The sequence below is a fragment of the Undibacterium sp. TJN25 genome (assembly GCF_049339885.1).
In the GTDB taxonomy this organism is placed as follows: Bacteria; Pseudomonadota; Gammaproteobacteria; order Burkholderiales; family Burkholderiaceae_D; genus Undibacterium.
Map to the genome: position 1 here is coordinate 621,055 of NZ_JBMPPM010000002.1, position 57,176 is coordinate 678,230.

Annotated in this window: 50 protein-coding genes and 1 pseudogene (1 of these 51 running past the window's edge); 23 read left to right on the plus strand and 28 right to left on the minus strand. The window is 57.3% G+C overall.

The genetic code is table 11. The features are described from left to right. Positions 1-502, plus strand: partial view of a Glu/Leu/Phe/Val family dehydrogenase gene (locus ACO0LO_RS06500; protein ID WP_422963379.1) — the final stretch only. Its footprint begins 530 nt before the window's first position; 502 of the gene's 1,032 nt are visible here — the last part of the coding sequence; the start codon falls outside the window, past its left edge; it ends in the stop codon at positions 500-502. A gap of 82 nt (positions 503-584) precedes the next feature. Here the strand turns inward: ACO0LO_RS06500 and ACO0LO_RS06505 are convergent, their stop codons facing one another. Next, positions 585-1,370, minus strand: coding sequence for a hypothetical protein (locus tag ACO0LO_RS06505; RefSeq protein ID WP_422963380.1), 786 nt, complete (start codon positions 1,368-1,370; stop codon positions 585-587). A 241-nt stretch (positions 1,371-1,611) separates the two neighbouring features. On the opposite strand from ACO0LO_RS06505, the gene ACO0LO_RS06510 reads away from it, so the two are divergent. Next, positions 1,612-2,196 carry a hypothetical protein gene (locus ACO0LO_RS06510; protein WP_422963381.1) on the plus strand — a complete coding sequence of 195 codons (585 nt, stop codon included), beginning with the start codon at positions 1,612-1,614 and terminating at the stop codon, positions 2,194-2,196. A 103-nt stretch (positions 2,197-2,299) separates the two neighbouring features. Here the strand turns inward: ACO0LO_RS06510 and ACO0LO_RS06515 are convergent, their stop codons facing one another. Continuing rightward, complete coding sequence (locus ACO0LO_RS06515; RefSeq protein ID WP_422963382.1) at positions 2,300-4,564, minus strand: OPT family oligopeptide transporter; 2,265 nt, start codon at positions 4,562-4,564, stop codon at positions 2,300-2,302. Between the two features lie 291 nt (positions 4,565-4,855). Then, entirely contained in the window at positions 4,856-6,145 is a 1,290-nt protein-coding gene (locus ACO0LO_RS06520; RefSeq protein WP_422963383.1) for an MFS transporter, read from the minus strand. Between the two features lie 209 nt (positions 6,146-6,354). On the opposite strand from ACO0LO_RS06520, the pseudogene ACO0LO_RS06525 reads away from it, so the two are divergent. Further along, positions 6,355-6,963: pseudogene (locus ACO0LO_RS06525) on the plus strand (PolC-type DNA polymerase III); the annotation flags it as partial. A 57-nt stretch (positions 6,964-7,020) separates the two neighbouring features. Continuing rightward, the gene (locus tag ACO0LO_RS06530; RefSeq protein ID WP_422963490.1) at positions 7,021-7,233 is read left to right on the plus strand and encodes a DUF1653 domain-containing protein; all 213 of its coding nucleotides are present in this window, start codon (positions 7,021-7,023) and stop codon (positions 7,231-7,233) included. A gap of 17 nt (positions 7,234-7,250) precedes the next feature. On the opposite strand, the gene ACO0LO_RS06535 is transcribed toward ACO0LO_RS06530, so the two are convergent. Then, positions 7,251-9,200: a sigma-54-dependent Fis family transcriptional regulator gene (locus ACO0LO_RS06535; RefSeq protein ID WP_422963384.1), complete on the minus strand. Its 1,950-nt coding sequence runs from the start codon at positions 9,198-9,200 to the stop codon at positions 7,251-7,253. Between the two features lie 247 nt (positions 9,201-9,447). Between ACO0LO_RS06535 and ACO0LO_RS06540 the strand changes: the two genes are divergently transcribed. The 14 genes from ACO0LO_RS06540 to yjfF all read left to right on the plus strand — a co-directional run bounded on the left by ACO0LO_RS06540 (position 9,448) and on the right by yjfF (position 26,829). Next, the gene (locus ACO0LO_RS06540) at positions 9,448-9,924 is read left to right on the plus strand and encodes a (2Fe-2S)-binding protein (protein WP_422963385.1); all 477 of its coding nucleotides are present in this window, start codon (positions 9,448-9,450) and stop codon (positions 9,922-9,924) included. Positions 9,925-9,934: 10 nt separating this feature from the next. Beyond that, positions 9,935-12,073, plus strand: a complete 2,139-nt coding sequence (locus ACO0LO_RS06545; RefSeq protein ID WP_422963386.1) for a molybdopterin cofactor-binding domain-containing protein — start codon at positions 9,935-9,937, stop codon at positions 12,071-12,073. A 136-nt stretch (positions 12,074-12,209) separates the two neighbouring features. Then, complete coding sequence (locus tag ACO0LO_RS06550; RefSeq protein ID WP_422963387.1) at positions 12,210-13,235, plus strand: XdhC family protein; 1,026 nt, start codon at positions 12,210-12,212, stop codon at positions 13,233-13,235. A 162-nt stretch (positions 13,236-13,397) separates the two neighbouring features. Further along, positions 13,398-13,964, plus strand: a complete 567-nt coding sequence (gene dcd / locus ACO0LO_RS06555; protein WP_422963388.1) for a dCTP deaminase — start codon at positions 13,398-13,400, stop codon at positions 13,962-13,964. Positions 13,965-14,253: 289 nt separating this feature from the next. Then, complete coding sequence (locus ACO0LO_RS06560) at positions 14,254-15,717, plus strand: MFS transporter (protein WP_422963389.1); 1,464 nt, start codon at positions 14,254-14,256, stop codon at positions 15,715-15,717. Next, positions 15,714-17,237, plus strand: a complete 1,524-nt coding sequence (locus tag ACO0LO_RS06565) for an FGGY family carbohydrate kinase (RefSeq protein ID WP_422963390.1) — start codon at positions 15,714-15,716, stop codon at positions 17,235-17,237. The genes ACO0LO_RS06560 and ACO0LO_RS06565 overlap by 4 nt, the downstream gene beginning before the upstream one ends. A 31-nt stretch (positions 17,238-17,268) precedes the next feature. Continuing rightward, positions 17,269-18,945 (plus strand): FAD-dependent oxidoreductase, encoded by a 1,677-nt coding sequence (locus ACO0LO_RS06570; protein WP_422963391.1) that lies wholly within the window; start codon positions 17,269-17,271, stop codon positions 18,943-18,945. 1 nt (position 18,946) lies between these two features. Beyond that, positions 18,947-20,518 (plus strand): FAD-binding oxidoreductase, encoded by a 1,572-nt coding sequence (locus ACO0LO_RS06575; RefSeq protein WP_422963392.1) that lies wholly within the window; start codon positions 18,947-18,949, stop codon positions 20,516-20,518. Between the two features lie 5 nt (positions 20,519-20,523). Then, positions 20,524-21,108: a glycerol-3-phosphate responsive antiterminator gene (locus ACO0LO_RS06580; protein ID WP_422963393.1), complete on the plus strand. Its 585-nt coding sequence runs from the start codon at positions 20,524-20,526 to the stop codon at positions 21,106-21,108. A 25-nt stretch (positions 21,109-21,133) separates the two neighbouring features. After that, positions 21,134-21,433, plus strand: a complete 300-nt coding sequence (locus ACO0LO_RS06585; protein ID WP_422963394.1) for a putative quinol monooxygenase — start codon at positions 21,134-21,136, stop codon at positions 21,431-21,433. Between the two features lie 574 nt (positions 21,434-22,007). After that, positions 22,008-22,985 carry a substrate-binding domain-containing protein gene (locus ACO0LO_RS06590; protein ID WP_422963395.1) on the plus strand — a complete coding sequence of 326 codons (978 nt, stop codon included), beginning with the start codon at positions 22,008-22,010 and terminating at the stop codon, positions 22,983-22,985. Between the two features lie 120 nt (positions 22,986-23,105). Further along, positions 23,106-24,695: a sugar ABC transporter ATP-binding protein gene (locus tag ACO0LO_RS06595; RefSeq protein ID WP_422963396.1), complete on the plus strand. Its 1,590-nt coding sequence runs from the start codon at positions 23,106-23,108 to the stop codon at positions 24,693-24,695. After that, complete coding sequence (locus ACO0LO_RS06600; protein WP_422963397.1) at positions 24,692-25,804, plus strand: ABC transporter permease; 1,113 nt, start codon at positions 24,692-24,694, stop codon at positions 25,802-25,804. The genes ACO0LO_RS06595 and ACO0LO_RS06600 overlap by 4 nt, the downstream gene beginning before the upstream one ends. A 14-nt stretch (positions 25,805-25,818) precedes the next feature. Then, entirely contained in the window at positions 25,819-26,829 is a 1,011-nt protein-coding gene (yjfF, locus tag ACO0LO_RS06605) for a galactofuranose ABC transporter, permease protein YjfF (RefSeq protein WP_422963491.1), read from the plus strand. Here the strand turns inward: yjfF and ACO0LO_RS06610 are convergent. Both ACO0LO_RS06610 and ACO0LO_RS06615 read right to left on the minus strand, forming a co-directional pair. Next, on the minus strand, positions 26,826-28,088 hold the full coding sequence (locus ACO0LO_RS06610) for a D-amino acid dehydrogenase (RefSeq protein WP_422963398.1): 1,263 nt from the start codon (positions 28,086-28,088) through the stop codon (positions 26,826-26,828). The genes yjfF and ACO0LO_RS06610 overlap by 4 nt on opposite strands. 154 nt (positions 28,089-28,242) lie before the next feature. Continuing rightward, positions 28,243-29,544, minus strand: a complete 1,302-nt coding sequence (locus tag ACO0LO_RS06615; protein ID WP_422963399.1) for a UDP-N-acetylglucosamine 1-carboxyvinyltransferase — start codon at positions 29,542-29,544, stop codon at positions 28,243-28,245. Positions 29,545-29,751: 207 nt separating this feature from the next. On the opposite strand from ACO0LO_RS06615, the gene ACO0LO_RS06620 reads away from it, so the two are divergent. Then, positions 29,752-30,693: a glutaminase gene (locus tag ACO0LO_RS06620; protein ID WP_422963400.1), complete on the plus strand. Its 942-nt coding sequence runs from the start codon at positions 29,752-29,754 to the stop codon at positions 30,691-30,693. A gap of 224 nt (positions 30,694-30,917) precedes the next feature. Next, positions 30,918-31,637 carry a superoxide dismutase gene (locus ACO0LO_RS06625; RefSeq protein WP_422963401.1) on the plus strand — a complete coding sequence of 240 codons (720 nt, stop codon included), beginning with the start codon at positions 30,918-30,920 and terminating at the stop codon, positions 31,635-31,637. A 66-nt stretch (positions 31,638-31,703) separates the two neighbouring features. On the opposite strand, the gene ACO0LO_RS06630 is transcribed toward ACO0LO_RS06625, so the two are convergent. The 8 genes from ACO0LO_RS06630 to ACO0LO_RS06665 all read right to left on the minus strand — a co-directional run bounded on the left by ACO0LO_RS06630 (position 31,704) and on the right by ACO0LO_RS06665 (position 42,117). Continuing rightward, positions 31,704-33,146, minus strand: coding sequence for a DUF1501 domain-containing protein (locus tag ACO0LO_RS06630; protein ID WP_422963402.1), 1,443 nt, complete (start codon positions 33,144-33,146; stop codon positions 31,704-31,706). A gap of 12 nt (positions 33,147-33,158) precedes the next feature. Then, positions 33,159-34,901, minus strand: coding sequence for a DUF1800 domain-containing protein (locus tag ACO0LO_RS06635; RefSeq protein WP_422963403.1), 1,743 nt, complete (start codon positions 34,899-34,901; stop codon positions 33,159-33,161). Between the two features lie 247 nt (positions 34,902-35,148). After that, positions 35,149-36,045, minus strand: a complete 897-nt coding sequence (locus ACO0LO_RS06640) for a flagellar brake protein (RefSeq protein ID WP_422963404.1) — start codon at positions 36,043-36,045, stop codon at positions 35,149-35,151. Between the two features lie 254 nt (positions 36,046-36,299). Next, a complete protein-coding gene (locus tag ACO0LO_RS06645) occupies positions 36,300-38,570 on the minus strand; it encodes an Orn/Lys/Arg decarboxylase N-terminal domain-containing protein (RefSeq protein ID WP_422963405.1) in 2,271 nt (756 codons plus the stop codon). 263 nt (positions 38,571-38,833) lie between these two features. Then, a complete protein-coding gene (locus ACO0LO_RS06650; RefSeq protein WP_422963406.1) occupies positions 38,834-39,634 on the minus strand; it encodes a MipA/OmpV family protein in 801 nt (266 codons plus the stop codon). Between the two features lie 23 nt (positions 39,635-39,657). Continuing rightward, positions 39,658-40,227 (minus strand): DUF4337 domain-containing protein, encoded by a 570-nt coding sequence (locus ACO0LO_RS06655; RefSeq protein WP_422963407.1) that lies wholly within the window; start codon positions 40,225-40,227, stop codon positions 39,658-39,660. Next, positions 40,220-40,717 (minus strand): dihydrofolate reductase, encoded by a 498-nt coding sequence (locus ACO0LO_RS06660; protein ID WP_422963408.1) that lies wholly within the window; start codon positions 40,715-40,717, stop codon positions 40,220-40,222. Before ACO0LO_RS06660 ends, ACO0LO_RS06655 begins: the two co-directional genes overlap by 8 nt. Positions 40,718-41,451: 734 nt before the next feature. Next, the gene (locus tag ACO0LO_RS06665; RefSeq protein WP_422963409.1) at positions 41,452-42,117 is read right to left on the minus strand and encodes a DUF5610 domain-containing protein; all 666 of its coding nucleotides are present in this window, start codon (positions 42,115-42,117) and stop codon (positions 41,452-41,454) included. Positions 42,118-42,434: 317 nt separating this feature from the next. Between ACO0LO_RS06665 and ACO0LO_RS06670 the strand changes: the two genes are divergently transcribed. Continuing rightward, complete coding sequence (locus ACO0LO_RS06670) at positions 42,435-43,406, plus strand: thymidylate synthase (RefSeq protein ID WP_422963410.1); 972 nt, start codon at positions 42,435-42,437, stop codon at positions 43,404-43,406. A 57-nt stretch (positions 43,407-43,463) separates the two neighbouring features. Here the strand turns inward: ACO0LO_RS06670 and ACO0LO_RS06675 are convergent, their stop codons facing one another. The 9 genes from ACO0LO_RS06675 to iscR form a co-directional block, all read right to left on the minus strand. After that, entirely contained in the window at positions 43,464-44,993 is a 1,530-nt protein-coding gene (locus tag ACO0LO_RS06675; RefSeq protein ID WP_422963411.1) for a sensor histidine kinase, read from the minus strand. A 371-nt stretch (positions 44,994-45,364) separates the two neighbouring features. Next, positions 45,365-45,559, minus strand: coding sequence for a Fe-S cluster assembly protein IscX (iscX, locus tag ACO0LO_RS06680; protein WP_422963412.1), 195 nt, complete (start codon positions 45,557-45,559; stop codon positions 45,365-45,367). Positions 45,560-45,601: 42 nt separating this feature from the next. Beyond that, the gene (gene fdx, locus ACO0LO_RS06685) at positions 45,602-45,940 is read right to left on the minus strand and encodes an ISC system 2Fe-2S type ferredoxin (RefSeq protein ID WP_422963413.1); all 339 of its coding nucleotides are present in this window, start codon (positions 45,938-45,940) and stop codon (positions 45,602-45,604) included. 60 nt (positions 45,941-46,000) lie between these two features. Next, a complete protein-coding gene (hscA, locus tag ACO0LO_RS06690; RefSeq protein ID WP_422963414.1) occupies positions 46,001-47,866 on the minus strand; it encodes a Fe-S protein assembly chaperone HscA in 1,866 nt (621 codons plus the stop codon). Positions 47,867-47,960: 94 nt separating this feature from the next. Beyond that, a complete protein-coding gene (gene hscB, locus ACO0LO_RS06695) occupies positions 47,961-48,464 on the minus strand; it encodes a Fe-S protein assembly co-chaperone HscB (protein WP_422963415.1) in 504 nt (167 codons plus the stop codon). A gap of 127 nt (positions 48,465-48,591) precedes the next feature. Next, positions 48,592-48,915: an iron-sulfur cluster assembly protein IscA gene (gene iscA, locus ACO0LO_RS06700; RefSeq protein ID WP_422963416.1), complete on the minus strand. Its 324-nt coding sequence runs from the start codon at positions 48,913-48,915 to the stop codon at positions 48,592-48,594. A gap of 30 nt (positions 48,916-48,945) precedes the next feature. Beyond that, positions 48,946-49,347 (minus strand): Fe-S cluster assembly scaffold IscU, encoded by a 402-nt coding sequence (gene iscU, locus ACO0LO_RS06705; RefSeq protein WP_422963417.1) that lies wholly within the window; start codon positions 49,345-49,347, stop codon positions 48,946-48,948. A gap of 50 nt (positions 49,348-49,397) precedes the next feature. Further along, positions 49,398-50,651 carry an IscS subfamily cysteine desulfurase gene (locus tag ACO0LO_RS06710; protein ID WP_422963418.1) on the minus strand — a complete coding sequence of 418 codons (1,254 nt, stop codon included), beginning with the start codon at positions 50,649-50,651 and terminating at the stop codon, positions 49,398-49,400. Positions 50,652-50,687: 36 nt separating this feature from the next. Further along, on the minus strand, positions 50,688-51,161 hold the full coding sequence (gene iscR, locus ACO0LO_RS06715) for a Fe-S cluster assembly transcriptional regulator IscR (RefSeq protein ID WP_422963419.1): 474 nt from the start codon (positions 51,159-51,161) through the stop codon (positions 50,688-50,690). A gap of 200 nt (positions 51,162-51,361) precedes the next feature. On the opposite strand from iscR, the gene ACO0LO_RS06720 reads away from it, so the two are divergent. Then, positions 51,362-52,132 (plus strand): transporter substrate-binding domain-containing protein, encoded by a 771-nt coding sequence (locus tag ACO0LO_RS06720; protein ID WP_422963420.1) that lies wholly within the window; start codon positions 51,362-51,364, stop codon positions 52,130-52,132. Positions 52,133-52,144: 12 nt separating this feature from the next. Here ACO0LO_RS06720 and ACO0LO_RS06725 read toward each other — a convergent pair whose 3' ends face one another. The 5 genes from ACO0LO_RS06725 to ACO0LO_RS06745 form a co-directional block, all read right to left on the minus strand. Next, on the minus strand, positions 52,145-52,369 hold the full coding sequence (locus ACO0LO_RS06725; protein WP_422963421.1) for a VF530 family DNA-binding protein: 225 nt from the start codon (positions 52,367-52,369) through the stop codon (positions 52,145-52,147). Then, positions 52,366-52,668, minus strand: a complete 303-nt coding sequence (locus ACO0LO_RS06730; RefSeq protein WP_422963422.1) for a helix-hairpin-helix domain-containing protein — start codon at positions 52,666-52,668, stop codon at positions 52,366-52,368. The genes ACO0LO_RS06725 and ACO0LO_RS06730 overlap by 4 nt, the downstream gene beginning before the upstream one ends. Before the next feature lie 19 nt (positions 52,669-52,687). Then, positions 52,688-53,566, minus strand: coding sequence for a hypothetical protein (locus tag ACO0LO_RS06735; protein ID WP_422963423.1), 879 nt, complete (start codon positions 53,564-53,566; stop codon positions 52,688-52,690). 290 nt (positions 53,567-53,856) lie between these two features. Beyond that, a complete protein-coding gene (locus ACO0LO_RS06740; protein WP_422963424.1) occupies positions 53,857-55,374 on the minus strand; it encodes an aldehyde dehydrogenase family protein in 1,518 nt (505 codons plus the stop codon). A 116-nt stretch (positions 55,375-55,490) separates the two neighbouring features. Next, positions 55,491-56,582 carry a saccharopine dehydrogenase C-terminal domain-containing protein gene (locus ACO0LO_RS06745; RefSeq protein ID WP_422963425.1) on the minus strand — a complete coding sequence of 364 codons (1,092 nt, stop codon included), beginning with the start codon at positions 56,580-56,582 and terminating at the stop codon, positions 55,491-55,493. A gap of 141 nt (positions 56,583-56,723) precedes the next feature. Between ACO0LO_RS06745 and ACO0LO_RS06750 the strand changes: the two genes are divergently transcribed. Then, a complete protein-coding gene (locus ACO0LO_RS06750) occupies positions 56,724-57,170 on the plus strand; it encodes an Lrp/AsnC family transcriptional regulator (RefSeq protein ID WP_422963426.1) in 447 nt (148 codons plus the stop codon). Positions 57,171-57,176: the final 6 nt, after the last annotated feature.

Here is a 57,176-nt window from a genome sequence, read left to right on the forward strand (position 1 = left end):
GGGTCTGGGCCACGTCGGTTACGACTATGCGCGCCGCCTGCATGCTGCCGGCGCCAAACTGATCGTTGCCGACATCGACGAAGCCGCACTGGAGCGCGCGAGGACAGAGCTGGGCGCGGAAATCGTCTCCACCAGTGCGATCTACGATGTACAGGCCGATATCTACGCACCTTGCGCACTGGGCGCGACGCTGAATCCGGATACCTTGTCCCGCCTGAAGGTCAAGATCGTTGCCGGCGCCGCCAACAATCAGCTGGCTACCGCCGACATCGGCGATATGCTGCGCCAGAAGGGTGTGCTGTATGCGCCTGATTTTGTCATCAACGCCGGCGGCATCATCAAGGTTTGCTATGAATACCTGAACAAGCCGCAAGCCGATGTGGAAGCGCATGTGCGCGAAATCGGCGATACGCTGGCCGAGGTGTTTACCCGCGCCGACCGTGAAGGCCGTTCCACCAGCGTAGTGGCGGATGAAGTGGCAGAGGCACGCTTCAAGCGCTAAATAAGCGGGCACTTAATAAGCTTGCACTCAATAAGCTGGGTATTGATCGACAGCCGCCGGAATTCAGGCGGCTGTTTTTGTTTCAGGATTGCAGCTGCAGCGTCTTGATGATGCGGGTTTCGCCTTTTTCACCGGCGCCCGAGCCCTTGTTATACATTTCCTTGCGCAAGACTATCAGCCGGTCGCCCACCAGGCTGTATACATGGTCTTCATTATTAAGCATCTCAAAACTGATGACGATCAGCGCCCGGCCTGAGATGGCCAGGCGGGAGCGGCTCGCCAGCGGCGTGCCGTCTGCGGCAATCCAGATCTCCGTCGTGCCTTCGAGTTTCTTCACATACTTTTTGTCTTTGTCGCGCTGTTTCTCCAGGCTGGCATCAAAATTCAGCAGACGCGCAGGCTTGCCGTTCCAGGTCTCGGCACGTTCGCTTTTGAAGTTCAGCTTTTCCAGTGAAAGCAGCAGCGCACCGGCTGCGTTGGTCATGCCGCGCAGCTCGCTGGAGTTGAGTTCCCTCAGCGCAGTCAGCACAGGGGTCTTGGCCTTCTGATCCTTTTCTCCTGCTTTTTCCTCTGCTTCCATGCGGTTCAATACATCGCGGCTATACAGCACCTGCATGCCGCGTGCATTGTCTTCTATGCCTATGCTGGCGAGCCCGTTGGTCTCATCAAGGTCCTTGCCTTCGCCGTGCCGGCTCCAAGTTTTGAGCTCGATGCTGGCTTTCAGCGGCGCTTGCCCTTGCTGGCGAACCAGTGCTGCTTTCAGGTCGGACAGCCCGTCCGCGTAGACCAGGCCGGGAAGCACTAGAAACGCGCAGGTCACCAGCATGCGGCTGGCGCCAGCGGTGCCTTGTATAAGAATGTGGTGCATATTTTTCCTTGTTGGATTTTCCAGGTATTTACCAGCTTCGCTTCGAGGCTGGATTCTGTCTCAGACCACCGGAACTTAAGCTGCTTTCTCCCACGAAGCAACGATCATGCGACGAAACGCTTGAATTCGGGGACCAGATCCGGTAGTCTCCGCGCTTCGCTGAATTTTGCCGGGTTTTATTGAATTGCAGTTCCGGTACCGGCAGCGCTTTACCCAGATTTAGTATTACCAAGATTGAATAATGACCGTACTTATTGCAACAGACGTATTTGGCATTACCCCTGCAGTACATGGCCTGGCAAGAAACCTGGGCAGAGCATGCCGGCTGGTTTCCCCGTTTGACGAGACCGCAAGCGCTTTCCGTTCAGAACAACAGGCCTACCAGGCCTTTATTGCGCAAGGCGGCGTTGCCGGCTATGCCGCCAAAATCCGCAGCCTGATGCAAGAGGGCGCGGAGCATATCCGGTTCGCCATCGGTTTCAGCGCGGGCGCTTCCGCGCTGTGGCTGGGCAGCACAGCGCCCGAGTTCAGCTTGGTGCAACGGATGACGCTGTTTTATGGCTCGCGCATACGCGATTACCTTAGCCTGAAGCCACGTTGCCCGGCGCACTTGGTCTTTGCAGAACGCGAGGCGGCGTTCGATGCTGCCGCTCTGGTGGCTGACCTGGGTTCAAGGGGGCATCGCGCAGAGCTGGCGAAAAACACTTCGCATGGTTTCATGAACCCGTATTCCGGCGGATTTTGCGTGAAGTCACATACGCGTTATACCGAGGAACTGGCGACCATGCTGCATGTGGGCCACACGTGCAAGGCTGAAGCAGCCTGAGCCATATGTCGTTAGCAACATCGCCAATAAAAATGCCGCCGACAAAAAAGGCTTAAACGTTTTGCGTTTAAGCCTTTTTTCGGTCAGACCGGGTTGGGATCGGTTACGCCGTTTTCTTTTCCCGCGCAACCCAGTACAGCGCCAGGATGATCAGCGCATAAGGAATCAGCGACAGTGCATCGGAACTGGAGCCTTCAAAGAAGGGGTTGCTCTTTGTGGACCAGTCGCCTATCGCCTTGTCGAAGTTGGTCAGGATGCCCGCGGTGAATGCGATCACGATACCGGCCAGCGCACCGCCTGCGATGTAGCCGGAAGCCAGCAGCACGCCTGAACTGCGGTCGCCCGCGGCCTGTTTCTCTTCTTCGTTCAGGTGCTTGTTGTGTTCCAGCTTGTTGTTACGGCGGTCAACCAGCCAGCGTATCATGCCGCCGACGAACAGCGGGGCGGAAGAAGACAGCGGCAGGTACACGCCCACGGCAAACGCCAGGGAAGGGATGCCGGCCATTTCCAGCACCAGCGCAATCATCACGCCAAACAGCACCAGTGACCATGGCAGTTGGCGGTCTAGTATGCCCTTGATGATGTAAGACATCAGCACGGCTTTGGGCGCATCGTATTTCTTGACTTCGCTGCCGTCAGGGCGCTTGTTGTAAGCACCGTTGATGCCCGGGTCCACCAGGTAGACGACTTTGCCGGCATTGTCGACAAAGTATTTGCCGGCAGGGCCGCCGACGGTGTCCAGTTTTTGCCAGATTTTATAGCTGCCTTTGTCCTGCTCGGCCTGCGGGCCTTGCAGCTGGCCTGTCTCAGTCAGCTTGGACACGTCGGTGCTCAGGTTGGGCGCAACCTGCGCTGCCGGTACATATACGGTGCCGGCATCGTTCAGCTTCAGCAGGATAGGGCCGAGGATCAGCGCGGAAGACAGGGCGCCGGCCAGGATCGCATATTGCTGGTATTTAGGCGTGGAGCCGACCAGATAGCCGGTCTTCAAATCCTGCGAGGTTGTGCCGGCATTGCTGGAAGCGATGCAGACGATGGCGCCAACGGACAGTGCGGTCACATAATACTGGCCGCCGGTCCAGCCCATGATCAGGAAGATCAGGCAGGTGAACAGCAGCGTGGCGACGGTCATGCCGGAGATTGGATTGGATGAGGAGCCGATTTCACCCGTCAGGCGGGAAGAAACAGTCGCAAACAGGAAGCCGAATACGAGGATCAGCAATGCGCCCAGCAGGTTCATGTGCAGCGGGGTTGCCATCGTGATCACGGCAATGATTGCCAGGCAGCCGATCACGACCCATTTCATCGGGATATCCTGATCGGTGCGCAGCGGTGCGCTGATTGTTGCGGCAGCGCCTTTGCCCATGCCTGCCAGACCGGCGGACAGGCTGCGCCAGATGGTCGGCATGGCCCGGACCAGGCTGACCAGGCCGCCGGCGGCAACTGCGCCCGCGCCTATGTACAGGATATAGGCGCTGCGGATATCGTGCGGCGCCATGTCGTGGATCAGCTTGGTGCCGGGGCTGACAGGCACGCTCAACGCGTCGCCGAAGAACTTGATCATCGGGATCAGCAGCAGGTAAGACATCACGCCGCCGGCGGCCATGACCGATGCAATACGAGGACCGATGATATAACCCACGCCCAGCAATTCAGGCGAGACTTCGGCGCCCAGCGAGCCGCCGCTTAAAGGTGCGCCGAATGCGACTTCCGGCGTATCTTTCCAGCCCTTGAAGGCGACGTTGAATATCTTATATAGCAAACCTATGCCGAAGCCGCCGAAAATGATGGCGGCACGCTTGCCCGCATCGTCCTGCATACCGGGCTGGGCGGTCTCGCCGGCCGCTTCGCGCGATGCCGGAGTAGCCGCAGCCATCAATACCGCGGCGCAGGCCGTGCCCTCAGGAAATTTAAGCTCATTATGCTGCTCGACGATCATCGTGCGGCGCATCGGAATCATCATCAGGATGCCGAGCAGGCCGCCGAGAACGCCCACCAGCATGACGCGCGAGATTTCCAGGTCAAAGCCCAGGATCAGGATGGCCGGCATCGTCACGCCCAGGCCGAAAGCCAGTGATTCGCCGGCAGAGCCTGCGGTTTGCGTGATGCTGTTTTCCAGGATGGTGGAATCCTTGCCGCCCATCTTGTTAAACAGGCGGAACAGCGTAATGGCAATCACCGCGACCGGGATAGAGGCGCTGACAGTCAGGCCGACCTTCAGCACCAGGTACAGCGACGAAGCGCCGAATACCATGCCTAGGATCACGCCCATCAGGAGCGCTCGGAAACTCAGTTCAGGGATTTGCGCCGAGGCCGGAATATACGGTCGCACGGCTGGCGTTGACAATGAAGACGTTTCTTTTGACATTTATAAACCTTATTGTGTAGGCAAAAGCAGGCTGGCGGGCATGATGCACCCGTTTGCCTTGACTGGAGGCGCTGCAAAAGCTGCGGCGAAAACCGCGGCAAAACCACAGAAACTCCACTCTCACGGAGGCCCGCAATTTTAGTCGTGCATTATGCTGCTTTTTGCTGGCGCTGCGCAATGGTATAAGACTGTTGAACGTGTTGCAACGCGCAATACGGCCGAATCGCCTTATTTTGTATCAGTGCGAACTCGGTTTTGGCGAAGAAAAATAGGCGCGAGTGTGCAGACGCATCAGGCGCCCAGCAGTTCTTCATGTTTTTCTATCTGCGGCAGCACGGTGGTCGCGCGTATCACCGGGTTGCGCCAGGCAACCGCTGCCAGCAGCACGGCGGATAGACCGGCAAAGCCCAGCGAATAACGCAGCCCGATATGTTCGCCCATCCAGCCGCCTATCAGCGCCCCTGGGCCGGCCGGGATCAATATCAGCCAGCGCATCGTGCTGGTCATGCGGCCCAGCAAAGGCTCCGGCGTTACTGCCTGGCGCAGCGCCAGGAAATTGATGAAAATCAGTACGCCCCCGGTGCTGAAGCACATCAGCATGAAGGCAAAAGCAAACACGCCCAGCGCACTGGCCGGCGCAATGGCCAGCGTAAACCAGCCTGTGCCGCAGACGGCGATACCGGTTACCAGGCAAGGGCCGGGGCCCAGCCGCCGGCTGATGCGGTTGCCGAAGACACTGGCAAGGATGCTGCCCAGGCCCATGCCCATGTAACAAAAGCCTACCGCCTGCTCGCTGAGGCCCAGCACACGCGTCGCAAACAGTATCTGTACCACGAGTGCGGCGTTATAGCACAACTGCCAGCCGCCGACCGTCGCCGCCAGCGTCAGCAGCAGCGGTTTGCTGCGCACAAAGCGGATGCCGGCCTTCAGGTCGCGCCAGAAATGCGCATCTTCACGCACCGGACGTACTTCCTTGACATCGATGCCGCGTAATATCGTGGCCGAGGTCAGCAGCAGGATCGCATCCGCCAGCAACGCCAGCGGCGCGCCCAGAAGCTTGATCAGAGCGCCGGCAGCGGCCGGGCCGGCAATTTCCGATCCCGACGTGGCCAGCGCATTCTTTGCATGCGCCTCCACCAGGCGATTGCGTGGCACGATCTGCGTCAAGACGATCTGCGCGGCGCTACCCGCCGTGGTATTGACCATGCCGATGATAAAGCCGACAAAATACAGCCATCCCATGCTGAGCCAACCCAGCCAGGCTGCCAGTGGCACACTGGCGACGGCAACCGAGATCGTACTTTCTCCTATGATATATACCGGCAATTTGCGGATACGGTCCAGCAGCACGCCGGAAGGCAGCGACAGCAGTACAAACGGCAAGGTCTCCATGAACACCAGCAGCCCCATCTGCGTGGGGCTCGCGTGCAACAGCACAGCGGCCGTCAACGGCAGGGCCAGCATCGTTACCTGGGCGCCGAATGAACTGATCAGTATCGACGTCCACAGGCGGCGGTATACCAGGTCGCGCAACAGGTCATTGGAGGGAAGCCTGAATTTGTCTAGGATTGTTGTTTTCATTATTACGGCGGCATTTCGTTTTTTGTCGTTTGGGTAAAACGGCATTGGGCGGCAACGGCGGGTAGGGGAGCGATTGCCTGATAGCATACAGGAAGCGCTTGCCGCAAACCATCACCCAAGCGCCTGTCCCGATGTCTTTCTGACAGCCGAATTTGATTTAGGTTCGCTATTGCCTGCATAATTCACGCCTTTGCGATGTGAAAGCCCCCATGTTTGAAAAGCCCGTAGTAATGATCGACTTTGAAACCTCCGGCATGAGCCCCGACCAGGGCGGCCGTGTGACCGAGGTCGCGGCCCTGCGCATCGTCGGCGGCGAAGTGGTGGACAGGTATGTATCGCTGATCAATTGCAATGTGCGTATCCCGTCTTTTATTACGCAACTGACGGGCATCACGCAATCCATGGTCAACAAGGCGCCGCCGGTGTCTGAAGTGATGCCGGCGCTGGTGGACTTCATCGGCGATGCGACATTAGCGGCACACAATGCCAGCTTTGATGAAAAATTCCTGTTGGCTGAGAGTAGCAGGCTCGGACTTGCCCCCAGCCATGACGGATTGATCTGTTCGGTCAAATTGTCGCGCCGTGTATTTCCTGGCCTGGACAGTTATTCGCTGGGGCCGCTGGCTTCCTCGCTGGGCATACGTTTCAGGGGCAAAGCCCATAGGGCGGAAGCCGATGCGGAAGTTGCCTCGGCCCTGCTGCTGCATATTAACGAACATCTCGGCGAACACTACGGTATTGCGCCGGTAGATCCCCGTTTGCTGGAGCAGGTTAACAAACTGACGGCGGCCAAGGTAAAGGCCTTCCTGCAAAAGCAACCCTTGCTCAAGGCTGCTGCCGGCAAATTCCCGCCTGCACAGGCAGGTCTGCCGGCCATGCCGCAGCATGTTCCTGCACAACGCTACCGCCACTACAAGGGCGGCATTTATGAGTTGGTATGCGAAGCAACGCAGGAGTCGGACCTGAGCCCGGTCATCGTCTACAAGGCGCTCAACGGCAGCGTGTGGACGCGGCCGAAAAGCGTGTTTTTTGAAATGCTGGAAGTGGATGGGCGCATGGTGCAGCGCTTTACGCCTATCTCCGGATAAACCTCCCGCATGCTGTTCTAATGATGCGCCTTGCGGTAGATCGTATTGCGCGACACGCCTAGCGAACGCGCTGCAGCGGAGACATTGCCACCGTGTTCCTGCAAGGCTCGCTGTATCGCATTCAATTCCATATCCTGCAACTTTCCGGTCACAGGCGTTGGCTGGCTTGCTTCCGCATGAACGGGCTTCTGCGGCAGTGCGCCGGCTTCTTCCAGAAAGTCTTCCGGCAGGTGTTCATAACGGATTTCATGCGCTTCATCAGCCATGATGACGGCGGTGCGCAGCAGGTTATTCAGCTGGCGCAGATTGCCCGGCCATGCATGTTGCTGAAACAGTTGCATCACGTCCGGCGCCACTGTAAAGCCGGTGCTGGACAGTTCTGCCAGTATGTTGCGGATAAGCGCGGCAATATCGGTCCTCTCCCGCAGCGGAGGCAGCTTCAGCACCAGGCCGTTCAGGCGGTAATACAAATCATCGCGGAAGGCATTCTTGCCGATCAGCTCGCGCAGGTTGCGATGGGTAGCGCAGATCACCGTGATATCGACCGGCACCGATTTATTGCTGCCCAACGGAGTGACTGTCCTTTCCTGCAATACCCGCAGCAGGCGCGCCTGCATATTCAGCGGCATGTCGCCTATCTCATCAAGGAACAGCGTGCCGCCGTGTGCCTGCAGGATTTTCCCCACATTGCCTTTTTTGCGGGCGCCCGTGAAAGCGCCGTCTTCATAACCGAACAACTCGGATTCGATCAAGGTTTCCGGTATCGATGCGCAATTGACCGCAACGAAAGGCGCTTGCGAGCGCGGAGAGTCCTGGTGAATGGCTTGCGCCAGCAATTCCTTGCCGGAGCCGGTTTCGCCGGTGATCAGGATAGGGATATCGCGGCCCAGCACCTTGCCGACCTTGTTTATCAGCGCAGCCACTGTGGCGTCGCCTGCTTTAAGCGCGGCCAGTCCGGAGGACTGTTGCGCCTGCGGTTTTGAAGCGGCAGGGCGGGAGCTGGCGGAAAGCGGGGGCGGCAAATACGACGCAAAGCTCTGGCTCAGCTTCAATTCCGCACGCGCGGAGACACGAACGCCGCCGGGCACTGTCAGGCTCAGGAACTGCGAGGCCGCGGCGCGATAATGGTCGAGCAAAGCCGACACCGGCAGGCCGAATAGCGAACTGAATGTATGCGATTGCAGCGCGGTCAGCGGCAAGCCCAGCTGGAACAGTGCGCTGCGGTTGGCCGAGAGGAAGCGCCCGCCGGGCGTGAACGACGCAATGCCTTCCATCAATGTGCCGATGAATTCGGGGCGGCTATGGAAATGCAGCGTAATTGCATCCTCAAAGGCGGCCGAGAACAGCTGGTTTTCTATCATCTGCGCCGACATGCGCACCAGCGCCATCGTGTGCTTGTGGTAGCTGCGGTAATCGCCGGTGACATCCAGCACGCCCACAACATGGCCTTGATGATCGAAGATCGGCGCGGCAGAGCAGGTGAGGAAGTGATTCGCCTTCAGGTAGTGGTCACCCGCATGGATCAACACCGGTGACTGCTCGGCCAGCGCGGTGCCTATCGCGTTGGTGCCTTTGCTGCTTTCCGCCCAGTTGACACCGGGCTGTATCGCAACCCGCTCAGCTTTCTGCAAGAAATCATTGTCGCCGAAAGCGTGCAGGATATGGCCCTTGGCGTCGGTCAGCACCACCATGCTGTGCGTGTCGCAAATTTGTTCGTACAGGGTTTCCATCACCGGTAGCGCATACGCATGCAGCGAACGGTTCTGTTCTATCGCGAGACTGAGTTGCTGATGGCTGAGCGCCGTAAAATCCGGCGCGGCATTGGCGTCCAGCCCAAAAGCTGCCGAACGCTGATGCGACTCTTGCAGCAGGTCGGGATGGGTGTCGGCCGAAATGATGCCGGACTTGCTGGGGGAAGGCGGCGTGGCTTGCACGCTGCTTTTGCCTGGCTCTATTGCTTGGCGCATTCCTGGGCTCCGCAGAAAGGGAATTTTTTCTTGATCTAATAACTTTTGCTTAATGTAACACCTGTTCAGGTTTGGCGCACGCGACGCGTTGCACAGACGATCCTGAGGACGAGCTGATCCCCTGACACCCAGACAGAATGTGATTGGCATGGCAATTGCAATTCATCTATGGATGTCGTGCCAGATACACAAAAGTGTTTCAAATTGGCACATTAAAAAAGCTGTTCCAACTACCAGGGAGATAAAAATGACGACAGGTTTCAATCTGAATGGCAAACCGGTGTCCGTTACGTCGGAACCCGATACCCCGTTGTTGTGGGTCATCCGCGATGAAATCGGCATGACAGGCACCAAGTTTGGTTGCGGTGCAGCATTGTGCGGCGCCTGTACCGTGCATCTGGATGGCCAGCCTATCCGTTCCTGCCAGACTCCTGTATCAGCGGTGGCGGGCAAAAAAGTAGCGACCATAGAGTCGCTGTCCAAAGACAATTCGCATCCTCTGCAAAAAGCCTGGATCGCCTACGATGTGCCGCAGTGCGGCTATTGCCAGTCCGGCCAATTGATGAGCGCCGCAGCCTTGCTGGCGACCAACAAGAATCCGTCTGATACCGATATCGACAACGCGATGAGCGGCAACATCTGCCGTTGCGGCACCTATAACCGTATTCGCGCCGCGATCAAGTCTGCCGCCGCCGAAATGCAAAAAAACGCCAGAGCGGCTTAAGGAGAATGCGATGACAACGACAAGACGCGATTTCTTGAAAGTATCCGCGATTGCCGGCGGCGGCCTGGTGATGGGCATCAGCTTGCCCGGCACCATTGGCGAAGCACAGGCAGCCGGAACGTTATATACGCCCAACGCATGGGTGCATATCGCCGACGACAATACTATTACGCTGATTTCCGCCCGTTCCGAGATGGGGCAGGGTGTTTACACGTCCATGCCGATGCTGATCGCGGAAGAGCTGCACGTGGATATACATAAGATCAAGGTCGACATCGCTCCACCGGGCGCCGTCTACGTCAATTCACTGCTCGGTGCACAAATCACCGGCGGTTCTACGTCGGTACGCGACGGCTGGGAAAAACTGCGCATAGGCGGCGCCCAGGTCAGGATGATGCTGGTATCCGCTGCGGCGCAAAAATGGGGCGTCGATGCCGCGAAGCTGACTGCAGAGAATGGCGTGGTCAAAGGTCCGGGCGGCAAGCATGCGACCTATGGCGAGTTGGCCGAAGCAGCATCCAAATTGCCTATTCCCGATGCCAAAGAGGTAGTGCTGAGAGATCCCAAGGACTTCAAGATCGTCGGCAAGGCTACCAAGCGGCTGGATACGCCAAGGAAGGTCAATGGCACTGCCGAATTCGGCATAGACGTCAAAGTGCCGGGGATGGTGTATGCATCGCTGGAGCAATGTCCCGTCATAGGCGGCACCGTCAAGAGTTTTGATGCCAGCAAGGCGCGCAGCATGCCCGGCGTCATCGACGTGGTACAGATACCGGATGGCGTTGCGGTGGTGGCCAATAGCTACTGGCGCGCTAAAAAGGCCCGCGAAACGCTGACGGTGCAATGGGATGAGGGCAGTGTTGCAAAACTGAGCAATGCCAGCATGCTGGCCGACATCCGCGACGCCCGCAACCATGAGAAAAAGATCAATATCAAGACCACCGGCGGCGACGTCGATGCTGCCATCAAAGGTTCTGCCAAGAGTCTGCAGGCCGAATACGTGTCTCCGTTGCTGGCGCATGCCACGCTGGAGCCGATGAATTTTACGGCAGACTATCGCGACGGCAAGATTTTGCTGATCGGCCCGACGCAGTTCCAGCAAGGCGCGCAGGGCGCGGTGGCAGCCGCGCTTGGCATCAAGCCGGAAGACATCACGCTGAAAACGACCTTCCTGGGCGGCGGATTCGGCCGCAGGCTGGAGCTCGATTTCATCGTGCAGGCAGCGCAAATTTCCAAGGCCGTCGGCAAACCTGTCAAACTGCTGTGGGCCCGGGAGGATGACACCACGCATGACTTCTACCGGCCTATGGCAGTCAACCGCCTGGCCGCAGGGCTGGACGCCAACGGCAAGCCGACTGCGCTGAAGTTTGAGCTGACTTCGCAGTCGATCACCCAGCGCGCTTTCGGCCTGCCGAAAGAAACACTGGATCCTTTCATGGCGGAAGCCTCGGTCGTGCCTTATGACATACCGAACATGACGCAAGATATGTACATCCATGATGCTGGCTTGCGCGTCGGCTACTGGCGCTCGGTCAGCCATGCATTGAATGCCTTCCCTAATGAAAGCTTCATTGATGAACTCGCCAATGCCGCCGGCAAGGACCCGTATGCATACCGCATGGAACTGCTGTCCAAACAACCGCGTTTTGCCAATGTGCTGAAACAGGCTGCCGACAAGGCAGGCTGGGGCAAGACTTTACCTGCCGGTCATAAACTGGGTATTGCCTTGATGGAAGGCTACGATACCTATATGGCCCAGGTAGCGGAAATTTCGGTCAACAAGGACAATGAAATCCGTGTGCACAAGGTTACCGTCGTCGCCGACCTGGGACGCATGGTCAACCCTGACACGGTGGATGCGCAGATCCAGTCCAGCATCGTCTTTGGACTTTCAGCTGCTCTATATGGCGAGGTGACGCTGGAAAGTGGCCGGGTACAACAGACCAACTTCCATAATTACCCTGTGCTGCGGATGAATGAAACGCCGAAGATCAATATCACTCTGATCAAGAGCACGGAAAAGCCGGGCGGCATCGGTGAACCGGCAACGGCGCTGATTGGTCCTGCGGTCGCTAATGCGCTGTTTGCAGCCACCGGCAAGCGGATAAGGAGTTTGCCTCTGACGCCGGAAAAAATAGCCGCAGCCTGAGTGCTACTGCAGACGCCGGGAGGGTAAGGAGCCCGGCTTCTGCAGGGAAATGAAGCGCAAGGTAATATATGTCCCTATATATGTACTTCATCACATATTGCATGCGGTGCATGGCTGTTATTTATATCGGAAGTTCATGGATAGTATTGATCTGGAAGTGCTTAAAACCTGCGACCTGTGGCTCAAGGCCGGTCTCAAATGCGAACTGGTGACGGTCATCAAGACCTGGGGCTCCAGCCCCCGGCCTGAAGGTGCGACGCTGGCCATTTGCGAAGATGGCCAGGTAGTGGGCTCAGTATCGGGCGGCTGCATAGAAGACGACCTGATAGACCGCGTGCGCCAGCATGGCATACAGCGCACCAAGCCGGAGATCGTTACCTACGGCATCACGGCGGACGAGGCGCATCGCTTCGGCCTGCCTTGCGGCGGCACGATACAGCTGGCGATAGAGCCTTTGAATGGCGGTAGCCGGATACCTGAACTGCTGCACAGGCTGGGCCAGCATGAACTGGTCGCGCGCCGCCTGGATTTGCGTAGCGGCGAAATTCGGCTGGGCCAGGCTGGCGCGGGCATGAGCCTGCAGGTATCGGATGCCGCACTGACGACGATACACGGTCCGCGCTGGCGCCTGCTGATCATAGGGGCAGGGCAGTTGTCGCGCTTCCTGGCCAGCATTGCGCTGGGCATGGACTACCATGTGACGGTGTGCGACCCCAGGGAAGAGTACCGCGAAGGCTGGCAAGTGGACGGCGTCAAGGTCGTGCACGCCATGCCGGACGACCTAGTAGTAGAAATGAAGCTGGACAGCCGCAGTGCCGTAGTGGCGCTGACGCACGACCCCAAGCTGGACGACCTGGCCTTGATGGAGGCACTGAAGTCCGACGCCTTTTATGTGGGTGCGATAGGTTCCCGCGTCAACAATGCCAAGCGGCGCGAAAGGTTGAAGCAGTTCGACGTCAGCGACGCGGAACTGGCTAAATTGCATGGCCCTATCGGGCTATACATAGGCAGCAAAACTCCGTCCGAGATCGCCATTTCCATCCTGGCGGAGTTGACGGCGGTCAAGAACAACATCCGTCTGCCGGAAGAGGTTAGGGTCGAAAACGCCAAGCAGGCTGCCTCCCAACCGCCCAGCGAATCCCACTGCGTGCTGACAAAATAGCCCGGTAGCTGCAATTCAGGGCTGGATTTGCTCATATCCGGCCCTGAAAACGCAAAATTGCTGGGATTTTCGCGTAAAATCTCCCCCAAATTCAATTTTCCTGCATCTCCGGCACGGTGGGCCAATGTCCTCCGTGTCGCACCATATCGAGCAAAACATATTATGAGCATCAAATCAGACAAGTGGATACGCCGCATGGCAGCATCAACCGGCATGATAGAGCCGTTTGAGCCAAACCAGGTACGCGAGCGGGACGGCCAGAAAATCGTCAGCTATGGCACGTCCTCGTACGGCTACGATATCCGCTGCGCTGATGAATTCAAGATTTTTACCAATATCAACAGCACCATTGTCGACCCCAAGAACTTCGACGAAAAATCCTTTGTCGATTTCAAGGGCGATGTCTGCATCATCCCGCCGAATTCATTCGCGCTGGCGCGCACGATGGAATATTTCCGCATCCCTCGCAGCGTATTGACGATCTGCCTGGGCAAGTCCACCTATGCGCGCTGCGGCATCATCGTCAACGTCACACCGTTCGAACCGGAATGGGAAGGATATGTGACGCTGGAGTTTTCCAACACCACGCCGCTGCCTGCGAAAATCTACGCCGGCGAAGGCTGTGCGCAAGTGCTGTTCTTTGAAAGCGATGAAATCTGCGAAACCTCCTACAAGGACAGGGGCGGCAAATATCAGGGCCAGCATGGCGTAACGCTGCCCAAGGCCTGACGCCGCAACACTCGCTGCGAAAACTATTTATTGAGACCGGAAATGCCATCAGGTATTTCCGGTTTTTTCTTTGGCGGCTGCCATTGCTCCATAGTGTCATGGCGCCATTGTGATCACAGGCGAACATGTGCAAAGTACGCTGCCTTCAGGGCCGGTGTGCTTGACAGCCTGAAAAAAGCATCATAAAATTTGCTCGCAGATCTAGATAAGAGACCATCTGTAAGATGGTCTCTTCGCGCTTGCAGCTTTTGCGGGTGGCCTCTTACGGAATAAAACCAAGGAGACCGCTGTGCAAACAACCACCTATAAAATCCGTGGCATCGACGATGTCATATCCTTCATTAATTCATGTCCAGGCATACATGGCAGGGCCGGCCTCATCTGGTGGCTCGCACTGGGCGGATTGTTTCTTGACGCATTTTCCAATTCCGCATTAAGCGCCGGGCTAGGCCCGATGACGCGTGACCTGCATCTTGCTGCGGCGCAGGTTGCGCTGCTTACTTCATTCGCTTCCTGGGTGGCTGTTGCCTTCAATCCCATAGGCGGCTGGATGGCCGACCGCTGGGGCCGTGTGCGACCTTTGATACTCGCAAAAATCCTGGCCGTGACCGGCGCGGTGCTGGTTGTGTTTGCCCCTAGTTTTGACATGATACTGGTCGGTCGTTTCTTCGTCGGCGCAGCCTATGGCATAGACTTCGCCATTGCAATGGCAGTGCTGGCAGAATTCACGCCGGTGAAATTAAAGAGCCGGCTCAATACCTGGCAAGGCATGTGGTACACCGCCGTGTGCACCAACCTGCTGCTGGCCATGCTGTTCTACTCATGGAATGTCGGTGATTCCATCTGGCGCTATTCGGTAGCTGCGACTGCGGTTTTCGGCGTGACGATACTGGTGCTGCAACTCGTGTTTCTAGTGGAAAGCCCTACATGGCTGGCCCGCAAGGAAAAACTGGTGGAAGCTGCGCAGGCAATGACCCGCATCTACGGCAGGCCATTTGTTGCTGCGCCGGTGGAAGAGCGCCTGCCGGTCCTTAACCAGGCAAAACGCGGCCTGGCCAATGTGCTGCTGATCTTCCGCGGCGTCTATCTGCCGCGCACCATCCTCGCTGCAACCGTGCAGATAGGCCAGTCCGTCCAGTATTTCGGCATCGGCTGGTATCTGCCGCTGATCAGTTCCGCATTGTTCGGCAAGGATTTTATCTACGCCACGCTGGGCGCACTGGTCTTCAACGTATGCGGCATCTTCGGTGGGTTCATGTCTCCGACCATAGGGAGGAAGCTGGGCCTACGCCGTGCTTCCGCATTTGGTTTCGCTGCTGTATTCGTCATGCTGCTGATCCTCGGCTTGTTCCAGGAACAATTGCCTCTGTGGCTAGCCGTGCTCGTGCCCTCGCTGTTCATCCTGTTTCACTCAGGCGGCCCCGGCGCCAATGGCAAAAGCCTTTCTTCATTGTCCTTCCGCAGCGAGCTGCGCGCCGGTGCGAACGGCATTATCGGCGCACTGGGTTCGATAGGTGCGGCAATAGGTTTGCTGGTCTTTCCTTTGTTCCGCCAGAGCTATGGTCTGGAAAAGACCTTCCTGATCCTGTCGGTAGTACCGCTAATCGCCAGCATTATCTGCTTCACGATCAAGTGGGACCCCACACGCACTACCATCAACCCGGATAATGAAGCGGATGCACCGCAGTTCAAGGGAGACGAACCGGCGGATTCGGCTTACCTCAATCCAGCCATGGGAAATTCTCCACGATGACAAAAAACAAGGACGTCATTCTTGCGATCGACGAGGGCACCTCCGGTACGCGTTCCGCGACGGTGGATGCTGAGGGCCGCGTCTGCTGCCTCGAGTATATGGCCCTGGCGGTGGACACTCCGCGGCCGGGCGTCGTCGAGCAGGATGCCAACGCAATCCTGGAAAAGACGATTGCCGTTTGCCGTGCCACGATCGTGCGTGCCAGGCAAGAGCAGTTGAACATCGTCGCGCTTGCGATTGCAACGCAGCGGGCCACGGCGGTACTGTGGGATACCCGGACCGGAAGGGCGCTCGTGCCCGCGATGGTCTGGCAGGACACGCGGTATGTCGGTGAGCTGGATAAGCTGGCGCCGGTGTGGGACAAGACGCTGGTCGAATCGGTGGGGCGTCCGGTCGGGGTCCGCTCGCTGTACCTGTGGGCGGTCCGCCACCTGAAGGAGACGCCGGCGGTTGCCCAGGCGTTCAGCGAAGACCGCCTGGCTTTTGGATCCATCGACAGCTGGCTGCTATGGCATTTTTCCGACCGCCGCGCCTGTGTCAGTACGCCAACCAACGCGACCTCTGCCAATGCCTACATCCTGGCGGAACACCGTTACCGGCTGGATTGGATCGATGCGCTGGGCTTCCCTCACGCATTGTTGCCAGAGCTGCGACAGGATGCCGACGATTTCGGCCGCACCAGGCCGGAGTTGCTGGATATCGATGTGCCCATACTTGCCTGCGCCGGCGACCAGCATGCGGGCGCGATAGGCCTGGGTTGTCTTGACCGCGGCCAGACCATGTGCGTGCACGGCACCGGCAGTTTTGTCGACACCATCATAGGTCCCATGCAGCCGGCCAACGCCGGTCTGTACGACGGCACGTTGACGATGACCGCGCGCCGCCAGCATGGCGTGTCGCACCTCGCGGTGGAGACTTTTGTAGCCACCACAGGGTCGGCACTGAACTGGGTCTGCGAAAAACTGCGCTGGTTCGAGAACGCAGCACAGATCAGTACGCTGGCTGCCACCGTGCAGTCTGCCCGCGGTGTGACTTTTATCCCGGCGCTGACAGGGTTGCGGGTGCCGAAGATGCAGTCCGACGCGCGTGCATCCCTGACCGGTGTGTGCATTGCAACGACGCAGGCCGAGGTGGCTTACGCAATTCTCGAAGGCATCGCGCATTCGGTTGTTTCCTGCATAGAAGCCAACGAAGAAGTGTCTGGCGTCCAGGTTTCTGAACTGGTCGTGGGCGGCGGGCTCTCCGGCAGCGATGCACTGCTGCAGATCCAGGCCGACCTGACAGGCATACCGATACGGCGCATGTGTGAAACCGATCGTGCCAGCCTGCGCGGCATTGCCTTCCTGGCGGGCTCTTCCGGCTTGCTGTGGGATTCGCTGCAGCAGGCCAGGGAGTCCATTGCAATCGACAGAATATTTACGCCTGCAATCGATGCCGGCGAACGCGCCCGGCGCCGCGCGCTATGGCATTCCAGGGTGGAGTCCGAACTCAGGCACGCAGAGACATTCGGCAACAATTGATTACGACATAAAAACAGGAGCTTGTTGAACAATGATGGTTTTACCATTCACAAAGCACAGGAAGGACCGTGCCGACATGACGCATACCGAGCCCTTGCGGCTGGTTCGCGAGGAACAGCTGGATCGCCTCGGCAGCGAGCATTTCGACATCATCATCGTGGGCGGCGGCGTTACCGGCGCTTACGCGGCGCTGGATGCCAGCCTGCGCGGCTACCGCGTGGCGCTGATAGAGAAGGATGACTTTGCTTCCGGCACGTCGTCCAAGTCATCGAAGATGGTGCATGGCGGATTACGCTACATAGAACAGGGCAACCTGAGCCTGGTACGGCACTCGCTGCTGGAGCGCCAGCGTCTACGGAGAAATGCGCGGCACCTGGTGCAAAGGCTGCCGTTTCTGTTTCCTGTCATGGAAAAAGACGGCGTCTTCGACAAGCGCCTGGCCAAGGCGTTCGGCAGCCTGCTATGGACCTACGATATCGCCGGGGGCTGGCGCGAAGGGATACTACACCAGAAACTGACCAAGGCGGAAGTGCTGTCGCATTGCCCCACCTTCAATGAAGAACACCTGACCGGCGGCTATATGTATTACGACGCCCGCGTGGATGACGCCAGGCTGACGCTGGATATTGCCCGTACCGCGGCATTCCACGGTGCGGCGGTGGCCAACCATGCCAAGGTGACAGAGATTACCCGCAATAGCCACGGCAAGGTGGACGGTGTCATCATCAAGGCGGGCGACAGGGAAATACGCGCCAGAGCGGGCGTCGTCGTCATGGCCACCGGTGTGTGGTTGCGGGACTGGACCGGCGGCAAGAAAGGCGAGCAACAGACACTGCATGTGAGGCCGGCCAAAGGCGTGCACATCGCGGTGCCGTGGCTGAAGATACGCAACGACTGCACGGTGACCATTCCCGTGCCGGGAAGGAACCGGCGCGCGACGATCACCCGCTGGGGCAACGTGTCCTACCTGGGTACCACCGATGAAGACTACCAGGGCGACCTGGACAACGTCTGCTGCACGCGGCAGGAGCTTGATTTCCTGCTGGAAGGCGCGCGCTCGGCACTGAAGACCGACCTGCAGGCAGAAGACGTGGTCGGCAGCATTGCCGGCTGCCGGCCGCTGGTCGCACCGCCAGGCGGCAAAACGCTGGAGATCAAGCGCAATCATGAAATCAGGATCGCCAATGACGGCCTGGTCACTATCGTTGGCGGAAAACTGACGACATCCCGGCACATGGCAGAACAGACGATAGACGCAGCCCAGAAAGTCATCGGCAAAAGTAAAGGCTGCCTGACCAAGTCGGCCTACCTGCTGGGCGCCGCGGGCTATGACGCGCAGGCGATTGTTGCTTCCGGCGGCTTGTCGGCGCATCTGGGTGAGCGTTACGGCACTGAAGCGCGCTTTGTCAGCGACATACTGCAGGCAGATTCACGTTTGCTGGCGCCAGTCGTCGAGGGGTTGCCGCATACCGAGGCTGAAATCGTCTATGCCGCGCGGCACGAACTGGCCGGCACGGTGGACGATGTACTGTCGCGCCGCATTCGCGCCCGGCTGATGGCGCGCGACGCCTCGGCCCGCGCCGCAGTGCGCGTTGGAGAAATTTTACAGGCCGAACTCGGATTGTCCGAGGCGGTCGTAGCGCAGCAGGTAAAGGATTACCTGGCTGCTGTCGAACACGAAAAATCCGTTCTTATGGGAGATAAATAGCATGATCAGCAAAGAAGCAATCAAACGTGGTTACAACCGTGGCAACTATATCGTCGGCGCGCATACGCCACCGTCCTATGCCGCGAACCTGAAAGAAAATTCCGGCAGTATCGTTAGCACCGGCACTGCCGGCATGCAGCGCGCAGCCGTCGCCGTCGGCGCCGCACATATCGCCGCTTTGCAAGGCGTGGCCGATGAGGTGCTGACCGATACCGGCAGCGTCGTCGAATGGACACGCGACTGGTGGGCTGCTTCGATGGTGTCGGAAACTGCCGGCAAACCGGCAACGACCGAGGGCGTCATCGTCAAGGTGTCATCGGTGGAGCAGATCCAGGCTGTCATGCGCATGGCCAATGAAGCCGCTATCCCGGTGACAGTGTCCGCCGGCCGTAGCAATGTGACCGGCGCGGCCTTGCCGTTGCGCGGTGGCATCGTGCTGGACGTCTGTAAGCTGAACAGGTTCCTGGGTATTGATAAGGAGAGCCAGATCGTTGAAGTGGAAGCCGGCATGTTTGGCGACGTGTTCGAACAGATCATCCAGGGCGAGCATGGCATGACAATGGGCCACTGGCCGTCTTCATTCGGCATCAGCACGGTAGGCGGATGGGTTGCCTGCCGCGGTGCCGGCCAGCTGTCCACCCGCTACGGGAAAATCGAAGACATGGTGTTCGGCATGGATGTGGTGCTGGCGGACGGCAGCCTGATCAGTGTCGGTGGGTATTCCCGCGCAGCGCTGGGGTCGGATTTGCAGCAGTTGTTCATCGGTTCGGAAGGCACTCTGGGCGTCATCGTGCGGGTGCGTTTGAAGCTGCACCGGCTGCCGGACTACGGCCGCGCCATTGCCTATGGTTTCAAGAGCTTTGCCATCGGCCTGGATGCCTGCCGCGAAATCATGCAGCGCGGCGGTAATCCCGCAGCCTTGCGTCTGTACGATGAGCTCGAAAGCGGCGTGCAATTCGGCCTGCCCGATCTGAACGTCTTGCTGGTCGCAGATGAAGGAGCCGCCGGAATCGTTGATGCGGTCATGGCGATCAGCGAGCAGGTATGCCGGGAAATGGGCGAGAAACTGGACGGAGGCACTATTTTTGAAAAATGGCTGGATACGCGCTACCTGACCGGGAAAAGCTCGGAAGGTTTCAAACGCAGCCCGGGCTTTGTATCCGATACGCTGGAAATGATCGGCCGCTGGAGCGATCTGCCGGCGATCTATACCGAAGTGGTGGATGCACTCAAGGCGGTGCCGGGCACACTCGCGGGTTCGGCCCACCAGTCGCACGCCTACGTGGACGGCGCCTGCCTGTATTTTTCGCTACGGGGCGAGGTGGAAGTCGAAAACCGTGCCAAATGGTATCGCCAGGCCTGGGATGCTGCAAATGAGGTGCTGATCAAATACAATGCAGCATTAAGCCATCATCACGGCGTAGGCCTGCTGCGGGCACCGTACATGAGTGCGTCGCTGGGTAGTGCCTTCCCTGTGCTGGAAGCAGTCAAGCGCACGCTGGACCCGAAAAATATTCTCAATCCCGGCAAGCTGGGGTTGAGCGATGCATTAGCACACGAAGCGAGTCAATAAACTGCATGGATAAGTCACTTGGAGCACGCCTGACCCGGCACCCTGTTATCGCCACGCTCTACGGCAGCGAGCAGATAGATATTTTCGTCGATAGCGTCGCCGAAATTTCTATCGTCGCCAACGTGGAACTACGCAAGCTGTCGCCGGTCATCGCCAAGCTGACCAGGGCAGGTAAGTATGTCATTGTCAATATCGACAGTTGCGAGGGCTTGTCGCAGGACAAGGGCGGGGTGGAATACCTGGCCGATATCGGGGTGACCAGCCTGGTATCGACCCGGGTAGCGACCATACAGCGTGCCAACCGGGCGGGCCTGGTGTCAATGCAGAAGGTATTCGTGACGGACCGTTCTACCTGGCCGCGCAGCGTCAAGGCGCTGGAGCAAAGCGACCCCAATCTGGTGCAACTGATGCCGGCGCCCATGCTGTCGCACCTGTCCGAACAAGACCGCAAGGCCATGCCGCCTATCGTGGGTTCTGGTTTTGTCTGCAACGAGGAAGACATCCGCAGCGCGCTCAGGCATGGTGCGGTGGCGGTCTCCACCAGCGATCCGGGGCTATGGAGCCTGGATGCGGAAATATTGAAATCCTGAAATTTAGAAACGATTGGAGCCCAGAATGAGCACTTCCTACCTGCAGGTGATCGCCCATTATTTCGCCCTGCCGGGGAATGGTGACAAGGTGTCCAGCCTGTTGCTTGAGCTTGCACAGGCGACCCGCACCGAGCCCAAGAACCTGTATTACGAATTCTTCCGCTCTCCCGTCGATCCGGATCATTTTGTCATCCTGGAACAATACAGCGATGCAGACGGGCTGACAGACCACCGTAATTCGGAACACTTCCAGCGCCTAGGTTTTGGAACAATCATCCCCTTGCTGGACAGGCGCGAGGTCAGCAGCCATATGGTGATTAGCTAGGCTGCCCGGTGCGGCAAACACCGGCCTGATGTCTCACACATCTTCAATTTCATCATTCGCGCGGCTGCTTACAAGTCCGTCCATCCATCGCCATTCCGGCATTCCCAGCGGGACACGCTGGCTCCCAGCCCAGCCTAGGCAGCAAGCTTAAGCGTTGGCCTGGCGAGTCAAGCGTAACTACGGCAAGCGCAGTGCCCGCCGCTACAGCATCGTCGGAATCTAATCGGTTTATCTCTAACATGTGTTTTTATTCCTTTTTTTTGAGACGGGCTGCGGTGGCCTGCCAGCTCGACCGGCCCACTGACCCCGCCGAGATTACCATTCTGCTCCGGCGAAGAATAATGAATAAATTATGCAAACCGATATCAAAAACGGAATAAATTCTCTATCCCCAGCATATTCATATTGATATCAAAAGTGCCCAAAATGTGATTGGACAGTGATGGCTTACCTTTCTAACATCGTTAAAAAATCGGTAAGGGCCATACGCTTCAGGGCTGCGGCACCTGCCAATACAATGGCCTTGGGGCCGCTGCACATTTGAAAATGGCAGTCAAACAAACCGGAGATAGTCATGAAATTAACACGTAGAACCGTGCTGGGCCGTGCATTGGCGCTTGGATTTGCTGTCTGTAGCATGGCGGGTAGTTCCGCAGCATTTGCGGCAAAACCGCTGGTGATGGGGTTTTCACAAGTCGGCGCCGAGAGCGAGTGGCGCACTGCCAACACGGCGTCGATCAAGGATGCCGCAAAAAAAGACGGCGTTACGCTGAAGTTCGCTGACGCCCAGCAAAAACAGGAAAACCAGGTTAAGGCAATCCGTTCCTTCATTGCGCAGAAGGTGGATGTCATCGCTTTTTCTCCCGTAGTCGAATCCGGCTGGGACACCGTGCTGCAAGAAGCCAAAGCGGCCAAGATTCCGGTGATTCTGACTGACCGCGCCGTCAATGTGACGGACAAATCGTTGTACGTCACGTTCATCGGTTCCGATTTTGTGGAAGAAGGGCACCGCGCCGGACGCTGGCTGCTGGAGCGCGCGAAGAAAACGCCGGACGCCACGCTCAATATCGTTGAGCTGCAGGGCACGGTGGGATCGGCGCCGGCGATAGACCGCAAGGCCGGATTCGAACAGGAAATTGCCTCCAATCCCAAGCTGAAGATCATACGCTCGCAAACCGGTGACTTCACCCGCGCCAAGGGCAAGGAAGTGATGGAAGCTTTCCTGAAAGCGGAAGGCAAAAAGATCAATGTGCTGTATGCGCATAACGACGATATGGCAATCGGTGCAATCCAGGCGATAGAAGAGGCTGGACTGAAGCCAGGCACGGATATCATCGTGGTGTCGATAGACGGCGTCAAAGGTGCATTTGAGGCAATGATTGCCGGTAAGCTCAATGTCACCGTGGAATGCAGCCCTTTGCTCGGCCCCCAGCTGATGCAGATTGCACGTGATGTTGTCGCCGGCAAGCCTGTGCCCAAACGCATTACGACGGAGGAGGGCGTGTTCCCGGCAGAAGTGGCCGCTAAAGAATTCCCGAACCGTAAATATTGACCGGGATTCAGCGTTTCTCCATGGCCGCCTGAAAAGCGGCCATGGCACTTCAGTGGCTAGTAGTGAACCCTGCAAGCCCAGCGAATCTGTCAGGCGCACTTTCTCACATCAACTTAATTCATGATCAAACACGCGCATGCAGCGGCGACAGCTGCCGTCCCGGTGCTGGAGCTGAGCAGTATCTCCAAGGCATTTCCCGGTGTGAAAGCGCTCAGTGAGGTGGGCTTGCGCTTGTATCCGGGTGAAGTGCACACGCTGATGGGGCAGAACGGCGCCGGCAAATCGACACTGATCAAGGTGCTGACCGGCGTCTATGCGCCCGACAGCGGCCAGATCCTGCTCGACGGAAAACCGGTGCAGCCACGCTCGACGCTGGATGCGCAACATCTCGGCATCAGTACCGTCTATCAGGAAGTGAATCTTTGCCCCAATCTGTCGGTCGCCGAAAATATTTTCATCGGACGCTATCCGGCACGGCGCGGCGCCATCGACTGGCGCGCGATGCAGCATCAGGCGACGGCCTTGCTGCAGCGATTGCAGATCCAGATAGACGTGACATTGCCACTGTCCTGCTATCCGCTGGCGGTCCAGCAGATGGTGGCGATTTCGCGCGCGCTGAACATTTCTGCGCGGGTACTGATCCTTGATGAGCCTACCTCCAGCCTCGATGATGCGGAAGTGCAGTTGCTGTTCAGCGTATTGAGCGGCTTGCGCGAGCAAGGCATGGCGATTTTGTTCGTTACCCACTTCCTGGACCAGACTTACGCAATTTCAGACCGCATTACCGTGCTGCGCAACGGCGTGAGGGAAGGCGAATACGCATGCAGCGCCTTATCGCGGCTGGCGCTGGTCAACAAGATGGTGGGCGCCTCGGCGGAAGATGCAACTGAAACAGCGGGAGTGGATGCATCAGATGCAGCAGATCCAGTGGACGGCCCCGATAATGCCACCGACAGGAAAACAGGCGGCGGCGAGATGTTTCTGCAAGCCCGCAGCCTGGGCCGCCAGGGTGCACTGGCGCCGCTCGATCTTGATATTCATAAAGGCGAGTTGCTGGGGCTCTGCGGCTTGCTGGGCTCCGGGCGTACTGAGGCAGCCCGGCTGTTGTTCGGCGCCGATAAGGCTGACAGCGGCACTATCGCCATTGCCGGGCGCAAAGGACACATGGGCAGCTTTAGCTCGCCGCGCGATGCGATCGCAGCCGGCATCGGTTTCTGCTCGGAAGACCGCAAGCTTGAAGGAGCGATTTTGGCGTTGTCCGTACGGGAAAACATCATCCTGGCGTTGCAGGCAAGGACAGGCTTGCTGCATGCCATTTCACGCAAGCGGCAGCAGGCGCTGGCGAACGACTATATCAAGTGGCTGGGGATTAAAACGCCGGACATCGACACGCCCATCGCTTCGCTGTCCGGAGGCAACCAGCAAAAAGTCCTGCTGGCGCGCTGGCTTGCAACTGCGCCCGACATGCTGATTCTCGACGAGCCTACCCGTGGCATCGACGTGCGCGCCAAGCAGGAGATCATGGACTATGTCACGGCCTTGTGCCGGAAGGGGATGGCAATTTTATTCATCTCGTCCGAATTGTCGGAGGTTCTGCGCTGCAGCGACCGCATCGTCGTAATGCGCGACCGTAAGGCATGCGGCGAATATGGTCGAGGGGAACTCGATGAAACTTCTGTGCTGCAAGTCATCGCGGGAGAAAGTCTGTGAGCGCCCAAAGCAATATGGAAACAGTCAATACATCAAGGCTTGCCACCCGCCTCCTGGCCCATTTGCAAGCGGCCGGCATACGGGCGTATGTACAGCACCCGCTAGGCAGACCGCTGGCTGCGCTGGCAGTCCTGTTGCTGGCCGGCTTTCTGCTGATTCCCGGCTTCTTCCATTTCACCGTCAGGGACGGGCATCTGTATGGCAGCCTGATTGACATCGTCAACCGTGCAGCTCCTCTGATGCTGACCGCTCTGGGCATGACGCTGGTGGTCGCCACGCGCGGTATCGATATCTCGGTTGGTGCAGTGGTGGCTATTTCCGGCACCGTGGCTGCGATGCTGACCGGCGGCAACCTGGTCATGCATGACGGCGTGCCGGAATATGTCAGCCGCATCCCCATGATGTGGGCCCTGCTGGCGGCGATGGCGGCCGCGTTGTTATGTGGGGCATGGAACGGCCTGCTGGTCGCTACCCTGGGCCTGCAGCCGATTATCGCCACGCTGATATTAATGGTGGCCGGCCGCGGGCTGGCGCAGCTGCTGACAGATGGGCAGATCATCACTGTCTACTACAAACCGTTTTTCTTCCTCGGGAGCGGCTACCTGTTCGGCCTGCCGTTTTCATTGTGCGTGGTGGCCGCGGTATTCGTGGCTATTGCGCTGGTATTGCGCAAGACTGCGCTGGGCCTGTTTATCCAGGCGGCCGGCATCAATCCGGTGGCAGCCCGGCTGGCAGGCGTGAAAACAGGCGCTCTTATCTTCTTTGTCTATTTGTTCTGCAGCGCCTGCGCCGGTCTGGCGGGCTTGATGATCAGCGCCAATATCAAAAGCGCGGATGCCAATAATGCAGGCTTGCTGCTGGAGCTGGATGCCATCCTTGCGGTAACGCTAGGCGGTACGTCTCTCGAAGGCGGCAAGTTCAATCTGGCAGGCAGCCTTGTCGGCGCACTCTTCATCCAGACGCTGACGTATGTCATTTATTCACTGGGCGTGCCACCCGAAGTGAACATGGTCGTTAAATCGGTGGTGGTGTTTCTGGTATGCCTGTCGCAATCCTCTGAGTTCAAGCGCATGTGGTCGCGGGGCTTTTCGAAAAAAACACAGTCGTGAGCACATATTCCATCATGAAAAGCCTCGCCAGAACCTGGTCTGCCCTGTTGATATCGCCGTACTTCACTTCGCTGGTAACGGTGCTGTTGCTGATGCTGATGTTCGCCATGGGCTCGGTAAGCTATGCCGGCTTCTTTTCCCTGCAGGTCGTGCTGAACCTGCTGATCGACAATGCTTTTTTGCTGGTGATTGCAATCGGCATGAGCTTCGTGATTCTGTCGGGCGGTATTGATTTGTCCGTGGGGTCGGTGCTGGCGCTGACGACCATGGTATCGGCCTGGCTGCTGCAGCGCTGGCACTGGCCGCCACTGGTGGTGATTGCCTCGGTACTGCTGATGGGCAGCCTGTTCGGTGCAGCGATGGGCGCGCTGATCCATTACTTCAAGTTGCAGGCTTTTATCGTGACACTGTCGGGAATGTTCCTGGCACGCGGCCTTTGCTACCTGATCAGCATCAACTCCATCACGATCGATGATCCGCTGTATGTGACCATGTCGCAGACCCGGCTGGAATTCCTGGGTGCCTTCATATCGCCCAGCGTTTTGATTGCCTTGCTGACGCTGGCGCTGGCCGTTTTCGCTGCGCACTACACCCGTTTTGGCCGGGCGGTATATGCAATTGGAGGAAACGAGCAATCTGCGCTGTTAATGGGCCTGCCGGTTGGCCGCACCAAGGTGCTGGTCTATGCATTCAGCGGCTTTTGCGCGGCATTGGCGGGAGTGCTGTTTTCATTCTACATGCTGTCCGGCTATGGCTTGCATGCGCAGGGCACTGAGCTGGACGCAATTGCCGCGGTTGTCATCGGCGGCACCTTATTGACCGGCGGCTATGGCTATGTCGCCGGCGCGCTCTCTGGCGTGTTGATCCTCGGCGTCATCCAGACGCTGATCTCATTCGACGGCACGCTGAGCTCCTGGTGGACCAGGATCGTCATCGGCATGCTGCTGTTCATTTTCTGTCTCGTGCAACGACTGATGGCCATCGGCAAGACAGGCCGCAGCGCACCGCCGCGACTACAGGCTTAGGCGTACGCGTAAGGCTGCGCCGAAATGGAAGCCGGGCGGCCTTCCATTAATTCGGCCAGCAGCGCTGCGCTGCCGCAGGCGAGCGTCCAGCCCAAGGCGCCGTGTCCCACGTTCAGGTAAAGGCCGCCGACGGGAGATTTGCCGATGATGGGCAGGCCGGTTGGCGTGGCAGGGCGGAAGCCGGCCCACGGCGACAAGGACGCATGGTCGGACAGGTCGCCGCAACCGGGGAACAATTCCTTGGTGCCGCTAACCAGTTCCTGTACCGCGCGCTGCGGAATACTGCGATCCATGCCGACGATCTCCACACGTCCGGCAACCCGCAGCCTGTCGCCCAGCCGTGCATAGACGATCTTGCGCGACAGATCTGTAATTGACACCTGGGGTGCGGCTCCAGCAGAGTCAGCGTCAACCGGCACGGTAATGCTATAGCCTTTTAATGGATATACCGGCAGTGCAAAGCCCAGCTTGCGGGCAAAAGCCGCGCTGTCCACGCCCATCGCCAGCACAAAACTATCGGCCTCTATCTCCCGGCCGCCGGCGCTTACTGCACGCAAGCTGTTATTGCTGATACTGGCTCCGCTGACGGAAGTATTCGGCAGGAAGTGGAATTGCGCTGAAGATGTCATGCTTTCCAGCAGTTGAGAACAAAACAGCGCGCAGTCGCCGGCTTCTTCGCTGGCGGTATAGACGCCGCCGGCCCATTGCCTGCTCGATGCCGCCAACGCAGGTTCAATTTCCAGGCAGCGGGCTGCGCTGATCACTTGCTGGCTGCAACCGTAAGCAGCCTGAAAATCCACCTGGGAGCGTGCTGACTCCAATGCCGCCGCGTCGGTAAACATCACCAGCTTGCCGGCAGTGCGGTAGGCAAAATCGAGCGGCGTGGCAGCCAGCATCTGCGCCAGCTTGTCGCGGCTGAAAAATGCCAGTTGCAGCAGGTCGATGGTCGTGCGTTTTACCTGTTGCGTATTGCTGGCGGCCAGGAACTTGATCAGCCAGCTCCATTGCGCAGGGTCCAGCCTAGGCTTCAGCGTCAGCGGCGAATCGGGGCTGAACAGGTAGTGCGGCCATTTGCTCCATACGGAAGGATCGGCCAGCGGTGCAACGTACGAGTAGCTTAGCTGGGCGCCATTGCCGTAGCTGGTCATGCGGCCCGGCTCCGCCTGCGACTCCACCAGGGTGACCTCGTGGCCGGCACGCAATAGTTGGTGGGCAGTGGTGACGCCGATCACGCCTGCACCGAGTACGCAGATATGCATTTTTGTTTTCTGGTAGGAGATTTATTGCATCATGGTACGCAAATGCAGTAAAAATGTCCCATGCAAAATTGGCATATCGTAGCCGCCATAAAGTTATGGCTGGAGTGCGGGGCAGGCTCCAGCCATACTAGGTCTGTTGCTACAAGGGCAATGGCTATTCGCTGGTTGTCCATTCCACGTTGGCGCCGACGGATCGCAGGTTTTCAACAAAACGGGGATGCGCGCGCCGGATCGGCAGCGCATTCGTGATTTCGGAGCGTCCTTCTATACTGGCCGCCACCATCAGCAATGCAATCGCCACACGGATGATGTAAGGGCTTTCCACGGTCGCGGGGCTCAGGCGCAGACCGCCGAAAGTGATCAGCCGGTGCGGATCGGACTGGAACACATGGGCGCCGAATTTGGACAGCTCGCCCGACCATCCCAGGGCGCCGTCATAGACCTTGTTCCAGAACATGACGCTGCCTTCCGCCTTGACGCCCAATGCAATAAAGATGGGCAGCAGGTCGACCGGCAGGTAAGGCCACGGCGCAGCTTCCACCTTGGTGAGGATATTTTGCGTAAACGGCTGACGCACCTTCAGCGGTCCGTCCAGCACGGTGCGCGACCAGCCGTCGCGATGCTCTACTGTCACGCCGAATTTTGCAAAGGTGCGGTCTATCAGCGGAAATTGTTCCGGCGCACTGTTCTTGACCACGATATTGCCGCCGGTGATGGCGCCCAGCGCCAGAAAGGTTGCAATTTCATGAAAATCTTCGCTGAAGCGGAATTCTCCGCCGCCCAGCTTGTGTCCACCTTCCACGACCACATGCGACGTGCCTATGCCCCTGATCGGCACCCCCAGCATTTCCATGAAGCGGCAGAATTCCTGTACGTGCGGCTCAGAAGCGGCGTTCACCAGCGTCGAGGTGCCGTTGGCCGAGGCGGCACACAGCACAAAATTTTCGGTGGTGGTAACGGAGGCATAATCCAGCCAGTGCTGGTTTGCGGCCATCTGGCCTTCGGTGCGTACGATCAGCGAACCGGGAGTGCGTTCGATATGGGCGCCGAAGCGTTCGAATACTTCCACATGGGGGTCAATCTCGCGCACGCCCAGCGTGCAGCCCTTGACATCGTTTTCCAACCGCGCCACGCCGAAACGGGCCAGCAGCGGCGGCACCAGCATGATGGAAGAGCGCATCTCTTCCGGTAAGCGATGCGTCACGGGGTCGAACGTGGTAGTGCGGTGGTGCAGGTCGAGGATGCCGGTGGAGAAATCCACCGACACGTCGCTGCCCAGCGTACGGAAAATATCGAGGATCTTCTTGACGTCGGTAATCTCCGGCACGCCGATCAGCCGCAGCGGCTGGTCGGTAAGCAGGGTCGCGCACAAGATGGGGAGCACGGCATTCTTGTTGGCGGAGGGGATGATCTCGCCGCTCAGGGGGCGGCCGCCATAGACAATCAGGTTAGACATAATTCGGGCATGCAAATGAGTTAAAGGACGACGGACATATTATCGCATTGCGCGGCACGGGCGGCATGCAGCGGCACTTATTTTCGTGCGCCCCGGCCAGCCCTTATTGAAGGACAAGGGTGGAGGGGCTGCAAGTATATTTACAGACGCTTTCAAATAAGCCATATCTGGGCTAAGCTGGCGGTCCCGCTTTCTATGCGCTTGCCCATGCCGACTACCGAACTGCCGGATACTCCCGACTACGCCGCGATACTGGAGACCATCTGCTCGGAAGTGCAGCCCTTATTGTCACAAGGTAAAGTAGCTGCCTATATTCCCGAGCTTTCCAAGGTATCTCCGGATCATTTCGGCATGGCAGTGTATTGTCTGGATGGGCAAACCTATTCCATCGGCGACGCCCATCAAAAATTTTCGCTGCAAAGCGTGACCAAGCTGTTTGCGCTGGCGCTGGCATTTTCGCGCGAAGGCGACAGCATCTGGAACAGGGTAGGGAGGGAGCCATCCGGCAACCCGTTCAACTCGCTGGTGCAGCTGGAATATGAGAAGGGCAAGCCGCGCAATCCTTTCATCAATGCGGGCGCCCTGGTGATGACGGATATCCTGTCGACCCGCTTTGTGCAGTCGGACATCGCCGTGCTGCAGTTTGCGCGCATGATCGCCGATGAAAATACGGTGGACTTCGATCTTGCAGTGGCACGTTCGGAACGCTCGACCGCGCACCGCAATTATGCGATCGCCCATCTGATGAAGGATTTCGGCAATCTGCATAACCACGTCAAGACCGTCATCGACAGCTACTGCCGCCAGTGCTCGATCACGATGACTTGCGCCGAACTGGCAAAGGCCGGCGCTTTCCTCGCGCAGCACGGCACCATCCCCTGGAGCGGCACGCAGATACTGGATGCCAGCTCTGCCAAGCGGCTGAATGCGCTGATGCTGACTTGCGGCACCTATGATGCGGCCGGGGATTTTGCCTACCGCGTCGGCCTGCCGGCAAAGAGCGGCGTCGGCGGCGGCATACTGGCACTGGTGCCGGGCGAACTGGCAGTCGCCGTATGGTCTCCCAGCCTGGATCATACCGGCAACTCGCTGGCAGGCACCTATGCGCTGGAACGCTTCACGACGCTGACTTCGCGCTCGATTTTCTAGGTTTTTCAGCTCCGCTCCACCTTCTTCCATCAACATCATGGCCGAGCGGTCAATACCGGCATGCCGCAATCCGGCTCAAGGTATTTCGCGGCGCGACAAGGTTTATTTGCCCTTAACAAACTGTTTCCATTACCTCATTGCCGTTATTTATATAGCATGGCAAGATACGCCTGCATTCATAGGGATGCACCCAGACAGGTTACCTCGCCCATCAAGGAGAGAATATGAGCAGCACAGAAAAGCATGAGCAATTCCCCGAATTAAAGCGCCGCCATTTCCTGATGTCGGCTTTAGGTACGGGGCTGGCGGTCGCGGCAGGAGGTTTCCCATTATCTGCTGTTGCTGCGACTACCCATGTATTGCCGTCCCTTCCTTATGCAGAAGATGCGCTGGCGCCGGTGATTTCGGCCAATACCATAGGTTTTCATTACGGCAAGCACCACAAGGGCTATGTCGATACGCTGAACAAGCTGATCGTCGGCACAGAATATGCAGACATGCCGCTGGAAAAAGTCATTCTGGCGACAGCCGGGCAGGCGGACAAAACTGCCATTTTCAATAACTCGGCGCAATTGTGGAACCATACTTTCTACTGGCGCAGCATGCGCCCCAGTGGCGGCGGTGAACCGCCAGCGGCGCTGAAGCAAAAAATTGAAGCTTCTTTTGGCAGCGTGGATGCCTGCAAGAAGGAATTGGCGGCGGCAGCGCTGGGCCAGTTCGGCAGCGGCTGGGCATGGCTGGTGCAAGATGGCGATAAACTGAAAGTGGTGCGCACACCCAACGCGGAACTGCCGCTGACCAAGGGCATGAAGCCGTTGCTGACGATCGATGTCTGGGAGCATGCCTACTATCTTGACTACCAGAACCGCCGCGCGGACTACACCAATGCACTGCTGGATAAGCTGATCAACTGGGGTTTTGCTGCAGAAAATCTGGGCGTCTGATTTCTGTCATTTCAAGCAAGAGTGTTCGGCGGACTGTGAGGTCCGCCTTTTTTTTTGCCCTTGTGATTATCCGAGGAAGCCGATATTGCGGGTCGTGAAGTTGGTGATATTCGGGAAGACGTCATTGATCTGGGTCGTGCTTAGTCCGAACCAGTTCGCCATCGTCGCGCCATACTGGTCGACCGAAAATTGCGGCAGCAGGCTGCCAGACCCCACATCCAGGCTGTGCTTCAGGCCAGTAACCGGAAAGTCGCCATAGATGTTGCCGCCTTTGACGGCGCCGCCGACGACGAAATGATGCGAGCCCCAACCGTGGTCCGTGCCGTCGCCATTACTGGTGAAGGTGCGGCCAAAATCGGAAGCGGTAAACAGGGTTACCTGGCTGCTTAAATCCGCGCCCTGCAGATTGCTCATCATTCCGTCAAAATAGGAGACCGCATGCGACAGGCGTGCCAGCAGGTCGGCCTGAGCCGTCTTCTGGAAATCGTGGGTGTCGAAGCCGCCGAGACTGACGAAGAACACCTGGCGTTTCGCGCCCAGTGCGCTGCGGCCGGCGATGATCCTGGCGACCGTTTGCAGCTGCGTCGCCAGCGAGTTGTTGGCCAGCGCGCCGGTGTTCGGGTTTGTATATTGCGTAGGATTGGGCACGCCGCCGGTACCGGCCGGTGCCATCGCCGGGCTCAGCAGGCTTTGCGCATTGATGGAGCGGTTGGTGACGGCCGCATATTCTTTCTGGAACAGGTTGGACGTATCGCCAGTGATGATGGAGCGGAAGCTGCCCGCAGCGCTGCCAGATCCGAACAGTGTGCCCGTGAGCCCGCCTATCGGTACTGCGCCTGAGGCGCTGACCTGGTACTGGTTGACTGATTTCCCCGCGAGGAACACGGCATTGCCTGCCGTGGAGATGGCGGTGAAGATGGTATTGGTATTGTTGGCCGCCATCAGGTCGCCCATGCGCCCACCCCAGCCATAGGCCGCACCTTCCGGCGCGTAGGCCTGCCACAGCGACTGCTGGTCGTTATGCGAAAACAGCTTGGGCGGAAGGGGAACACTGGCAGCCTTGTACTGGGCCAGTGTCGTCGGCACGATCAGCGGACCTACGTTGCTGACGACGGCAGCCCGGCCTTTGTCAAACAGCGCCTTCATTTCCGTCATGTTCGGGTGCAGTGCAAAGCTGCGGCCTGCCTGCGCGGTCTTTGGCACAATGGGAATGACGCCGCCCTGTGCACCCAACGCCGGCAGTGCGATGGAGCCGGCATCGGTCGTCGTCCGTACGCTTGTGTACTGGCTCCAGGAACTGCTGTCTGTGGCCAATACCGTATTGGCGTGGTCATTGGCGCCGAACAGGAACAGGCAGACAATCGCCTTGTAGTCGCCCGGCGCTGTCTGCGCGGCAGCAGACCCCATGGCGGCCAGGTTCAGCGCAAAGGGCGCGGCCGTTCCGGCGACAGACAGCGCGGACGCCATACGTAAAAATTCGCGGCGTGAAGCATTCGGTTTATTGGACATGATGTTCTCCGCTTATTTCTGTGCAAGGTATTCTGGTGACGCCATGGTCAGGAATACCGCAAGGCTGACCCGGTTCTTTTTGGCTGTGTCGACATTGGTTCCGGTGCCGGCAGGGACGGCGGCCGAACTGACCGCGGCGATGATCTGGTTGCGTAGCGTGGCCGACATCTGGCTCGCCGTCAGCAGCAGGCTGACCCTGTCCACCAACTGGTCCGGCGTTGCCGCCAGCGCCAGTTCGGCCGTGTAGTCAGGCTTGATGTCGCGCGCGGAGCCTGTGCCGTTGGGGATCACATCGCGCATGAAGTTCAGATAGCCGACCACGGTGGTTTCGCCGGTGATCTGCATTTCGGGCGCGACCAGCCCGGCCGCTGCAATGCCGGAATTGGGCGGCACATAGCCGGGACGGTAGAAGTTGAATACCGACGAAGAGCGCATCGGTGTTTGCCCGAGGGCAGTCAGAGGATCATCCAGGCTGCCCATCAGGAAGCGCGCCGACGTGGACTTGGCATTGAAGGCGCGCATCCAGTTCGCCAGGCGGATGACTGGCTCGCGCAGCTTGCCTGCACTCGGGTTGGACAATGTGGAATCGTCCCTGGCTTCGCTATCCATCAGGATGGCCTTGACGACCGCCTTCATGTCGCCGCGCACGCCCTGGCCGTTATTGGCGAACACTGCCGCCACACGGCTTACGTATTGCGGGCTGGGATTGCTGGTCACCAGGCGCTGTATCAATTGCTTGCCAATGAAGGGGCCGACATTCGGATGGTTGAAAAGCGTATCCATCGCCACCTTCAGGCTGGCCTCAGGATCGGCCGAGCCTTGTGCAGGCACGGTAGCGCCGAGAAAGGATTTGACCGACGTGGAATGGTATTTTGGATAGCTTTGCATCGGCTTCCAGTCCCGATCCACGTCGGGGCTGCCGCCGAAAAAACGCGTGTCGCTCTTGTCCGGGCCGGCCCAGCTCCAGCCGGTAAACACCTTGGACAGGCCGCTGATGTCGTCATTGGTATAGGTTTCCATAGCCTTGCCGCTGGCCATTTTGACAGTGCCATCCTGGTTCAGCTGGTATAGGCCTATCGTGCATAGCTGCATGACTTCACGGGCATAATTCTGGTCCGGAATACGCGCGCCGGATTCCTTCTGGTTGCGCATGGACGTCAGGTAAATGCCCATCATCGGATGCAGCGTGACGGCCTGCAGCAGGTCGCGGAAATTGCCGAAGGCATTCGTGCCCAGCATGTCGTAGTAGGAAGCGACGCCGCGTGGAAAATTGGCCACCGTACTGTCCAGGAAGGAGACCACGAAAACCTGCGACAGCGCAAACGCAACCCGCTGGCGCAACTGGTCATCCCCCGTGACTGCCTGCTGCCAGAAAGACTCAAAGAAATTGTTCTGGCTCAGTGTCTGGCCCGTGGTCAGCGTCGCGCTGATGCTATCCATATAACTGCGATGCAGCTTTTGCGGCTTGATGAATTGCGCGTCCAGCCAAGCCGAGTAGCCGCCGGTGCTGACCGCAGCGATATCCGCGCTGGTGGGGCCGAAGCTGGCCTGCTCCAGAAAGCGCGACGCCTGCGCAGAAGTGGGAGCGGGGACGGTGACAGGATCGCTGCTGCCTCCTGACGGAGGCGTGGTGCCGGTGGGGCTGCCTGGATTGGCGCCGGCAGTAGAACTTCCGCTGCTGCCCCCGCCGCCGCAAGATGCAAGGCTTAAAAGGAATACTGCCGCCAGCGTTGCCCGCATAGCTAATTTCAACATGATCTGTTCCCGCCCAAGTGGGGTTGAATGAGTAACGCAAAGTAACATTCTTAAATTACTTGAGCGAAGCAATAAGTGTTACTTTCAGTAACTCGATTGACCAAATGTAATGTGAAGTCCGCATTTAGCCGGCGTTACGACGGCAAACGGAAGAGATGGCAGCGGTGGGGCAAGACGACGGGCGGGCAGGAGTGTTGTGCGGAAGGGACAAGGATACGTTTAGGGCGTATCCCGTATTGTTCGCTTGCTAATCCGCTTCTACCAGGGTTTGATGGACGAAGGCGGACAATATAAGGCGCGACTGGGTATCCAGGTCGGCAAACTGAAAGCCGTAGCGGTAGCCATCCCCGTTTTCCATTTGCTCTATGGAACGCAGGATGATGTTGAGGGTAAGAATCTCATCATTGCCGGCAGCTCTGACCTTGAATTTGATGGTGCCGGTATCGCCTTTTTCGCCGACGATTTTTTTGATGACCCCGGAAGCACCCCCGGTGCTAAGGTCGTTCAGCAGTGCCGCTGCGGTCTGCTCCGGGTCGCCTATCGTGATCGAAGCAATGATCTTGACCGTGGCGCGCGTGCCCTGGCGGATGACGGTGCTACGGACCTGGATAGGATAAGACAGGTGCAGGTAGGGGTAGGGGAAGAATACCGATTTCAATGCAGCGCAAGTAAAGGCATAAGCCGTCTTGCCGGTGAAAGCACGCACGATAAATACTTGGCCCTCCCTGATGCGGGGAGCGCCGCCATCGCTCATCGGCGCCGATACGATAATGGATTTGCCTTTCAGGAAGCCAATCATCTTGACCGTGAACCTGGTTGCAGCATTGTCCTGCATCTGCAGGAACAGCTTTTCGCCAACGTTCCAGCGCACGCTGTCCAGGTCTATCATCTGGTCCCGGGCTTCTTCTTCTTTTTGCTCAGGAGCCGGCGGCGTTTCAGCAGCTGGTTTCGCGGGAACGGTATTCCAAAGGGAATCCATGCAATATGCGCTGACAACCAGCCGTTCCAGCTGGTGCTGGGTTTCTATGATCATGCCCGATTCGAACATCAGATTGCCGTGCACGTCGTATACCGGCCAGGGCAGCGGCTGGCCGACGCTGATGTCGGTTGGTTTGAGCGCCGTTAATGCTGAGGATTCTTCCATCTAGAGCCTGAGTATTTTATTTTTTAACCCGTTACCGTATCCGGCGCAGAGGGGCATGAAAGCCTTGCAGGACCGATATATATGGGCAATATAATATATTGAAACAATGCTTGTAGGACACGGAGCAAGCATGAAAAACGCACGATGTTGCTATTAGCGAACATAAAAAAGGGCGCCTGGGGTATTCAGGCGCCCTTTTTGCTCAATCTACCCTGTCCATGCGGGGCCGGCAGCGTTGATGATGTCGTTCGCTATCAGCTCGATATTTCGGCGCCGACCTTGACGCAATCCACGTAATAGCCGCGTTTGCCGTCGACTTCTTTTCTGACCAGGCCGTGGCAATCCGTTTCAAAGCCGGGGAATTTTTCATTGAAATCGCGCACGAACTTCAGGTAATCGACGATTGTTTTGTTGAAGCGTTCACCGGGGATCAGCAGCGGAATGCCTGGAGGGTAGGGCGTCAGCAGGATGGATGTGACACGGCCTTCCAGCTCATCGATCGATACGCGATCGATCTCCTTGTGTGCCATCTTGGAAAACGCATCCGAAGGCTTCATTGCCGGCTGCATGTCGGACAGGTACATCTCCGTCGTCAGGCGTGCCACGTCATTGGCCTTGTAGGCCTGGTGGATGCCCTGGCACAAGTCTTTCAAGCCCACGCCTTCGTAACGGGGGTTGGCCGCGGCGAACTCAGGCAGGATGCGCCACATAGGCTGGTTCTTGTCGTAATCGTCCTTGAACTGCTGCAGTGCGGTCAGCAAAGTATTCCAGCGGCCCTTGGTGATGCCGATGGTAAACATGATGAAGAACGAATACAGGCCTGCTTTTTCCACGATAACGCCGTGTTCCGCCAGGTACTTGGTGACGATGGACGCAGGTATGCCGGTCTCGCCGAACTGGCCTTCCAGCGACAGGCCCGGCGTGATGATGGTCGCCTTGATCGGGTCCAGCATGTTGAAATTGGGCGCCAGCTTGCCAAAGCCGTGCCAGTCGTCTTCGGCACGGATAACCCAGTCTTCACGCGAGCCTATGCCGTCTTCAGCGAAGGTATCCGGTCCCCATACCTGGAACCACCAGTCTTTGCCCCATTCCTGGTCGATCTTGCGCATGGCGCGGCGGAAATCCAGTGCTTCCAGGATGGACTCTTCCACCAGAGCGGTGCCGCCCGGCGCTTCCATCATTGCTGCTGCGATGTCGCAGGAGGCGATGATCGCATATTGCGGCGATGTGGAGGTATGCATCAGGTAGGCTTCGTTGAAGCTGTCCTTGTCCAGTTGCACGGTCTCGGATTCGCGGACCAGGATCTGCGAAGCCTGTGAAATGCCGGCCAGCAGTTTATGCGTGGACTGCGTCGAGAAAATCATCGACTTCTTGGCGCGCGGCCTATCCTTGCCGATCGCATGCATGTCCTTGTAGAAGTTGTGGAAGGTTGCATGCGGCAGCCAGGCTTCGTCGAAATGCAGTGTATCGATCTCGCCGTCCAGCATATCCTTCAATGTTTCCACGTTGTACACCACGCCGTCATAGGTGGACTGCGTGATGGTAAGGATGCGCGGCTTCTTGTTCTTGGCGTTGCGCGCAAAAGGATTGGCTTCAATCTTCTTGCGTATGCTTTCCATCGTGAACTCTTCCAGCGGAATAGGGCCGATGATGCCGAGGTGGTTGCGGGTAGGCATCAGGAACACCGGGATGGCGCCGCACATGATGATGGAATGCAGGATGGATTTATGGCAATTGCGATCCACAACGACGATGTCGCCGGGCGCTACCGTGGAATGCCACACCATCTTGTTGGAGGTGGATGTGCCGTTGGTGACGAAATAGCAGTGGTCGGCATTGAAGATGCGCGCCGCATTGCGTTCGGATGCGGCGACCGGGCCGGTATGGTCCAGCAGCTGGCCCAGCTCTTCGACGGCGTTGCAGACGTCAGCACGCAGCATGTTCTCACCGAAGAACTGGTGGAACATCTGACCTATAGGCGACTTCAGGAAGGCGACACCGCCCGAGTGGCCCGGGCAGTGCCACGAATAGGAGCCGTCATTCGCGTAGTGGACAAGCGCGCGGAAAAACGGCGGCGCCAGGCCGTCCAGGTAGGACTTGGCTTCGCGGATGATATGGCGCGCGACGAACTCCGGCGTATCTTCAAACATGTGGATGAAGCCGTGCAATTCGCGCAGGATATCGTTGGGGATATGCCGCGAAGTGCGGGTTTCACCGTACAGATAGATGGGGATATCGGAATTCTTGTAGCGAATTTCTTCGACGAAGGCGCGCAGCGATTTGAGTGCGTGATCGGTCTCTTCGTCAGTGCCGCCGCCGAACTCTTCATCGTCGATGGACAGGATGAATGCGGAAGCGCGCGACTGCTGCTGCGCAAACTGCGACAGGTCGCCGTAGCTAGTCACGCCCAGGACTTCCATGCCTTCTTTTTCCATCGCATCGGCAAGTGCGCGGATACCGAGGCCGGAAGTATTTTCTGAACGGAAGTCTTCGTCAATGATGACGATAGGGAAGCGGAATTTCATGGAGGTCTCCAAAAAACATGAAAGGGAGACGCCTGGGCAAGTTAACCGGGATCAATAAGAAGGCCGGTTATAGCAACCGCTTGCGCGCCGAAAAATTCAAAGACCGAATTTTCTCAGATATGGGGGCGGAGATGTGAAAAAAAATCCCAAATCCGGCCCCAGCGCGAAAATTTCATGGTCCGGTCACACTAAGCGGCCGTATTGCACGGCCTGCCGTGCATTGTCAGGAGGGAGTCAGACGCTTTCAGGCACTCCGGGCAGGCTCAGAAGCTGTAGCTGGCCGCCGAAAACACGGAAACCGGGTTTTTCTGGTCTACGAACGGACTCCTGGCGGAATCTCCCACCAGATGCTTGACCGAAGCGCCTGTGATCAGGGACCACTTGGAATCTATGCTCCAGTTCCAGTTTGCGCCCAGGCGGATATCGGTAATGCCGGAGGATGGCGTGAACTGCGTGTAGCCGCTGGCGGCGGCCTGTGCAGCCGTCACGCCGAAATACGACTGCTGGTAGTTGGAGTTGGCCCAGTTGGCATCCAGCGTCGCGGACAGGCGGTGCTTATTGTTCAATGCCGTGGTATAGCGGCCACCGAGGCTAAGCTGCAAGCCGTTCCGGTCCACGCCCGAACCGTAGCGCAGCGACGAAACCAGTGCGTAGTTCGCGGTGGGCACGTAATTAAAGAACACGCCGGGCTCCAGTGCCGCATCGACATCGCCTAGCCCATGCAGGCGGCCGGACCTCGATTCGTCACGCGAGGGTTCGACCGTCACGCGCAAACCATACTGGATGGTGGGATCTTTGGACAGGTTGTATCCCAGGCCGGAGACCAGGCTGACAAAGGCGCCGTTCTTCCACTGCGCATCAAACAGCGGATATTCAGCCAGCCTGCGCTGGTCGGACCCCGTATAGCGCGGCAGCGACAGCAAGGCCGCTCCCAGTGAAAAATTGACATCCTTGCCGCCAGCGCCGGGCGGCGTGAGCTGTGCGAATTCCTCGCTCTGGGCAAAAGCGGGGAGCGCGCCGGACAAGGCAGCGGAAAGCAGCGCAAAACAGAGTATTTTTTTCATTCTTATACCTCTTGCCTATCCTGTCAGATATGCAGCCAGGCCAGTACGGCCAGTACGACTCCCAGGCCGGCTACGCCGTATGAACCATATTGCAGCCATTTTTTCTTCGTCAGCAAAGTGATCGCAGCAAGGGAAATGGCGATCTGCACGGCCGTCATTGCCTGCGCCCAGCGATGGTGCTGATGCAGTGCTGCTTCCGATTTATGCTCGAATTCAGTCGCTTCAGCTTCTAATGCTTCCGCCTTTTTCTTGATGTCTTCTTTTTCAGTCTTGTAGCGTTCTATGTCCGCCTTGTACTTGTCCGGATTGACGCCAGGCAGCGTCAGCGCCAGTTCCGCCAGGTTTTGCTTGTTGGACTTGGACTGGTAGTAATTCCACTGATCGGACGCTTCAGTTTTCCTGATTGCCGAATCGTTCTTGAACATGCCTGCATCGTTTTGCGTGGCACCGCCCTGGTAGCCGAATAGGGCGCCTACTGTCGCCATGATCGCTGTCATGACGGCGATCCTGCTGGCGAAATCATCATTGCCATGGGCCGCATGTTCCAGTTCATGGTCGTGCGGGCCGTGTACGTGGAAACCTGATTCAGACATGAATTCCTCTGTTTTTGTTATACGTTACGAACGCGTAGGTAAAATCGGTTTGCTCGGAGCGCCGTGCTTCCCTGGATGTTTCCGTCCATTCTTGCGAAGAAATAGCGGGAAAAAAAGCATCGCATTGGAAACGGCGGTGAATTTCGGTGACGACCAGCTTGTCCGCCAGCGGTAGCGCCTGTTCATAGATCTGTGTGCCGCCGATGACGAAAGCGTCGGCGCCGTTGGTAAGGCGTACCGCCTCATCCAGCGTATGCACGCATTCCACGCCCTCGTGGCGCCATTCGCGATTACGGGAGACGACAATATTGCGCCTGTTCGGTAAGGCCCTGCCGATAGAATCAAAGGTTTTTCTACCCATGATCACGGCGTGACCGGACGTGGTGCTCTTGAAGTGCGCCATATCTTCGGGCAGCTTCCAGGGCAGGGTATTGTTGATACCGATACCCATATTGCTATCCGTTGCAACAATAATAGTGAGTGATGACATAGTAATGACTGTTAACGACTGGATACTAGCGCCTGGCGAAAACTGCAACCAGTGGATTTGCCTAGTTTTACAACATGGAGACAGGCTACCAAATACAGCGACAATCAACCCGCAGTTTCGGCAAAATGTGCCATGGCCTGCGTGCAGCACTGAGAGTCCGTGATTTTTAATTCTTTAAACTTGTATTCAAAAATCGAAACCGGCTTGCGCGTGATCAGCAAATAGCGAATGAGGGGTGTGGCGGCAAATTCCTGGAGTTGCTCCAGTTAACTGAAGTATAGATGGCAAATGCCACCCGTCCAAGATTTCGCCTGCATCAATTCTCGTCCGATATGCCCATCGATTTGATCAATGATATTGCCACCGACATGTGCCCCATTATAACAGGGCAGGGCTTGCCAATCTGCAATCCCGCACCCGTATGGCGGGCAGGGAAGGACCAGTTTGGTGCGTAAAATAGGCAATACTATCGTTACCGGCAAAAGATTATTCGGTGAATAGCGGCCTGCATGCCCGTTGGCAGAACGCAGGCTCGCCAGCGTCCAAATTAAGCAGGCTTTATACGGAGGCCAGCGGGCTATTTCGATGATTTTGATGCTTAACTGGCAACTTGGATGACAAAGAAAATTTGTGATGGATGTCGCTTTAAAGACACAAGCCTTGCGCGAGCCCGGCTTGCCATCCAGCCAAGATCGTTGACTTGATCTTGTCCAGACACCCCTGATTTGGCTGTTTCAGGTGGATACGGTATCCGGCTGTTTTTGCGGTGCCTGGTCCGATGTAGAGGAGCCGGCAGATCCCGCCGCACTTGCTGGAGAGGATCCGTCAGCCGAGTCTGGCGCCTTGCCTGAGGCGATCGCCGCTTTTTGCGCTGACTCAAAATCGTCGAAGCCCTTTGTCACCAGATCATGCGTTTTGTGCAGGCTGGCGGAGATCTTGTCGGACATTGTGCCCAGGCTCATCAGTATGTTGCCGGCTTCTGCAAAGCCTTTTTCAAAGCCGCTCCGTATCTGGTTCATGAAATTGCTCAGCGCTGTCGTCGAGTCTTCATCCGGATGTTGCTTCTGGTATTCGCCAAAAAAGCCGGTTGCCATGGAGACGATGCGGTCGGCCGTTCCATCCGGCGTATTGTCGCCGCCTGCGGCTTTTTGCAGCGCATCCGTACCGGAACCGGACTTCAGGGCCTCGTTGATTGCATTGATTGCCGACTTATATAACAGCGGCATAGGATCATTCTTGCTGTTGATCGTCACGATGGTACTGGCCGAAGCACTGACAGATGCACCGGTGTAGGAGGCTGGCAGAGGGGATTTTTTCAGCGTTGCGGGATTGCTGGCGATGATGCGCTGGCTTGCCTGTGCCGCTGCGCTGGTATTATTAAATGACGCCGCACTTGTCATGACTATTCCTGTAAGGCTGAATTGGGCTTCGGATCGCGCTGAGGCGGGTCACATGAAAAAGTTCCATCGCGCCCATGTTTGTTACCTTTGTAGTAACGGCTTGCTTTGGAAAAACTATAGTCATTTTTTCATTTTTGACCAATTTCAATGGCATCCGATTCCACTAATACTTCCGGGGGCGCCGATTCGCAGAAAATAATCAGGCCTTCCGCGAGTCAGTTAAAATAGCGTTAACGCCCGCTGGCGATGTATTAAGCATTACATAGATGCTTGCTTTATTGACAGCGCAACACGCCTTGCTGACCTATCCAAAACAAATGAAACAGTACCTCGACCTAGTAAATACCATTATCGAAACCGGCAGCTGGCAGGAAAACCGCACAGGCACCAGGACCATACGTATTCCCGGCGCCATGATGCGCTTTGACCTGTCGCAAGGATTTCCGGCAGTCACAACCAAGAAACTTGCATTCAAATCGGTGGTCGGGGAGCTGGTCGGCTTTTTGCGCGCATCACGCAGCGCCGCAGACTTTCGCGCGCTGGGCTGCAAGGTCTGGGACCAGAACGCCAATGAAAACAAGGAGTGGCTCGCCAACCCGTTCCGGGAAGGCTTGGATGACCTTGGCCCTGTCTATGGCGTTCAATGGCGGGAATGGCCGGCCTACAAGCTGATTGATGTGGCACGCGCGGACCAGATCAGTGCGGCCCAGGAGCATGGGTTCCGCGTGGTGTCCGAACTCCAGGACACCGGCGTGAATAAGGTGTTGCTGTATAAGGCGGTTGACCAGCTCCGGGAGTGCCTGGATGCCATCATCAACAACCCGGGAAGCCGCCGCATACTTTTTCACGGCTGGAACTGCGCCGATCTGGATGCCGTGGCGCTGCCTGCCTGCCATCTGCTATACCAGTTTATTCCCGATGCCGGAACCAAAGAGCTGTCGCTCTGCCTGTACATTCGCAGCAATGATATTGGCCTGGGCGCGCCTTTCAATATGGCCGAAGGTGCTGCGCTGCTTCATCTGGTAGGCCGCCTGACCGGGTATACGCCGAAATGGTTTACCTATTTTATCGGCGATGCCCATATTTATGAAAACCATCTGGATATGCTGAAACAGCAGGTTCAGCGTGAACCACTGCCTTTGCCTGTGCTGAAGATCGCCGACCGGGTTCCCGACTATGCGGTGACAGGCAAATACGAACCGGAATGGCTGGAAAAAATCGAGCCTTCGGATTTCATCCTGGAGCAATACGAACACCACGCACTCCTTACCGCACCTATGGCTGTATAGCAGCATCCGGCGGCTTGCCGCCGGATGTGCATACCTGGCCGCTTCCGGCCCAGGTATCTAGTGGTTCAACAGGGGGTTGTTGGATTCTGTGCTGCCGGGCGCAGTCAGCGGGATGCTGATTTCAAAACGCGATCCCTGGCCCATCACGCTGGAAACACGGATTTCGCCGCCCAGCACATTGCTGATGATATTGAAGGTGATGCTGAGGCCTAGCCCGCTGCCGCCCTGGCCGAATTTAGTCGTGAAAAAGGGCTCAAATATACGGTTGATGATCTCGGCAGGAATGCCTTTGCCATTATCCTCAAAAACGATCAGTACATGGTCGCCCTGTTGCTGAGCGAAGCAGCGCATGTGGCCTTCGCTGCGGCCGTCCAGCCCATGCGCCACCGCATTATTGACGAGGTTGGTAAATACCTGGCCCAAGGGACCGGGATAGCTATCCAGCTCGATATTGGCCGGAATATCCAGCTCCAGCGTAAATGGCGTTTTACGCAGGCTGGAGTGCAGCAGGGCAGCCAGTTCCTGTAGCATGACCAGCAAGGTAAACTGCCGACGCTGGGCGCTGGACTGATCTACCGCAACCTGTTTGAAGTCGCCGACCAGACGGGCAGATTGTTGCAGGCCGCGCAATAGCAGCTTGGTCGATTCCGCGGCAGTGGCGGCGTAGCGGCTCAGGTCGGAACGGCGCATCGCGCCTTGTTCCAGCAAGTTCAGCAAATTCTTGGTTTCTTCTTCCAGCGTGCTGGCCACCAGCAGGCAATTGCCCAGCGGCGTATTCAGCTCGTGCGCCACGCCGGCCACCATGGAACCCAGCGCTGCCATGCGTTCCACGCGCGCCAGTTCGTTTTGCGCACTGTTGACGTTGGCCAGCGCCGATTCGAGGTTGAGGTTGGCGTTTTCCAGTTCCTGCGTGCGCAGCTTGACCTTTGATTCCAGCGTGCCTGAATATTCCAGCAGCTGCTGGTTCTTGACTTCCAGGTCGGAGAAGGAGCGTTGCAGTGCTTGCCGCGTTGCTTCCAGGCTGAGCGCCAGGTGGCCGAGTTCATCTTCGCGGTTCAGCGAGATCGGTTCCGTCAGCTCGCCGTTGGCAAGGCGGTCGGACTCGCTCATCAGTACGCGGATAGGTTGCACCAGCCGCCATTGCAGCACCAGCAGAATAAAGGCGATTGCCATGATCAGCGACAGCGCGGCGGTAATCGCGTAGCGGTTGCGGTCGGAGCGCAGGCTTTCCAGCAGCAGGTCTTCCGCCATTGTCAGTTTGACTTCGCCAATGACCTGCTCGCCGTGCTTGATTTCATGCGACAAGGTCATGAACGGGCCGGTCTGCGTGGCCATGCGTTTGTCGTTGGTAATGAAATTCTTGTGGTCCGGAAGCGTGATCACTTCAATCTTGGCAACGCGCTCATCGGAATAGACAACTTCGCTGGAGACATTGGCAATTTCGGGGGTGATCTGCCACAGGGGCTCGCTCAGGATAACCGCGAGGATATCGGCCAGGCGCTTGTGGTCTTCGGCCATGCGTATTTTGGCCGCGTTTTCGATCGTGCGAAGATGGAAAGGGATCAGGATGGCCGAAGGGAAAATCAATCCTACGCAAACCGCCGAGATAATGGCTGACCTGAGAGTGATTCGGCTGCGGACGGCAGATAAGAGATGTCGAAACTGCATTGCAAGATCCTTGTGCATCACTTTCTGATGAGCGAATTTAGAAGGTCAGCCCGGCGTAATTCCCTCGAACTGAAAACTACTCCAAACGCAATGCCACATGCGATCCGCATGGCCCCCGCAATACGCACTGAGTGCGATATCTTGTCTGTACCTATAGGCCTTTTGTATTATCTTCTCTGCATCACGGGCAAGCTTGGCAATAGTAGAAGATTTTTTGCGTTTCGGCAAGTTGCGCATGGTCTAAAAAGACAAAACCCGTCTGGAAAGAGACGGGTGTGGGGTTTCAGTCTTTATTTTGCCTCATCAATCCAGGCCATCTGTATCGCTTCCAGAATTTTTTCACCGGAGCGCTGCGGATCGTCATCAAATCCTTGCAGTTCGCATACCCACTGATGGAGATCGGTGAAACGTATGGTCAGCGGGTCGATATCGGGAAATTGATCATACAGGGCTTCAGCGATCTGTATGGTGTCGGTCCATTTCATGACGCCATTCCTTTGCATGTTAATCACTTCGCACGAATCTGTTTAATGATTTTCGCGGGCGTGGTTGATCGTGTACTTGGGAATTTCTATCGTAATGTCTTCGTCTCCCAGCACAACCTGGCAGGACAACCGGGACGTCGCTTCCAGGCCCCAGGCCGCATCCAGTAAATCCTCTTCATCATCGGTGGATTCATTCAAGGATTTGAAACCCTCCCTGATGACCACGTGGCAGGTAGTGCAAGCGCAGGACATTTCACAGGCATGCTCAAGCTCAACGTCACTTTCCAGCAAGGCTTCGCATAAGGATTTGCCCTTGGGGGCGTCGATGACCGTGCCTTCCGGGCACAGCATAGGGTGGGGCAATACAATAATTTGAGGCATTTTCTTCTCGATTCAGATATATCAGGATGGCCGGCGGCTTACACGCATGCAGTGGCGTTCTCAGGCGATGTCGTCCAGCCGCTTGCCCGCCAGCGCGGTACGCACACTCTGGTCCATGCGACGTGCAGCGAATTCTTCAGTGCCGTCGGCCAGCGCCTCGATAGCCAGCTTCAGCGCCTGGTGATCGGCATCGCCGGACAAGGCTTTCACCTGCTGCATCAATCCTGCAATGGCAGTACGTTCGGGTTCAGACAGCAGGCCGCTATCTGCATCCAGCGCCGACTGGGTTGCCAGTAAAATGCGTTCAGCCTCCACCTGCTCTTCTTTCAGCGCGCGTTGCAGCATATCGACGTCGGCGGATTTGAAGGAGTCCTGCAGCATGCGCGCTACCTCGTCATCACCCAGGCCGTAGGAAGGTTTGACGGCTATAGACGCCTCCACACCGGAACGCAACTCCCTTGCGGAAACAGACAATAGACCGTCCGCATCCACCTGATAGGTAATGCGGATACGTGCTGCGCCGGCTGCCATTGGCGGAATGCCGCGCAATTCGAACTTGGCCAGCGAGCGGCAATCGCTGACGAGCTCGCGCTCGCCTTGCACAACGTGGATTGCCAGTGCGGTCTGGCCGTCTTTGAAGGTTGTGAATTCCTGTGCGCGGGCGCAGGGGATCGTTGAATTACGGGGGATGACTTTTTCTGCCAGGCCGCCCATGGTTTCCACGCCCAGCGACAGGGGAATGACATCCAATAGCAGCCAGTCGTCACCCGGTGCGCGATTGCCGGCCAGCAGGTTGGCCTGTATCGCGGCGCCCAGCGCCACAACTTTGTCGGGGTCGATGTTTGCCAGCGGTACGGTCTGGAAAAAATCACCGACTGCCTTACGCACGTGCGGCATGCGGGTGGCGCCGCCAACCAGGACTACACCGTCCACATCGTCTATGGACAAGCCGGCATCGCGCAACGCTTTTTTGGACGGCGCAATAGTCTTGGCCACCAGATGCTGTGTGATTTCAACAAATACCGAAGCCTCGATGACCAGATGGACTTCCTCGCCAGAACCCAGTACCGCATCAAAGTGGGTGGATGCCTTGGTGGACAGGGTCTCCTTGGCTTCTCTTGCCTTGACCATCAGCAGGCTGGTGTCTTCATCGGACAACGGCGACAGGTGTGCCTGCTGCAGGATCCAGCAAAACAGCCGGTGGTCGAAATCATCGCCGCCCAATGCGGAGTCGCCGCCTGTTGCCTGGACTTCAAACACGCCCTTGCTCATTTTGAGGATGGAGACATCAAAAGTGCCGCCGCCAAGGTCGTAGACCGCGTAGATGCCTTCCGATCCGTTATCCAGGCCATAGGCAATCGCCGCCGCAGTCGGTTCGTTCAGCAAGCGCAGCACATTCAGGCCGGCCAGCTTGGCCGCATCCTTGGTGGCCTGGCGCTGTGCATCGTCGAAGTAGGCCGGCACCGTAATCACTGCACCGACCAGATCGTCGCCCAGGGCATCTTCGGCTTGCTGGCGCAAGGTTGCCAGTATCTGCGCGGAAATTTCTACCGGGCTTTTCAGGCCGGCCACCGTTTTCAGCTGCACCATGCCTGGCGCATCGTGGAAGTCGTAAGGCAGGTTTTCTGCGTAGGCAATATCTTTCAGTCCGCGTCCCATGAAGCGCTTGGCGGATACCACCGTATTTTTAGGATCGGTTGTCTGTGCTGCCTGTGCCTTGTAGCCGATATGCGCATGGCCGTTCGGCAGATAGCGCACGACGGATGGCAGCAGCGGGCGGCCTTCTTCATCGTTCAGCACTTCGGGAACGCTGTTGCGCACAGTAGCCACCAACGAATTGGTCGTACCCAGGTCTATGCCGACAGCCAGTCTGTGCTGGTGCGGCGCGGTGGACATGCCCGGTTCTGAAATCTGTAGAAGTGCCATCTTTATTTTTTATTGATATTGAGTGATGCGAATATTATGCGCAGTATAAGGCCGTACGGCTTTTGTTTCCCGCGGCGACAGCAATGCCGGCATGTTAATCCGCGTAGGCGGTTATGTCCGCCATAAATTTTTCCAGGAACATGCATGTGCGCACTATCTGGGCCGCCTGGGGGAAATTTCCAGCATCCAACGCCACGCCAGCTGCTTCCAGCTGGGCCTTCAGTGCTGCGCGCACCTGTGTTTCCAATGCCTCCAGCGCTGCGTCGTCGCCTGCCTGCCTGGCGTCATCAAAGGCTTCACGCCATTCCATCTGCTGCATCAGGAAGGCTGCCGGCATTGAAGTATTGGATTCGGACTGCAAATCCACACCGTTCAGCTCGCATAGATAACTGGCACGCTTCAGCGGTTTTTTCAGCGTCTGGTAGGCTTCATTGGCACGGATCGCCCACTGCATCGCCACCCGTTTTTCGGCGTCGCCCGCCTGCACGAACTTGTCCGGATGCACAGTTGCCTGGACTTCCCTGTAGGCAGCATCCAGCTGGGCCATATCCAGCGTATAGCGCTGGGGCAAGTGGAACAGGTCGAAGTGGTTTTGCATCGGAACGTAGACTTGGCTGAAAATGGCTAAGAAGCAGAATGAGAGGGGAGATGAGTCCCACGCTTACCGCACCAAGCCTGGCGGCTGCCGGCTTTGGCGCAGTATCGGCGTGCTATCGGCGGCCAGGTTAAATCCTGAAACTTTCGCCGCAACCGCACTCGTCCTTGACGTTGGGGTTGTAGAACTTGAAGCCTTCGTTCAAGCCTTCGCGAGCAAAATCAAGTTCGGTGCCGTCAATGTAAGGCAGGCTTTTCGGATCGACAAACACTTTCACGCCGTGGGATTCAAACACGCTGTCGTCGCCTGTCATTTCATCCACGTATTCCAGCTTGTATGCCATGCCGGAGCAGCCGGTGGTGCGGACGCCAAAACGCAGGCCTATGCCTTTGCCCCGGCGCTCCATATACCGTGTGACGTGCTTCGCTGCTTTTTCTGTCAAGGTAATTGCCATGTTCAGAAGCCTAAGTAAATGAGATCGAAATCAGGCTGCCTGGCCGGTAGTAACGCCATGCTTGGTTTTGTAGTCCAGCACGGCAGCCTTGATCGCATCTTCAGCCAGGATCGAGCAATGGATCTTCACAGGCGGCAAGGCCAGTTCTTCCGCGATCTGGGTATTCTTGATGGCCAATGCCTGGTCCAGTGTCTTGCCCTTGACCCATTCGGTCACCAGCGACGAAGAGGCGATGGCAGAGCCGCAGCCGTAAGTCTTGAATTTTGCGTCTTCGATCAGGCCGTCGGCGCCGACTTTGATCTGCAGCTTCATCACGTCGCCGCAGGCAGGCGCACCGACCATGCCGGTACCGATAGTGTCGTCACCCTTGTCGAAAGCGCCGACATTGCGTGGATTTTCGTAGTGGTCCAACACTTTTTCTGAGTATGCCATTTTGATGCTCCTTGCCTAAATGATTTGAGTAGGATTAAAACCGGGCCTGATTAGTGGGCTGCCCATTGGATGGAGCTGATATCGACGCCATCCTTGTACATATCCCACAGCGGCGACAGTTCGCGCAGCTTGCCCACCTTGGCTTTAAGTAAATTGATCGTGAAATCGATATCCTCTTCGGTGGTGAAGCGGCCTATCGTGAAACGGATGGAGCTATGCGCCAGCTCGTCGCTGCGGCCCAGCGCGCGCAATACATAAGAAGGCTCCAGGCTGGCGGATGTACATGCGGAACCGGACGATACCGCGATATCCTTGATTGCCATGATCAGTGATTCGCCTTCCACATAGTTGAAGCTGACGTTCAGGTTGTGCGGCACACGGTGCTCCATGTCGCCATTGACATAGGTTTCCTCGATTTCCATCAGGCCTTTTGCCAGGCGGTCGCGCATTGCCCTGATGTGTGTCAGTTCGCTATCCATTTCTACCTTGGCGATGCGGAAGGCTTCGCCCATGCCGGCGATCTGGTGCGTCGGCAGTGTGCCGGAACGCAGGCCGCGTTCGTGACCGCCGCCGTGCATCTGGGCTTCTATCCGTACACGAGGCTTGCGGCAGATGTACAGCGCGCCTATGCCTTTGGGGCCGTAGGTTTTATGCGCAGTAAAGGTCATCAGGTCGACTTTGGTTTTTTGCAGGTCGATCACGACCTTGCCGGTTGCTTGTGCCGCGTCGCAATGGAAGATGATGCCTTTTTCGCGGCACAGCGCGCCAATTTCGTCGATAGGCTGGATCACGCCGATTTCGTTATTGACCAGCATCACCGATACCAGAATGGTGTCAGGACGGATAGCTGCTTTCAGTTGCTCGATAGTGATCAGGCCGTTGTCCTGCGGCTGCAGGTAAGTCGCTTCAAAACCCTGGCGTTCCAGCTCACGCACGGTATCCAGCACAGCCTTGTGCTCGGTTTTTACCGTGATGATGTGCTTGCCCTTGGATTTGTAGAATTGCGCCGCGCCCTTGATGGCCAGGTTATTGCCTTCGGTTGCACCGGAAGTCCAGATGATTTCGCGCGGATCGGCATTGACCAGCGCCGCCACATGGCCGCGCGCCTCTTCTACCGCGGCTTCCGCATCCCAGCCGTACATGTGGCTGCGCGATGCGGGGTTGCCGAATTGCGCGCGCAGGAAAGGAATCATCTTGTCGGCAACGCGGGGATCCACCGGCGTCGTCGCCGAGTAATCCATGTAGATTGGAAAGTGCGGAGCCTTGATGGCATCAATCAAGCTTTTTTCCAGAGGGGCGTTCATGTAGTGCTCCAATAAAATATATAAGATACTTATGTACTAAGGCGTTACGTGGCTGTGATGGACGACGACCACGTTCTTTTCCGCATTCTTTTGTTTTTGCTGGTTGACCAGATCCTGCAAGGATACAGAATCCAGATAATCCACCATTTTCGCATTCAGCGTTGCCCACAGCTCGTGCGTCATGCAGCGCGCCCCGGTTGCCTGGTCGGCGCCGTGGCAGTTTTCCTTGCCGCCGCACTGCGTCGCATCCAGGGGCTCGTCCACTGCAATGATAATGTCCGCTACCGTGACTTGCTGTGCCTTCCGTGCCAGGCTGTAACCGCCGCCCGGGCCTCGTACCGACTCAACAATCTCATGCCTGCGCAGTTTGCCGAACAGCTGTTCCAGGTAGGACAAGGAAATGGCCTGCCGCTGGCTGATTCCTGCAAGCGTCACCGGACCCTTGTCCTGGCGCAATGCCAGGTCTATCATGGCCGTTACTGCAAAACGGCCTTTCGTAGTTAGACGCATGAATCATGTACTCCAGGCTTTAGGCTTTACTATTAATCAACATTGTTATTGGCAAATAATTACTTTTGCCCTGAGATGTTGAGCGATTTGATCAAGTATAACAAACTTGAGTGATTCTGTCAGGAATAGCCCTGATTACACTATGGTGAAGCGCGCTTTTCATGCTTCAATATATGGTCTCGCACATAACAATAATCAACATGAAAAACCGCCTGATCCGGATTTTTATTTTACTGACGGCGTTCAGTTGCGTGATGGCGCATGCGCAGACGTCACGCCTGGACGAGGTTCTGCAGTCTGGCAAACTGCGTGTTTGCATGACCGGGGACTACCGTCCGTTTACCTACCAGCGCCCCGACGGCACATTTGAAGGCATGGATGTCGATCTCGCATTATCGCTGGCCAAGGCGATGGGCGTGCAGGCTCAGTTCGTTAAAACCAGCTGGACCGGGCTGATGAATGACTTCCTGGAAAAATGTGACATTGCGATGGGCGGCGTTTCCATCACACTGGAGAGACTGAAGAAAGCAGGCTTTGCGCAATCGCACATGCTGGATGGCAAATCGCCGATTGCGCGCTGTACCGACGCCTCCAAATTCCAGAGCCTGGCAGCGATGGATCGGCCGGGTGTTCGCGCCATCGTCAATCCGGGAGGCACCAACGAGCGTTTTGCGCGAGCCAGCTTCAAGCAGGCAACGGTGATCCTGCATCCAGACAATGTCAGCATCTTTGAGCAGATCGTGCAGGGCAAGGCCGATATCATGGTGACGGACAGCAGCGAAACGCTGTGGCAAAGCAAACAGCATCCCGAACTATGCGCGATCAATCCGGACAAGCCCCTGCAGTTTGCCGAGAAAGCCATCATGCTGCCGCGTGGAGATGTCGCCTTCAAGGCATGGATCGATGCGTGGATGCATATCCAAAAGGAAACCGGCGCTTACCAGTTGCTGTTCAACCGGTGGTTGAAATAGAAAGAGGGCGGCTCAGCCCGCTTGCCTGGACTGCAGGTACAGTTGTTCTACCTTTTCCCGCGCCCAGGGAGTTTTGCGCAGAAATTTCAGGCTGGACAGTATGCTGGGGTCATGGGTGAAGCAGCGGATATTGATCCGTTTTCCCATTTCATCCCAGCCATAAAACGCAACCAGATCAGTCAGGATGGCTTCCAGCGTCATGCCGTGCAGCGATGCGGGCGAGTTTTCCGGCTTCATTTTTTTACCTTCGTCTTATTATTGATGAGAAGTGCCTTGCGCTCAGGCGTGTAGGCCCACCACGGTAGCGGCGGAGCGCCTTCCATGAAGCGCACCGCCGACATGAACGTGTCGATGACACAGGGATCATGCCTGGCATTGCTTGCTTCGCACAGCGCTTCATATAGTTGCATAGGGTCTTTTCCTACCAGTTGCTGCGGCGTCGCCACGCCGATCAGCCGCAGATCGGCGGCGCAGGCCTTGCCTATATTCGGCAGGTCTTCCAGCTTGACGGCGTTTTCTCTCGATGTTTTCGGCATGCGCGTTTCCTAAGATTCCCTAAGGGCGGTACCAGAGTTCGGGGCGCTTTTCCGGCAGGCTATTCGGCCCCAGCAGCGGATTTTTCAATTCCAGCACGCGGCGCTTGCCCAGGTTGGCGCTTTTTACCATCGGTAACTGGTATTTCCTGAACAGCTTTTCAAAGCTGCCGTCGGCCACCGCTTTTTCCAGCCCCACACGCAGATCCCTGGCCAGTTCGGGCCTGCGGGGGCTGACGAAAAAGTACAGCGCTGCCGGATAATGCAGCACAATTTCCTGCTCGATCTCCAGGTTATGCTCCGGATGAACACGCAGCTCATCGCCAATTTCCATTACCGAGCGCGGAAAGTAGTCGAAGCGCTTGCCGGTCAGCATATTGAACAGCGCATCATATGCCGTTGCCGTGACGACCGGCAAGCCATTGCTTTGCAGGATAGGCGTGTCCGGCCAGTCGTGCTCCTGTCCGGCCTTGAAGGCCTGCAGGTCGCGAACCGTCCTGACCCCATGAAAAATGCTGCTGCGTTCCGCTTTCACCAGCGAGATGCGCCAGCCTATCAGACCCTTGTCTATCGGAATTTTAATTGCCAGCAGTTGCGCCTCCCTTTCGGCGCTGGTCATGGTCCATAGCAGATCGGCTTCGCCATGCTCGGAAAGCATTTCTTGTATCACGCGCGCTTGCTGCATTTTCAAGTCTGTTGCCGCCAACTGGTATTTTTTTCCGCTGAGGCGCAAGCCCAGGTTCAATATGGCCAGTATGTATTCGGATTGCGGATCGTCTTCGTTGAATAGCTGAGGATAGCGCACGACTGCCGTTTCAGCCGCGGACGACAAAACGGGACTGCAAACGATCAGCAATGCCAGCAGCATGCACAGTAAGCTATGCAGCGAATATTTTTTCATTCTATGTAAGGTGGTGCGAAATGATAAGGCACGTCAGGTACATTCGCTACATTAGCCAGCACTGTTGTCAGACAGGCGCACTGGTAAACGGCATCCATTTCGCGAAAGCCTGCATCCGTGAAATGATGTCATAAAGCAAGCGAATACTACTTGGTTTTCAGTTTCCTTACTTATCTGGCATGTAACAGCAATGCTGGTGCGCAAAAAAATCCGGTCCGCTCGCACGGTACCGGACTTTTTTGACATTCGCGTTACATGGTTGCCTGCTGCTTATGCAGACTCAACTACGGTTAGATATCGAAGCTGATACCTTGCGCCAGCGGCAATGAATGGCTGTAGTTGATGGTATTGGTGGAGCGGCGCATATAGGCCTTCCATGCATCCGAACCCGACTCACGTCCGCCGCCGGTTTCTTTCTCGCCGCCGAAAGCGCCGCCGATTTCAGCACCGCTGGGGCCGATATTGACGTTGGCAATGCCGCAGTCGCTGCCGCTATCGGACATGAAAGCCTCCGCTTCGCGGATATCGGTTGTGAAGATACTGGAAGACAGGCCTTGCGGCACCGCATTGTTCATCGCGATAGCCTGCTGCAAGTCGGTGTAGCGGACAATGTACAGGATAGGGGCAAATGTTTCATGATGCATCACATTGCCTTGCAACGGCATTTCCACCAGCGCCGGACGCACATAGTAGCCATCCTCACATGCTGCCACCGTCACGCGTTCGCCACCGGTCACCTGGCCTTGTTCTTCGCCAGCGGCTGCCAGCGCAGTCTGCATGCCGTCAAAAGCGGCACGGTCGATCAGCGGGCCGATCAGTGTCGTTTTTTCCAGCGGATTGCCGATAGGCAGGCCCGCATAGACTTTTTTCAGGCGCGGCACCAGCGTGTCGTACACGCTGTCGTGCACAAACAGGCGGCGCAGGGTGGTACAGCGCTGGCCGGCAGTACCCACGGCGGAGAAGGTGATGGCACGTACCGCCATTTCCAGGTCGGCACTCGGAGCGACGATCATTGCATTGTTGCCGCCCAATTCCAGTATGGTTTTCGCCAGGCGCGCTGCGCAGTCTTCTGCCACTTTGCGGCCCATGCGGGTGCTGCCTGTGGCGCTGACCAGCGGAACACGTTTGTCATTGACCATCTGCGCGCCGGCTTCGCGGTCGCCGATGATCAGTTCCGCCAATCCCGCCGGAGCTTCGCTGCCAAAACGCGCGACGGCTTTCTGGAACAGGGCATGCACGGCAACCGCTGTCAATGGTGTCTTTTCCGACGGTTTCCATGTCACGCTATTGCCGCAGACGAAAGCCAGCGCGGCGTTCCAGGCCCATACCGCAACCGGGAAGTTGAACGCAGAGATCACGCCTACCACGCCGAGCGGGTGCCACACTTCCATCATCCGGTGGCCAAGGCGCTCAGACGCAATGGTCAGGCCATACAATTGGCGCGACAGGCCTACGGCGAAATCGCAGATGTCGATCATTTCCTGCACCTCACCCAGACCTTCCTGCAGGATCTTGCCGGCTTCCAGCGTCACCAGCTTGCCCAGTGCTTCCTTGTGGGTGCGCAGTTCTTCTCCAAACAGGCGAACCAGTTCGCCGCGGCGCGGCGCCGGCACATTGCGCCATTGCAGGAAGGCGGCATGCGCGCGGTCTATCTTGGCCTTTACCTGGTCTGCGTTATCGGCACGCAGAACGGCCAGCACCTGGCCGCTGATCGGCGACGTGCTGGTAATGTCCTTGCCTTCGTAGTCGGCCAGCTTGGCGCCCATTTCAGACAGCAATGCTGCCAGGACGGCTTGATTTGTTTCCATGTTTATCTCCGAAAATGGCCCGGTAGGGCCATCTGAATCTTGTTTCTCATTTGTGTGTCTTTTCAACCGGCTTGCCCGTGATGCGGGCGTGCCGGAGAAACTGCATCACCGCATCGTTACACGGCGTAATAACGTCCAAAGCGGTTCGCCAGGAAGTCGGACAAACTGGCTTGCTCCTGGCGCACCAGTCCGTGCTTCGGTAGTTTACCCTGAACCACCAGATCCACCATAGCGCAAATTCCGGAAGCAGTCGTCAGCTGGATCGCCGACAGCAGTTGACCGTTGACCATCTGGCTGTATATTTTCTTCGCATAGGTTTCCTGTTCCAGCCGGCCTTCACGGGTGCCGGCAACGCTGACGAACACCAGGACCACGTCCTGCTTGGTCATGGGAATCGACGCTTCCATCACTTCTTTCAGGATATGGCGGCGGTCAGGCTGACCCAGTTGCAGGTCGCGTATCAGCATCTTGACGATATCGCGGTGGCCGGGGTAGCGCACGGTCTTGTAGTTCAGGTTCTGCACCTTGCCGGCCAGGCTTTCGCACAGCGTGCCCAGGCCGCCGGACGTGTTGAACGCTTCATAGTCAACGCCGTCCAGCGAGAAATGTTCAATTTCTTCCAGTGCGGAAGTTTCGCGCAGACCGCCATCTACAATCGCTTCGCAAGGGTTGCAGTATTCATTGATCAGCCCGTCGGTACTCCAGGTCAGGTTGTACTTCAAGGCATTGCTGGGATAGGTAGGCAGGGCGCCGACGCGCATGTTGACATCGCGCAGGCGGTCGAAGCGTTTGGCAACATCGTTGGCGACAATGGAGATAAAGCCCGGCGCCAGGCCGCACTGAGGAACGAAAGCGCAATCGGCGTTTTCTGCTAGCTGCTTGACGATACGGGTACTTTCCACGTCTTCAGTCAGGTCGAAATAATGCGAATTGGCTGCCTTTGCGGCGCCGGCAATGATGGGTGTCAGGAAGTAGGGACAGGCCGACAGCGTAACCTGGTGGCCGCGTATCAATTCGGTGACCGCATTCTTGTCCGATAAGTCAGCCTGTATAGTCTTCACGTTCGGGAAGGCTGCCTGTTCCACATATTTCAGGCGCTGCGGGTCGCGGTCGGCAACGGTGATCTGGTAATCGCCGGTATGGGAGAGCAGGTTCAGGATGGCGTCGCCGATTTTGCCGGCGCCGAGCAGGATGAGTTTGGTAGTCATGAAGGTCTCCAGAATGCAGTTGGTAGGAAGTGCAGCTGGGATAAGTGTATTTGTAAGTTTTGTCAGATAATAGAGTGTAAAATATCGTCAATATGCTCATCAATACAGCAATTTGACTAATATTCAATATAAAACGACGAAATGAAACCCAGCCTGGACGATGTAGACAATAAAATTCTTGCGCTGCTGATGGATAATGCGCGTCTGCCGGTGACGACGATTGCCAAGCAGGTGGACATTGCGAGAACGACTGTCATCGCGCGCATCAGTGCATTGGAAAAGAGGGGAGTCATCGCCGGCTATGGCTTGAAACTGAACCAGGAAATGTTCCAGCCGGCGGTGCGCGCCTATGTCGGCCTGTCGGTGGAAGCTCGCTACGGAGCTGGTTTAATAAAATATTTACAGCAACTGCCAGAAGTGGAGACGCTATGCGCTGTCAGCGGCGCCATCGATTACATGCTGACACTGCGCTGTGCTACAACCGAAGTGCTGGATCGCCTGTTGGATCAGATCGGCGCGCTGGACGGCGTGCGCCAGACCTCGACTTCCATCATCCTCAGCAAGCGCATAGACCGGGGCGCGTTGTAGCCGCTG

Coding starts and splice junctions, on each gene's coding strand:
- ACO0LO_RS06540 (WP_422963385.1), top strand. CDS start 9,448: ATGACGACAGGTTTCAATCTGAATGGCAAACCGGTGTCCGTTACGTCG.
- ACO0LO_RS06550 (WP_422963387.1), top strand. CDS start 12,210: ATGGATAGTATTGATCTGGAAGTGCTTAAAACCTGCGACCTGTGGCTC.
- dcd (WP_422963388.1), top strand. CDS start 13,398: ATGAGCATCAAATCAGACAAGTGGATACGCCGCATGGCAGCATCAACC.
- ACO0LO_RS06545 (WP_422963386.1), top strand. CDS start 9,935: ATGACAACGACAAGACGCGATTTCTTGAAAGTATCCGCGATTGCCGGC.
- ACO0LO_RS06615 (WP_422963399.1), bottom strand. CDS start 29,544: ATGTCTAACCTGATTGTCTATGGCGGCCGCCCCCTGAGCGGCGAGATC.
- iscU (WP_422963417.1), bottom strand. CDS start 49,347: ATGGCATACTCAGAAAAAGTGTTGGACCACTACGAAAATCCACGCAAT.
- ACO0LO_RS06660 (WP_422963408.1), bottom strand. CDS start 40,717: ATGTCATCACTCACTATTATTGTTGCAACGGATAGCAATATGGGTATC.
- ACO0LO_RS06610 (WP_422963398.1), bottom strand. CDS start 28,088: ATGCATATCTGCGTACTCGGTGCAGGCGTGATCGGCGTCACCACTGCC.
- ACO0LO_RS06740 (WP_422963424.1), bottom strand. CDS start 55,374: ATGGAAACAAATCAAGCCGTCCTGGCAGCATTGCTGTCTGAAATGGGC.
- ACO0LO_RS06590 (WP_422963395.1), top strand. CDS start 22,008: ATGAAATTAACACGTAGAACCGTGCTGGGCCGTGCATTGGCGCTTGGA.
- ACO0LO_RS06510 (WP_422963381.1), top strand. CDS start 1,612: ATGACCGTACTTATTGCAACAGACGTATTTGGCATTACCCCTGCAGTA.
- ACO0LO_RS06665 (WP_422963409.1), bottom strand. CDS start 42,117: ATGACAAGTGCGGCGTCATTTAATAATACCAGCGCAGCGGCACAGGCA.
- fdx (WP_422963413.1), bottom strand. CDS start 45,940: ATGCCTCAAATTATTGTATTGCCCCACCCTATGCTGTGCCCGGAAGGC.
- ACO0LO_RS06505 (WP_422963380.1), bottom strand. CDS start 1,370: ATGCACCACATTCTTATACAAGGCACCGCTGGCGCCAGCCGCATGCTG.
- yjfF (WP_422963491.1), top strand. CDS start 25,819: ATGAAAAGCCTCGCCAGAACCTGGTCTGCCCTGTTGATATCGCCGTAC.
- iscR (WP_422963419.1), bottom strand. CDS start 51,161: ATGCGTCTAACTACGAAAGGCCGTTTTGCAGTAACGGCCATGATAGAC.
- ACO0LO_RS06745 (WP_422963425.1), bottom strand. CDS start 56,582: ATGACTACCAAACTCATCCTGCTCGGCGCCGGCAAAATCGGCGACGCC.
- hscA (WP_422963414.1), bottom strand. CDS start 47,866: ATGGCACTTCTACAGATTTCAGAACCGGGCATGTCCACCGCGCCGCAC.
- ACO0LO_RS06710 (WP_422963418.1), bottom strand. CDS start 50,651: ATGAACGCCCCTCTGGAAAAAAGCTTGATTGATGCCATCAAGGCTCCG.
- ACO0LO_RS06530 (WP_422963490.1), top strand. CDS start 7,021: ATGCCGCAGCATGTTCCTGCACAACGCTACCGCCACTACAAGGGCGGC.
- ACO0LO_RS06625 (WP_422963401.1), top strand. CDS start 30,918: ATGAGCAGCACAGAAAAGCATGAGCAATTCCCCGAATTAAAGCGCCGC.
- ACO0LO_RS06535 (WP_422963384.1), bottom strand. CDS start 9,200: ATGCGCCAAGCAATAGAGCCAGGCAAAAGCAGCGTGCAAGCCACGCCG.
- ACO0LO_RS06520 (WP_422963383.1), bottom strand. CDS start 6,145: ATGAAAACAACAATCCTAGACAAATTCAGGCTTCCCTCCAATGACCTG.
- hscB (WP_422963415.1), bottom strand. CDS start 48,464: ATGCAAAACCACTTCGACCTGTTCCACTTGCCCCAGCGCTATACGCTG.
- ACO0LO_RS06595 (WP_422963396.1), top strand. CDS start 23,106: ATGATCAAACACGCGCATGCAGCGGCGACAGCTGCCGTCCCGGTGCTG.
- iscA (WP_422963416.1), bottom strand. CDS start 48,915: ATGGCAATTACCTTGACAGAAAAAGCAGCGAAGCACGTCACACGGTAT.
- ACO0LO_RS06645 (WP_422963405.1), bottom strand. CDS start 38,570: ATGAAATTCCGCTTCCCTATCGTCATCATTGACGAAGACTTCCGTTCA.
- ACO0LO_RS06750 (WP_422963426.1), top strand. CDS start 56,724: ATGAAACCCAGCCTGGACGATGTAGACAATAAAATTCTTGCGCTGCTG.
- ACO0LO_RS06585 (WP_422963394.1), top strand. CDS start 21,134: ATGAGCACTTCCTACCTGCAGGTGATCGCCCATTATTTCGCCCTGCCG.
- ACO0LO_RS06620 (WP_422963400.1), top strand. CDS start 29,752: ATGCCGACTACCGAACTGCCGGATACTCCCGACTACGCCGCGATACTG.
- ACO0LO_RS06570 (WP_422963391.1), top strand. CDS start 17,269: ATGATGGTTTTACCATTCACAAAGCACAGGAAGGACCGTGCCGACATG.
- ACO0LO_RS06630 (WP_422963402.1), bottom strand. CDS start 33,146: ATGTCCAATAAACCGAATGCTTCACGCCGCGAATTTTTACGTATGGCG.
- ACO0LO_RS06580 (WP_422963393.1), top strand. CDS start 20,524: ATGGATAAGTCACTTGGAGCACGCCTGACCCGGCACCCTGTTATCGCC.
- ACO0LO_RS06735 (WP_422963423.1), bottom strand. CDS start 53,566: ATGAAAAAATATTCGCTGCATAGCTTACTGTGCATGCTGCTGGCATTG.
- ACO0LO_RS06730 (WP_422963422.1), bottom strand. CDS start 52,668: ATGCCGAAAACATCGAGAGAAAACGCCGTCAAGCTGGAAGACCTGCCG.
- iscX (WP_422963412.1), bottom strand. CDS start 45,559: ATGAAATGGACCGACACCATACAGATCGCTGAAGCCCTGTATGATCAA.
- ACO0LO_RS06725 (WP_422963421.1), bottom strand. CDS start 52,369: ATGAAGCCGGAAAACTCGCCCGCATCGCTGCACGGCATGACGCTGGAA.
- ACO0LO_RS06655 (WP_422963407.1), bottom strand. CDS start 40,227: ATGTCTGAATCAGGTTTCCACGTACACGGCCCGCACGACCATGAACTG.
- ACO0LO_RS06670 (WP_422963410.1), top strand. CDS start 42,435: ATGAAACAGTACCTCGACCTAGTAAATACCATTATCGAAACCGGCAGC.
- ACO0LO_RS06635 (WP_422963403.1), bottom strand. CDS start 34,901: ATGTTGAAATTAGCTATGCGGGCAACGCTGGCGGCAGTATTCCTTTTA.
- ACO0LO_RS06515 (WP_422963382.1), bottom strand. CDS start 4,564: ATGTCAAAAGAAACGTCTTCATTGTCAACGCCAGCCGTGCGACCGTAT.
- ACO0LO_RS06575 (WP_422963392.1), top strand. CDS start 18,947: ATGATCAGCAAAGAAGCAATCAAACGTGGTTACAACCGTGGCAACTAT.
- ACO0LO_RS06720 (WP_422963420.1), top strand. CDS start 51,362: ATGAAAAACCGCCTGATCCGGATTTTTATTTTACTGACGGCGTTCAGT.
- ACO0LO_RS06650 (WP_422963406.1), bottom strand. CDS start 39,634: ATGAAAAAAATACTCTGTTTTGCGCTGCTTTCCGCTGCCTTGTCCGGC.
- ACO0LO_RS06640 (WP_422963404.1), bottom strand. CDS start 36,045: ATGGAAGAATCCTCAGCATTAACGGCGCTCAAACCAACCGACATCAGC.
- ACO0LO_RS06565 (WP_422963390.1), top strand. CDS start 15,714: ATGACAAAAAACAAGGACGTCATTCTTGCGATCGACGAGGGCACCTCC.